Source organism: Paenibacillus elgii NBRC 100335 (assembly GCF_004000865.1).
GTDB classification, from domain to species: domain Bacteria; phylum Bacillota; class Bacilli; order Paenibacillales; family NBRC-103111; genus Paenibacillus_G; species Paenibacillus_G elgii.
The window spans coordinates 1-57,671 of the sequence record NZ_BIMB01000024.1 but is presented as its reverse complement, the minus strand read 5'-3'; the positions used below and the strand labels follow the sequence as shown (position 1 = coordinate 57,671).

The following is a 57,671-nucleotide window of genomic DNA, read 5'->3' as shown; positions in this document are numbered from 1 at the left end:
ATATTTTGGCAGGCATCTTTGCCCTGATCCCCATTATGCAATTGGATTTGTACTTGGCGGTATACGTGATCAACGAGGTCCCTGCTCAGCCTCTGTTCACATGGAACGACGGCTCCCTTGTGCTGTCGAGTACGGAGATTTTTGGCTGGGTGCTGGGCTTAAACGGTCTTTTGTTTGTCCTGTTTGTGCTTCCTGTGACAAAATGGTTCCGCCATTGGAAAGAACGTAATGTGTTCATTCTATCGTCGCTGTTGTCCGGAGTAGGCACCTTCTCCCTCGGACTGGGCACCAATATATGGTTTTTGTTTTTCATTACGATCATCTTTACCTTTGGTGAAATTGTACGCTCTCCGGTCACCCAGAGCTTTATTAGCCGCTATGCCCCGGAGCATGCCAGAGGACAGTACATGGGAGCCGATAACCTCCAGTTCACGATTGGGAGATTTTTGGCGCCGATGACGGTTTTCCTGTCCAATTGGGTGCCGCCTATGGGAATATTCAGTATCATTTTGGCGGTTGCATGCATCAGTATCGCGCTGTACATTCAATTATTTCGCATGCATGCGGAGCAGCCGGAGGCAGCGGAATGATGCAGCGGGCCGTACAATCCCCAAAAAAACAGACCTTCGCCCTCAGGCAAAGGTCTGTTTCCGGCAAGGCGCCGCGGGAGCTTCTTGTCAAGAATGGCCCGCAGGCATTTTGGACGGTTCCCGCGGCGCCCCGCGTCTGCCGCCCAATTTAAACACAACGATGCCGCCGACAATAACCAGCACTCCGATCAGCTTGCTGAACGTAAAAGGAACCTTGTCCAGACCGAGCCATCCCATCGAGTCCCACAACAATGCAAACCCGAGCTGCGCCGCCATCACGATCGAGACGGCAAACGTAGGACCAAGCAGCCGTATCCCCTGCACCACACAGGTGACCACCCCTACGCCGATCAAGCCGCTAAACCAGTACCAGGTCTGCATCGGATGCGGCGCAAATAAATCCGTTCCCTCCACGATCAGACCGAGCGTCAGCGAAGCCAGAAAGCCCAGTCCCAATACCAATGTCGTCGTAGCCCAAGAGCTCGCGCGCTCGTTCACCTTGCTGTTAAAAATATTTTGCAGCCCGACCAGCGAGCCTGCGATAAGCGACAAGGACAGCCCTACCATCATAACCGCGTCTCCCCTTTTCCCCGATTGTGCTCGTAAATATTATGACCGGCCAGCGCGCTTAATCCATTCCTGTCTTTCACCACGATAACCCCTTTGTCCCGCTCAACGAGACCTTTGATGCAGAACTGCCGGATGACCCGGTTCAAATGTCTGTAGCTCGTTCCTATGAAATTCGCCGCGTCCGACAGACTGACTGCGCTTAGCTGCCCTTCCAATCGGGAATCGGATTCGTCCGAGGTGACGGACAATAGATAGCTGGCCAAACGCACTTCCACCGGATGCATCAGATTGAAGCTGAGCGAATTGGACTTGATGTAAAACTTCTGCGTAATGATTTCCAGCAAAAACCGCAGCAGCGGCGCATGATCTTTTCCGTATTTGTGCAGCCAGCGGTAATGGATGCCGATCATACAGACGGACGATACGGCTTCGACCATATTGAGAATGGGCGTCCCGCGCACGTACTCGACGTCCCCGATCACCTCAAGCGGCGTCTTGAAAGAAAGAACGAGCGTTTTGCCTTCCGACGAGGTGGTATAAATCTTGATCTTCCCGTTCACAAGCACGTACAGATATTCCGGAGCTTGGCCCTGGGTGCAGATGAGATCCCCCTGCTCGAACCCGTACAGCGACAAATGCGGCAGCAATGGTTCGTGGAATACGGATTCGAGCTGAAATGCCCGCAAATAATGATTTAATTGTTCACGATCTTGAATTTCCTTCATGCTCCGGCCTCCAGCCTCAACTTGCAGCGATCAAAATTTTAGGATGACCACACCGGCGATCATCATCGCGATCCCGATGAACTGCGGCAGCCCCATCTTCTGCTTCGCCACGCCGAACCATCCGGTGCAGTCAATGATGAAAGTCAGACCGAGCTGCGCAATCAGCAACACGGCGATCGTCAAGGTAACGCCGATCTGATGTATCGCCGTGACGTTGCTGAAAATAACGACTGCTCCGAAAGCGCCGCCGGTCAGGTATAGCGGCTTCACTTGCTTGAATCCCTGCAAACTCCCGTCGCGCATAAAGATCAGGATCAGCAGCGCCGCAACGAATCCGGTGAACTGGGTGAGCGTCGCCGCTTGCCATGTGCCGATGTCTTGACTAATCCGGGAGTTGGCTACTCCTTGCAGGGTAATAAAGCCCCCGCCCAAAAACGCAAATAAACTCCCTCGCACGTCTTCCCTCTCCCTAACTATACATTTTTCCATTATTAAATGACAGATCGAAGGATTGGGAAAGGACATATGTCCTAAACTGACAAGCTGGACAACGTAAAAGAGACCTTCGAGGACTTGAAGGTCTCTGACGTTATATTAAAAATATTGATTCCGCCGTCACATCTTGCCCTCTTCATTGCCCCAATTGATAATTCTAAGCAGAACCTGATCCTTATCATGAAACCCATAACCTGCGAAAAATGGGGAGGCCATTTTCAGAACGAAAAAATGATTCTCCCGAATCAGCCGGTCAATCACTTTCCAGAAAACAATGGACAAATTGCCTTCCAAATAATCCTGGTCTTCCGAATACCCCTTCGGATAAGCGTCACTATCTGCAAATTCCTGCCAGCCCTGAAAGTCGACTTGCGTGTAGCCCTGGTATTTAAAATCGCCGGTATTATTGGTAAATGGCAGCAAATTGGCGCCGGTCATGTACGAATTGGCCATTTGCCAATTCATGCCCTTCTTGATGGATTGAGCGGTAAAGTCAAGTGCCCTTTCGGCAGAACGCTTCGCCTCTAAAACAGAGTTCTCTGTTGTGTCAAAGCATAGGAGCACGTAACCATAGTATGGCTCGGAATCAAAGGCGAAGTAACAGATTTCTTCGTTTGCATGCTCAGCGGAAAACTGCTTTATGGCGGAAACACTTTCCTGGAATAGCCTTTCCTCTACTTCCTTCCAGTCCGGTTCGTTCATTCGGTACCCGACTCCTTTATACTGTATTGGCAGGATTTGTCACGGCCTGCTGCGCTTGTCGCCTTAATTATAGAACGAACATTCCTGATTTTTCAAATTTCAACAACGCGGTTAACTTTCGGTCCCGTTGAACAGAAAAGCTACGCCATTTTGAAGGATCTATCCGTAATATGTTTGGGGATTCCGGTTGCCGACCAGTCAAACTACCTTTTTTTGCTGACCCACTAAGGTGGAATATTCACCCGGCGGGGTGGCCTAATTTGTCGTAAACAAAATGTCATACGCAACAGTGAAAAAAGTAGCCATTCGTTGATATATTGGTTTTCGCCAAGCACTGATTTTAAGAAACCTCGTATTTTAGCCTTCATCATATAGTTTATCATTTGCTTGAATCTTTTAATTCAAGGTTTGCTTAAGCGAGACGCTTTTGGTATAGTGGAAATCTACTTTTGCTTCGTTCGTGAAGGAGGCCCGGAGATGAGGTATTACAAGCCGATCGAGATTGCCAGGGAACTGCACATTAGCACGAGTGCTTTGCGGCATTACGAGTCTTGGGGCGTCGTTCCGGCCCCCGAACGCGCTCCTAACGGGTACCGCCTTTATACCAAGGTGCACTTGGCTTACTTTCGCTGCCTTCGCGCGATGTTTCCTGCCTTTGGCGTCGGGCTCACTTGCCAAGTGCTTCGTCTCGTTCAAAACGGAGATGTGGACACCGCCTTCTGGCTCGTCAACAAAGAGCAGGCCAACCTGCACCACGAAAAGACCGCTGCCGACCAGACGCTGGAGCTGCTGCGAGATCCGGAGCTCCCGCTCGCTGCGAACAAAAAGCCGAAAACCCACATGAGCATTGGCGAAGTCGCCGCTTTCACCGGAGTGCAGGATTCCGCGATCCGGCATTGGGAAAAGGAAGGACTCATCTCGCCGGAACGTGATCCCGAGAATGGCTACCGGATTTTCACACCGATGCATGTACGGCAAATCTTGCTCATTCGCACACTGCGCAGGACCGTCTATTTCTTGGAAAATATGAAAGAGATCGTTCAAGCCGTAGAACATCACAGCATCGAGCAAGCGAAGAAGGTCGCGGAAAATGCGCTGGTAAGCATCCATCAGCGCAATCGCCAGCAATTCTATGGCGTGCATCAATTGGTCGAGCTTTGTCAAGAGCTCGGGCTGCAATAGGAGGCTACCAATCGACGAGCTGCCGAATGGTACCTCGAACCGGTACCCGCACGAATTTGCCATCTTGGGGAACGATGCGCATCGGCATTCCGTTCACGGGACGCATGACCAGATTCGGACTAATTTTGGCGTGGGGCACAACGGAAAACCGGTAGCGCCGCAGAAGGATCGCCAGCACCACCTTCATCTCCTGCATAGCGAAGCCCCAGCCGATACACATGTGCGGTCCTGCGCTAAACGGCAGGAATTCATAAGGAGTCCGTTTGATCGTGTTCCAGCGCCCGGGTATAAAGCGATTCGGCTCTTCATAGAGCTCGGACAGCCGGTGCGTGATAAATTGGCTAAAGTAAACATTCGTTTTCGGCGGTATCGTCATCCCTCCCAGCTCGCACGAAGCCGTCGTCACCCGGGCTCCAATCGGCGCAGGCGGCAGCAAGCGCAAGCTTTCCTTCACCACACCTTCGAGCAAAGGCAATTGATTCAGCTTTTCCAGACTCGGTTCGCTCCCCCCCATCGCTCCGTTCAACTCCTCCAGAAGGTCGGACATCACATCAAGGTGCTGGCTCAACAGAAAAATCGTCCACGTCAGCGCATTGGCCGTCGTCTCATGTCCTGCGACAAACAAAGTGAAGGCGTGCCCGACCAACTCTTCATCCGTAAGCCTCGCGCCGTCCTCATCGTGAGCATGAATCAGAGAGGCAAGAACATCAGCAGCCTCCGGTTCGGATCTTTTCCGCTCGATCAAGGAACGGATAAGGGCATTCAACCGTTCGGCAATACGCAAAGCCCGGCGATACGGCGTATAAGGAAGATTCACCGGCGCGAGAGTCACCCATAGTATCGACTTGGTCATCTGCGTAATCAGCGTCCCCATCTCATCCAGCTCTTCTTCGTTAGCCAATCCAAACAGCGTCTTCACCGCAATCCGCTGCGTCAATTTCTTCATTTCTCGATTGAGTTCGATCTCGGCACGCCCCTGCCATTCGTCCGTCAACCGTTCGGTAAGCCCGATCATATCTGTTCCGTACTGCCTGATCCGTTCATGATGAAAGGCAGGCTGCATCAGACGGCGATGCTGCTTATGCTTTTCTCCGGACATGAGGATAAGGTTCGTATAAAACATTTTTCCCAAGACGGTGTGCTTCGGGATTTTGACCAGTCCGGAGCTAATCTCGAAGAAATGCGGATTCGTAACGATTTGATGGTTATATTCGGGCCCGAAGGCAAAAATGACGGAAGGATGGTCCCCCTGGCTTAAGGCGATCAGCTTGCCGTAAGTATCGTACAACCAGCGTTGGTAAGCAAACGGGCTGCGGAAAAAGCGTAGCATGTTCATTTTCCAGCCCAATACCGACCGCGGGCCCGGTATGCGCGGTTTTAAGCCGACAGGTCCGGTACCGTTCACGACTTTCATCTTTAAGCACCTCTTTTTTGTATATTTTGAATAAAATTAATTCATATTATTCATAATATACAAAAGAATGCTTTGGCTCAACCTTTTTTTCCCTTTTACAAATTGATTCGCTACAAATCATTTAGTATAGTAGTTGCGAGGTGAACACATGAACGGGTACCGGCTTCGTACGGAAAAGAAGAAAGAACTCATTCTCAAAACAACATTCGATTTAATTTTCACTTACGAGCTCGATAAGCTGAGTATCGCCGATATCGCCAGAAAGGCAAACGTCTCCCCGGTTACCATCTATAATTATTTTGGAAGCCGGGATGAGCTTATCCGAATGACATTTGTTCATTACATGGATACGACGCTGGAAAAGTACGAAGACATTTTAGGGGCAGAGATCCCGTTTCAGCAAAAAATGGATCTGATCTTGTGCGACCGCAGCGAAATTGCCAACCAATTGAATGTGAACCTCATTCGAGCAACGGCCGGCGATCCGGCGATCCGCGACTACCTGGAGCAGTTTTATCAAAACAAAACCTTGCCTTTTTTCGAAAAATTGATTGATCAAGGAAAAAAGGAAGGCTATATTGACCCGAGTATTTCGATGGAAGCCGCAATGGTGTATATCCAACTGTTTAAAGAAGCTTTGGCGCGGCCCGGGTTTTTGCAACAAGCAAGTGAATCCATGCTTCAAGACTTGAATCGGCTTTTTTATTTCGGTTTCATCGGCAGATCCCCGGAAAATCGCGTTTAGGATGAGAAAGGAGGTCAGATGTGGAGCGCCTGAGCGAGGTGATTTGGGTCGAGAAAACGAGCTTCGTTGACGAATTGCTGAGCCAAGAACTAACCGTTACTCCCATACCGGCCGGACTGGAAGCCAACGTGTTGAAATTTTGTTCCCGTACGGACTGCGCCGTGCTTAAAATATGGAACAAAGCTTCGAATCCGGATGTGCATTTTCAACATGGGCTGCTGGCCGCACTTCGGCACAGAGGTATCTCCGTCTCAACGTCTTATGGATGGGGATATACCCCTTCCCGGCATAAAGTATTGTTAACGAGCTACGACGGCAGCCCGCCTTCAACAATCACGAGCCGACACGCAAAAGATTTCGCCGACTTGCTGCTGGGACTGCATCGATTATCGGTTCAGGAGTTGGACCCTGCGCTCCTTAAAACATACGATTTCATTCCTTATTTCTATCCGGGAATTGAAGAGCATCAAGACATCCGGGCCGAGCTGCTCCCGTTGGTTTCAAGCTCCGGGCTGAAACAAAACAAGCTCATTCACGGCGACTTTAACTTGGGCAACATTCTGGACAACGAAGGAACGTACACCATCATCGACTGGACCAATACGCAATTAGGGGACGCCATGTACGATTTGGCTTGGTCGAGCTTCTTAATCCATATCTATAATGGAGAAATGCTGGCCTCTGCATTCCGTAATGCCTATTTATCGGGCAGTGAATTCGATACGGAAGAAATCCGGAGGTTTGAAGCGATTGCATGTCTCCGGTGGCTGCTGCTCCATAGAACCGCCGATGTCCCCAGAACCGGGACGACGATCCAGCGAGTCAATGACATCATCATCGGAAATAAATATTTGAAGAACGAAATAGGAGGATTTCCATGAGCAAACGTTATCGGATTACAAGAGAATTTAAGGAAAATGGAGCTTCGGAGCAAGGCATTTCTTTGGAGGAGTGCAAACAGTATTTTTCGACCAAACCCGACTTTGCCTATACCTCGGTATTTACGGTGACAGGGGCAACCACCATGTCCATTGAGGGGGATTTTTTCATGTGGACCTTCGGCGAAAGCAAGATCCCCTTCCGTCATTATCAGGGGGATATTTACGTATCCGGCTCCAACGAAGCGGTAATCCCCAAAATGATGGAGATTGCAGGCGAATTGGACGCGGATGTGCTGGAAGGGTAATCTGGCGAAAACAATAGCAGGAGGCCATGCCCAACCGCTGGGATGGCCTCCAAAAAGCTTATACTTGGCTCTGCCGGCAAGCCTCTTTCATCCGCTCGATCTGCGCAAGGTGGATACGGACATGCTTGACGCGGTATTCCAGCATTTGGCGAAACGTGAACCTCGCCCCGTCTTCATACACCCCCACCCGCTCGCTTTGATCGACTGTCAGATGGGCCAGCACAGGCTGCATATGGGCACGCAGCATTTGAAACAGGAGCAGATACTGATCGCGGTCCTGTTTCTCGTAGCCGAGGTTTTTCGCCCATACGTCCTGTTCCCACGACGTGAGCAGCGGCTCGTCCTCTGCCAACACTTTTTTCAGCCTCTGTGTCGAGACCAGCTCGGAATCTGCAAGATGAATGAGAATTTCATGAATGCTCCATTTGTCCGGAGCCGGCTTGAAACGAAGCTCCTCTTCCGTCAATCCTTCGACGGCTTCCCGCAGCAGCTCATATCCGCGGCCGTATTCCTCAATCAACGCTTCCACTTTTGGAATCCTCCCTATCTCATAACTATACTACGCTCGCGTCGAGGTCCAAGCGCCAGTCGTTGCATCGCATGATGCTCCCCGGCGGGTATTCGAAGCTGCTTTCGGCGACGAACTGGAAGCCCAGCTTCCGGCAGATCGCGTTGGATGCGGGGTTATCGACGGACGGGAACGCGTGCATGTACCTGTGCTTCCGCTCGGCCCTGGCGCTGGCTATGGCGGCCGCGGCTGCTATGGTCGCAATGCCTTTGCCTTGGTATGCCGGCAGAACGCCCCATCCGGTCTCGTACACGGTCTCTCCTTGCCAGCTTCGCTCCCAGTACCCAATATTGCCGACCGCTTCGAGACTTGGCAGCAGGAGGATGCCAAACATGCGGCCAGTCCCCTTCCGTTCGATCTCCACATACCTCTTGTGGCGCGCGAGAAGCTGCTCCTCCGTCTCAGGACCTCCAAGATGCTCCAGCATCTCTGGCGTATTCAAGCGATACAGCAGATCAAGATCAGCTTCCGCCCAAGGCTCAATCCGTACTTGACAGGTATTCGTTTCGTCAGGCAACTCTATCACTCCTAATCACAGGTTCACCCATATTGTACCAGATGATTCGGTTTCATTCGACAACTATCGCGCAATACCAAAAGAAATCGCGTCATAAAAAAATCGCCCTCTTGTTTTGCCAAAAGGCTGAAACAAGAGGGCTTACCGTTAGCGTACGGAGTCCGCTGCGAGAGTTTCGCCCCGTGCGATGGCCTGCAAGACGAGGCGGATCAAATGAACATTATGCTCAATATTGGCCGGTTCAAAAATATCAAGGTGACCGCCAGCCAGTTCGTAGTCCACGGCCTGCCCGGTCGTTGCCTCCTTCCAATCCTCCGCTCTGGCGTTTTTCATTTCCGCCACGAAAGCGTGCAGATTAGCCTCCACCGCTCCTTCATTGACCAGTTGGACGCTATAGGTGGCATAGGCCAAAATTTTAGTTCTGGCCTTCTCCCGGTCGACGTGGTTTGCCAAAAAAGACGCATCCCGTTCGGCGACGATTCGGAGCATGTCATCAACTCCTCGTTCCAGCTCTTCGTCGGAAAGCTTCTTCGCCGTCCTGTCCCGTCTGTCGGCATCGATCAACAAAATATCCGATACCGCATATCCCCTGCGCTCCATCGCCATGGCAACCTCATGAGCCAAACTGCCGCCCAGCGAGTAGCCTAACAGCACATAAGGCGCTTCGCGCTGAACGCTTACAATCGCATCGACGTACCGGTTTAGCATCTCCTCGTAATCGCGCCAGCCTTCGATGAAATCGAACGCGTAGACGACATAGTGATCTTCCAGCATTCTGGCCATTTCGGCATACACGAGCCCGTAGCCTGCCGAAGGAGGGAAGCAGAAAACGTTCATTCGTCCCCGCTCGTTCAGCTTCATCGGCCCATCGCCGTCATCCTGGGCAAGTCCGGAAGAGAGCAGCGCCGCCATTTCTTCAATCGTCGGCGAGGCAATGACGGCACGCAGAGACAGCACTGCCCCCATGGCGGCGTTGACCTTTTCGGTGAGCTGCATCGCTTGGATCGAATGGCCGCCTAGCTCGAAGAAATGGTCCTTCACCCCGATGCGCGGGACTCCAAGAACCTCTTGCCACAGCTCCGCCAGCTTCGCTTCAACCCGTGTTCGCGGCGCCACGTGGCTCGCGGCGTCTTCCATCGAAAGCGAATGTACGGTCGCTCCTTGCGGCAATTGCGCCGCCCTACTAACCAAGCCAGCCGGTATTTGTTCCTGCTCTGCAGGGGATAGCAGTTGAAGATCCTGTACCTGCACGTCCGGATTCGCAGTGAGTTGTTTCACAATCCGCAGCCAGTGTGCCTGCAGGCGCTCCATCGCTTCACGTTCATATACCTGGGCATTGTAGTCGAATCGGATACGCATGTCATCGCCCGCTTGCATGATGACCGTCAGATCATAGCTCGTCTGTCCCTCGGTCCGGAACCCGGTCATTTCCAGCCCTGCCGCCTTTGCCACCGCTTCGGCCGCGACCGAAGGCGGGCTACCGGTTTCGAACACGAGAATGTGGTTAATTAGCTCCCGTTTTGGAGCGCTAAGCGCTTGGATTTCATACAGCGGATACATACCGTACTTGTCGGATGCGGCTGCCTGCTCCTGAACGCTTCGCATGACGTCCGCCACGGTCGCCCCGGCCCCGCTGCGGATACGGACCGGGATCGTATTGCCGCATACCCCGATCATCGTTTCCATGCCCGGCACATGCGCCGGTCTAACGGGCACGACGGTTCCAAACACAACGTCGTCCGTGCCGTTATAGGCTTGCAGCAGCAGCCCCCATGCCGTTTGAAGCAGCGTATTCACCGTCAACCGATACCGCTTCGCCGTACCGCGCAGTTCCCGGGTCAGCCGTTTTCCTAAGCTGCTTGTCAGCCGCTCGGTCGCATCCCCTGCCTCCTGCTTCTCCTGAGCCTGGACTCGCGGCAGCACGGCTTGATGGCGGTACCCGGCTAAATAATGGCTCCAGTAGGCGGATGCTGCGGCAAAATCTTGCCCCTCCAGCCACTCGAAATACCGCCCGTAAGATGTGACCGGACCAAGCTCCGGCCGGACTTGCTTCCGGTAGGCAGAGTACGCGGCGAACACCTCTTCGATGATCCGCGTCATATCCCGGCCGTCCAGTACGATCTGGTGGAAGCTCCACAAGAAATGATACGTTTCGTCGCCGGTTCGCAGAATCGACACGCGCAGTAACGCTTCTTCGCTTAACTCGAAGCCGCGGGCCTTGTCCGCCTTCGTGATCGTTTCGATATGTGCCTCTTGCTTACTCTCCTCCAGTCTCCTCAAGTCTTCATAAACAAAATCGGCCGATTTGCTGCGGAACACCGCCTGCAAAGGCTGACCGTTCCATCCGTTATAGAAGTTTGTCCGCAGCGCGTCATGCCGCTGTCCGACGGCGTCCAAGCTTTGCTTGAACGCTCGGATATCCAGGCTTCCGTGCACCGTAAACGCCGTTTGCCCCAAGTACGCCTCCGATTCCGGGTTCAGCAGCCGGTGATACAGTATCCCTTGCTGCATAGGCGTTAGCGGATACACGCTCTCAATCTCGCCGATCCGCCGCGATCGTTCCGTTAAGGCGAGGCCTTTGAAAACGACATCGCTTGGCGTCAGCTCCGGCCGTTCTTTCGCCGCGCAGTGCGTGATGATGTCCCGAAGGCTGCTATGAAGCAGCCCGGCCAGCCGCTCCATCGTTTCCCGCCGGTACTGCTTGCCGCTATAGCTGACGGTAAACGTCAGTTCTCCGCCTGCGATACTGCCGCTAATATCCAGCGCATGGGACCTTTCGGTTTGCCCGCTGATCTCCGAGCCGTAGGCAAAAGGCGATACTTGCAGCGCATGATGGGTTAAATCTTGATCGAACTGCCCCAAATAGTTAAAGCTGATTTCCGGCTTTGCCGCATCGCAGGCGTCCCCAGACGCTTCGGACAAGTATTTCAGTATGCCGTAGCCGATTCCTTTGTTCGGGATTTGTCGTAAGCTGTCTTTCACCCGTTTGATCCGGTAAGCGAGCGTATCGGAGGCATCGGCTGCTCCCATCTCCAGCGCGACGGGATACTCGCTCGTAAACCAGCCGACGGTGCGCGTAATATCGATATCCGGCAGAATGGATTCTCTTCCGTGTCCTTCCAGACCGACCGATACCCGCTCGATTCCCGTCCAGCGGTACACCGCCATCCCAAGCGCAGTCAGCAGCAGGTCGTTGATGTCGGTGTTGTAGGCCCGGTGCGCCCGCTTCAGCAGCAGCTCCGTTTCTTCCTGCGACCACTGCACCGTCACCGTTTCGCTATCTCGCATCAGCCCGTACGCTTGCTCCTGCCCGACTTGCGCAAAATCTCGCGGGAGCGGCTTGCACTCGAGCTGATCGACCTGCTGCCAGTACGCCCGCTCCGCCTCCATCGCCGGACTGTTCGCATAGCCCGCCAGCTTCTCGGCCCATATCCGAAACGCATCCGTCTTATCCGGCAGCCGGATCGCCTGTCCGCTTACAGCCTGCTCATAGCCAGAAGCCAAATCTTCCAGCAAAATGCGCCACGATACCCCGTCAACGACCAGATGGTGAATCGCGATCAACAGATGGTCCCCATCCGCACAGCGGAACAGCCCCAGCTTCATAAGCGGACCCGTACTAAGCTCGATGCTGCTCTGGATCTCATTCGCTCTTGCTTCGATCGCTTGCGCGACGTTGTCGCCGGCCTTCCGGAAGTCCATGACTTCCAAAGTGTACGGCGCGCCCTCGTCGATGGCGCGAGTCCATGCCGCATAGCCGCCTTCCGTCTGTCGGAATATCGTGCGCAGCGCGTCGTGATGCTCCGCCAGTTTCCGCACTGTCTTCCGAAGCGCCGCTTCGTCGTAGCCTCGCTCCCGGTACAGCATGATCGCTTGGTTATAGTGGTGCGGCGCGGCATCGTTTTGCCCGAAGAACCAGGCTTGAATCGGCGTCAGCCGCGTCCAGCCCTTCACTTCCCCTTGATCCGCCATACGGGTAATCGGCTTGACATACGCGCTCAGTTCCGCAATCGAAGGGTGAGCGAACAAATGTCTCATTTCCACCTTGTACCCGGCTTGATGCAGCTTCGCCGACACTTGAATCGCTTTGATCGAGTCGCCTCCCAGCGCAAAGAAGCGGTCATTCACCCCGACCTTCCCGATTCCGAGCACCGCCTGCCAGACGGAAGCCAGCGCTTGCTCCACGACCGTGCGCGGAGCGACATAGTCCGTACCCGTAGCCATGCTTTCCTTCGGAGCCGGAAGCGCTTTGCGGTCCACCTTTCCGTTTGGCGTCAGCGGCAGCTGCGGAAGCTGTACGAAATACGATGGAATCATGTACTCGGGCAGCGTTTGCGATAACGCATTCCTGAGTTCGCCTATCGCCAGCTCGCGGTCCGACACCACATACGCGCACAGCTGCTTTTGTCCGGCTTCGTCTTCCCGCGCAATGACAACCGCTTCCTGCACGGATTCCGTTTTCAGCAGTTGCGCTTCCACCTCGCCCAGCTCGATCCGGTAGCCGCGGATTTTCACCTGATCGTCGAGCCGCCCCAAATATTCGATGTTTCCATCCGGCAGCCATCGCGCCGCATCGCCCGTCCGGTACATCCGCCCGCCCGGCTCGAATGGGTCATCTACAAATTTCTCCGCGCTCAGTTCCGGACGGTTCAGGTACCCTCGCGCCACCCCGCGCCCGCCGATATACAGCTCGCCCGGCACGCCGGCCGGCTGCAGTGCCATCGCCGCGCTTAAAATATACATCCTCACGCCCGGGTATGGCTTGCCGATCGGCAAACTCCGGTATTCATACGGATACGGATGCGATCCGACGCCTCCCGTCCGCTGAACATAATAACTCGAATCGACGCACGCTTCCGTTACCCCGTAGCTGTTTACGATCCGCATCGATGCGCCGAACCGGTCGTTTAATTGCTGAAAGTCACCTACCGGACATTGATCCGAGCCGACAATGAGCGTTTTCAGGAAGCCGATATCCCGCCCATGCTCGTACACGTCATTCATCAGCGGAACGACAAGCGCCGGGGTCGCATCGAACATCGTGACGCGGTGCTGCTTCAGCAGCCCGTAAATCGCCTCCGGGTCGTGCCGGGCGTAGCCTGGGCATACGATGAGCCGGCCGCCATTCAGCAGCGACCGCACGATATCGGCCGTAAACACGTCGAATGAGAAGCTAGCCCACTGCAATAGCCTTACCGGTTCCTCCCGCAGCCGATACTCCTGCCTCCACGCCTCGGACAAAGCGATTACCTGCCGGTGCTCGACCATCACGCCCTTCGGTTTCCCCGTCGTTCCCGACGTATAGATGACGTAAGCCAGATGATTCGGCTGCGCTGCGGACACCAGGTTTGTTCCGTCGGCATCGTAGGCTTCGGCGTCATCCAGGAACAACACTTTCTCCGCCGCATCCGCCGCACGTTCCTGCAAGCGGCGATGCGTCAGCAGCAGCAGTTGTGCTCCCGAATCGTCCAGCATGTAGCGAATCCGCTCTTCGGGGTAGCCCGGATCGATCGGCACGTAAGCAGCCCCCGCCTTCAAAATCCCGAACACTCCGACGACCATTGCAAGCGAGCGCTCGGCCATGATGCCGACGGTTTGGTCTGGCTGCACCCCTTTGGCCCGCAAGGTGCGCGCAAGCCGGTTCGCCTGCTCGTTGAGCTCGCGGTAGGTGAGCCGTTCGTCCTCGCAAATGACCGCCACTTGATCCGGCGTCCGCTCCGCCTCCTCCTCTAACAACTGATGAATCGTCTTCTCCTGCCAGTCGCAAAATGCGGCGCCGACTCCGCTATCGGCGACTGCGCCCGTTAGCAGCGTCTTTTCCTCCGGCGTGACGATCTCGAAAGACGACAGCTTCGCCTCGGGAGCCGCCAGAATACCGTCGATGAGCTGCATGAAGTGACCGGCCATTCTCCGGACCGTATCCACGCTGTACAGCGAGCTGGCGTATTCGATACTGCCCGTAAGCGTCCCTGACTCCTCTTCCGTTATTTGGAAGCTTAGGTCGAACTTCGCCGTCTTCGACTCCATTTCATAGGGCTTCAGTTCCAACCCAAGTACGGTGCGTTGCTCCGCCACCTCATGCTGCATGTCAAACATCGTGTCGAACAGCGCATGGCGGCTCAAATCCCGCGTAACGCCTACTTTCTCGACCAGCGCTTCAAACGGGTAGTCCTGATGCTCGAACGCTTTGAGCGCCATGCCCTTGACTTCCTGCAAGTAATCCAGAAACATCTTCTCCCCGACCGGATAGCTGCGCAGCGCCAGCGTCCCGACAAACATACCGATCAGTCCGTCCACATCCGCATGCGTCCGGCCCGCCACCGGGGTACCCACCACGATATCTTCTTGCCCTGTGTATTTGTGCAGCAGCGCCGTGTAAGCCGCCAGCAGCACCATGTACAAGGTCGTGCCGGTTGCGCTCGCAAGCTGCCGCAGCGCGTCGCTTCGTTGCGAACCAAGCGCGAAGGAAACAAGCCCTCCCTCAAAGCGCTGCACGGCCGGACGCGCGTAATCCGTCGGCATATCCAGCACGGGGAGTTCACTCTGGAACACATTCAGCCAGTACGCTTCCTGGCTGCTCATCCGCTGCCCGGTCAGTTCCGCCTGCTGCCACGTAGCGTAATCCTTGTATTGGATGCGCAGCGGCGGCAGCGTCTCCCCGCCGTATAACCGGCCGAACTCGTTGACTAAAATGCCCATCGACACGCCATCCGAGACGATATGGTGCATATCGAACAGCAGCAGATGACGCTCCGGCTCCTGATTCACACCAGGCTTGTCCGGATCCAACCGGATCAGGCCCACCCGCAATAACGGCGGCTGCCGCAAGTCGAACGGCCGGACGAAGCGGCGGATGCGCTCCAGCGTATCCGTTTCCCCGCCGCTGCTCTCGGCGTTGTCCACGACAAACGCCACCTCAGATTCGGGATACACCCGCTGGAACGGTTCGCCGTTCACCAACTCAAAGCCTGTCCGCAGCGTCTCATGACGCCGGATGAGCCCCCGGAATGCCTCCTCGAACCGTTCCCGGTCCAGCGTGCCTTCCAGCAGCATTACCCCCGGCATGTTGTAGCTCGTTTCCCCGCCTTCGAACTGCTGCAAGATGTACAGCCGCTTTTGTGCCGAAGATACGGGATAATGTGGCTGGACAGGGGCAACCGGTATGGCTGTAAATGTTTGCTGCCGGAGCCCCTCGATCACAGCCGCGAGCTGTTCAATGGTCGGGGTAGCGAATACGTCCTGCAGCGGCACATTTACTTGCAATTCTTTTTGGATATGGGCTGCCAGCCTCATTGCCCGGAGCGAATGACCGCCGAGCTCGAAGAAGTTATCCCTGATCCCGACGCTCGGTACCCCAAGCACCTCTTGCCATAGCTCCGCCAGCTTCGCTTCCACCGGCGTCCGCGGAGCGGCGTACTCTGCACCTGTAGGCACGATACCCTCCGGCGCAGGCAGCGCTTGGCGGTCGATTTTGCCGTTCGGCGTCAGCGGCATCTCCTCAAGCTGAATAAAGAAGGACGGCACCATATAGCCCGGAAGCTCCCGCGCCAGCTCGCTGCGCAGCGCACCGGCCGCCTGCTGCCCATCAGCGGTAAAATAGGCGCACAAATACGTTTGCCCGGTCTCGTCCGTTCGCGCCAGAACGATCGCCTCTTGTACCGCTGCCACCTTCAGCAGCTGCGCTTCAATCTCGCCGAGCTCGATGCGATAGCCGCGGATTTTGACCTGATGATCGATCCGGCCCAAATATTCGATGCTGCCGTCTGGCAGCCAGCGGGCCAAATCGCCCGTCCGGTACATTCGCTGTTCGAGGGCGAACGGAACCGGCATGAATTTGTCCGCCGTCAGGCCGGGGCGATTCAGATAGCCTCTGGCCAGACCAATACCGGCGACACAAAGCTCCCCGGCCACACCGATCGGAGCAAGTGCGTTATGCGCACTCAGAATGAAGACTTGATGATTCGGGATCGGCCGGCCGATAGGCACCGTCTTTTCGATCGGCGTATGGTCCGTATAAGACCACGCGGTCGAACAAATGGAATCCTCGGTTGGGCCGTAATTGTTAAAATAGCGAACATGATCCTTCCACTGTTGGACAAGCTCGCCGGAGGATGCGGAGCCAGCCGTAACGAGCGTCCGCAATTCGGGCATATGCTCGGGATTCAAGTAGACGGCATAAGTCGGGGGCAAAGTCGCCACCGTTATCCCGTGATCGCGGACATATTGCTCAAACAGTCGGTAATCCGCTATGACGGAAGCACCGGGCACATACAGCGCTGCTCCGGTCAGTAAGCCCATGGTCATTTCCCAACACGACGCGTCAAAGGAGAAGCTCGCGAACTGTACAATGCGATCCTTTGTCGTAATGTGAAGGGATTGTTCAAAAAACAATTTGTTATTACATACGCCTTGATGCTCGACCATCACCCCTTTTGGCTTGCCGGTCGTACCTGACGTATAGATGACATAAGCCAGTTGATGCGGACCGACAGCCACCCCGGGACTCGTACCGTCGCCGCCATAGATGCGCTCGTCGTCCAGCAGGAGCAGCTCGCTGCCGAACGCCGTGCGATCCTGCAAATGCGACTGCGTCAGCAGCAGCCGTGCGCCGGAATCGCCGAGCATGTAGCGGATGCGTTCCTCCGGGTATTCGGGATCGATCGGGACATATGCGCCGCCCGCTTTCATCACGCCGAGCACGGCGGTAACCATGTCCAGCGACCGCTCGGTCATAATAGCAACCAACTGCTCGGCCTCCACTCCTTTGGCCAAAAGCGTGCACGCCAGCCGGTTCGCCCGCTCGTCCAGCTCCCGGTACGTAAGCTGCCGGTCTTCAAACACAACCGCAATCCGGTCCGGTGTCAGCGCCGCCTGCCGTTCGAACAGGCCGTGGATCGTCATGTCCGCAGGGTACGGCAGCGCCGTTTCGTTGAACGTCTCCAAAATTTGCGCCAACTCATGGACGGTAAGGATGTTCAAGGATGATAGCTTCGCTTCGGGAGTCTGAATGATTTCTTCGATCAGTTGAATAAAATGCCGCGCCATGCGCGAGATCGTTTCCCGCTTGAACAGACGGTCGGCATATTCGATGCTGCACGCAATGCCGCCCGCTTCCTCGGCAGCGGTAAAGGTCAAATCGAACTTCACGATAGGATGCTCGCTCTCGTGCGGACTGACGCGCAGCGATGTAAACCCGGGCGCGACCGTCTCCGTATTTTGCAGAACGAACATCGTATCGAACACCGGATTGCGGCTAAGGTCCCGCTTCACGTTAAGTTTCTCCACCAGCGTTTCGAACGGGTAGTCCTGATTCTCGTACGCTCGCAGCGCCAGCTCCTTCACTTCCTGTAAGTACTCCAGGAACGTCTTCTCTCCGGCCGGATAACTTCGCATCGCCAACGTTCCCGCAAACATCCCGATTATCGGCTGCAGATCGGCATGCGGTCTGCCTGCGATCGGCGTTCCGACGATCATATCCTCCTGCCCGCTGTATTTGGACAGCAGCGTCGTATAGGTGGCCAGCAGCACCATAAACAAGGTAGCTCCCGCCTGCGAGCCGAGCCGCTTCAACCCGTCCGCCTGCCGCGAATCGATCGCGAAGGACAGCGTACCGCCGGAAAAGCTGCGGGCAGGCGGTCTCGCATAATCGATCGGCAACTCAAGAATCGGAAGCTCCCCGTCCAATTGCTCCAGCCAATACGCTTCCTGCTTGCTCATCCGTTCGCTGTCGCTGTCCGCCTGCTGCCATACCGCATAATCTTTGTATTGAAGGCGCAGTGCCGGCAGCTCCTGCCCTTCGTACAGTTGAGCCAGCTCCTCCAGCAGAATGTTCATCGACACTCCGTCGGAAATCAGGTGGTGCATATCAAACAGCAGCCGGTGGCGCTGCGGCGCTTCTTCCACCAAAGCCGCCCGCAGGAGCGGCGCTTTCCCCAGATTAAACGGCCGGATAAAGCCGGCCATCGCCGCTTCGGCCTCCCCTTCTCCGGTTACCCGGATGCGCTCCAGCGTAAATTCCGCCGTCTCCGCAATGCGCTGAACCGGCTCGCCGTCCGCTGCCAGCTCGAAGGAGGTGCGCAGCGTGGCATGACGACGGAGCAGCCCGCGAAACGCCGCTTCAAGCCGTGTCGCATCCAGCTCGCCTTCCATCAGCAGTTCGCCCGGCATGTTGTAGCTGGTCGCAGCGCCTTCCAGTTGGCTCAAAATGTACAGCCGTTTTTGCGCCGAGGAAAGCGGATACGTATCCTGCTGCCCGGCGACGGGAATGTCGCCATAAGGGCTAGGCTGCAATTGCTCAATTGTCTGCGCCATAAGCTCAAGCGTCGGATACTGAAACATTTGCCGCAGCGACAGCGATACGTTCAGTGACTGATGAATTTTCGCGCCCAGCGTGGTCGCCCGCAGCGAGTGGCCGCCGAGGTCAAAAAAGTTGTCCTTGACGCCAACGGCGGCGGACAGGCCGAGCACCTCTTTCCACAGCTCCGACAGCTTCGCCTCTACCGGTGTGCGCGGAGCGACGTAGTCGACGTCCGTAGCAGGTCCGATCTCCGGCGCCGGCAGCGCTTTACGGTCGACTTTGCCGTTGGGCGATAGCGGAAGCACCGCCATGACAACGATAGCCGTCGGCACCATGTAGTCCGGCAGCTTGCGGCGCAGCTCGCTGCGCCATAGCCCCGGGAGCTCGCTGTCGGACGCCGCCCCCTCCCTTGCCTCCTCTTCCGGCACGGCATAGGCGACAAGCCGGACGTCCCCAGGCAGGTCCTCTCGGGTTATCACGAACGCATCTTTGACGCCTGCGCATTCCCGCAGTGCCGCTTCAATTTCGCCCGGCTCGATCCGGTAGCCCCGCAGCTTGACCTGATGGTCGATCCGGCCCAAATATTCGATCGTTCCGTCCGGCAAATACCGCGCCAGATCCCCGGTGCGGTACAAGACCGGCGCCAGCTCGTCCCCGTACGGGTTCGCCACGAATTTATCCGCCGTCAGCTCCGCGTCGCCGACATAGCCGCCGCCGACCTGTACCCCCGCGATGCACAGCTCGCCCGGCAGCCCCATCGGCTGCAAGCCCAGCTCCCGGTTCAAAATATACACGCGCGTGCCGGCCACCGGGCGGCCGATCGGCACCGGCTTGCCGACCAGAGACGGCATGTTCGTCAAACGGCCGTACACCGTCACATCCGTACACTCCGTCGGGCCGTACGTATTGACCACCTCGGCCCGGCACGCTTCCGACGCCGTCCATGCCGTGAGGCGGTCAGCCGCAATCGGCTCTCCGCCGAGGAGGACGTACCGCAGCGTCGCAAGAGTACCATATCCCGCTGACGCGGTGATGTCCAGCAGCGGATAAAACGCGCTCGGCGTCCCGTTCAACAGCGTAATCCCATGCCGCTCGATCAGCGACACCACTTCGCCGGCATCATACGGACCAGACGGCAATAGCACTAATTGACCTCCGGTCACGAGAGGAGCGAAAATGTTCTTTTGCGTCAGGTCGAAGCTGGGCGACGAGATCATCAGCACCCGGTCCTCTTCCGTCATGCCAAATTCGCAGGTGTACCACTGCAGCAGATTTTCGAAGCCGGATCGGTAGACGCTCGCTCCTTTCGGCGTCCCGGTGGAACCGGAAGTAAAGATCACATACATCAAATGCCCGGTCCCCGCCTTGCTGTCCGGGTTATGCTCGGGCTCCGCTTCAAGTCCCACCGTCCCGTCATCAAGGCAGACGACCGCCAAATCAGGCCGTACCGCGAGCCTTTCCGCCCATGCAAGCTTCGTTACAAGCGCCTTTACTCCCGCGCGCTCCGTCATGTAGCCAAGCCGCTCCGGCGGCAGCGCCGGGTCCAGCGGCACATAAGCGCCGCCGGCTTTCAGCACGGCGAGCAGCCCCGCTACCAACTCCGGGCTGCGGTCCAAGCAGACGCCCACCGGCGTATCCGGCCCGACGCCGAGCGCTTGCAGCCGATGTGCCAACCGGTTGGCTTGGCAATTCAGCTCCCCGTACGAAATCGTCCGCCCGTCGAACACAAGCGCCGTCCGCTCCGGTGTCCGGGCGGCCTGCTGCTCGAACCGTTCGCAGATCGTTCCAGCCGCCGGGTACGGCAGCGCCGTCTCGCCTGAAACGCGCTCTAACTGCCGCTTTTCCGCTTCCGTCAGCATATCGATATCGGAGAGCCGCAGCTCTGGCCCGGCAACGACGCCCTCCAGCACACGGACGTAATGCTCCGCCATCCGCCGGATCGTTTCCGGCTTGAACAGCTTCGTCGCATATTCCCATGTGCAGGAAAGTTCTGCCTTATCTGCCGTCACGCTTAAGGAAAAGTCAAATTTCGACACGCCCGGGTTGAGCTCTTCCGATTCGAACGTCAGCCCGCCGGCTTCGAGCGTGTGCACCGCTTCGTTTTGCAGCATAAACATCGTGTCGAAAATCGGATTGCGACTCAAATCCCGCACGAGTCCAAGCTTTTCCGTCAGCTCGTCAAACGGATAGTCCTGTTGCTCGAAGGCGAGCAGCGCCTGACGCTTGACTTCCTGTAAAAATTCACCGAACGTTAGTTCTCGTATCGGTCGATTCCGCATGGCGAGCGTTCCGACGAACATCCCGATCATGGCTTCCGTGTCCGCATGTCTTCTGCCGGATACCGGTGTCCCGACGATGATATCGTCTTGTCCCGAATAGTTGGCGAGCAGCACATTATACGCCGCCAGCAGCACCATATACAGCGTCGTTCCCGACTCCTGCGCCAGCTTGTACAGCGATGCCGTCAGCTCGGGGTCCAGCTTCAGAGAAAAGGTGTCTCCTTCGAAGCTTTGCAGCTGCGGACGCGGATAATCGGTCGGCATGTTCAGCACTGGGAGCTCGCCGCCAAGCTCGCTTAACCAATACGTTTCCTGCTGTTGAAAAGCGCCCTCGTCGATCCTGTTCTGCTGCCAGACGGTAAAGTCCTTGTAATGCACATTTCTTGGCGCTAACTGCCTTCCCTGGTACGTTTGAAGCAGCTCGTCCAGCAGCACGGCCATCGAAAATCCGTCAGCCACGGCATGATGCATATCGACCAAAAGCGTAAAGCGGTCGACTGCAAATTGCAGCAGCTCGGCGCGGAACAGCGGAGCCAGGCCAAGTTCGAACGGCCGGACAAACCGCGCTCGCGCTTCATCCGCCTCTTCTTCGCTAATCCGTGTCACCTGAACGTCCAATACGGCGTCCGGGCTGATTTTCTGAACGATCTCGCCATCCTCCAGCGCAAAATAAGTGCGCAGCGACTCGTGCCTCCCGAATACGTGCCGGAGCGACTCGATCAAACGCGCCATATCCAGCTCCCCTTCGATCTTAAGCTGCCCGGAAATGTTATATGTCGTGCTGTCGTCTTGCTGATGCAGCACGTACATGCGCTTTTGCGAAGACGACACGGGGTACGCCTCCCGTGGCTCCACCGGTTCTATCGGCGCGTAGGCGCTCTTTTCCCCGCCACAGATATATTGGGCCAGCTCTTCAATGGTTTGAAGCTCGAACAGGTGACCGAGCGGAATATGAATATGGAATTCCTTGTTCACTCTGGCCAAAATCACCGTTGCTTTCAGGGAGTCCCCGCCTAGCTGGAAAAAGTTGTCGTGACGGCCCACGTTCGCCGCCCCAAGCACTTCTTGCCAGATGCGAACCAGCGTCTCCTCCGTAGCGTCTCCTCTATGAACATCGGAGGCTGCGGCGAAGCCGCCCCCTTCCCCGGGCTCCGGCAGCTGCGACCAGTCCGTCTCTCCGCTTGACATAAGCGGGAGGCTTGCCATCTTGACCACGTAGCGAGGCTGCGTGTAATCCGGGAGCGCTGCGCTCATCGCTTGCTTGAGCTCGGATTCCTCCCAAGGATGCGACGGATCGGCAACGATATATGCGATCAGATCAGCAGCGGTATCCTTATCAGCTACGGAGCGAACGGTGAACGTGCAAGCGCGAAGACCGAATGCACGACGTACGTGCTCCTCCAACTGCTGGAGGTTGACTTGATGTCCGCGAAGCCGGACAAAACGGGACGTTTTTCCGACAGGCGTCAGCTTTCCGTCTTCCGCACAATGCACCCAGTCCCCCGTGCTAAGGAAGGAGTCCCGGGAATTCCGGGAACTCCTGTCCGCAGGCCGCACGATGTACAGCTCCCCCATCGTCCCTGACGGAACCGGCTGATGGTATGCATCCAGCACACAAGGATAGCTGCCTTCCGCATCGGCAAGGGCGGCCCAGGCCGCCCATTTTTGTGCGATTTCCCCGCCATCCAGCAAGGAAAGCCCGGAGATGTACAACGACTGCTCCTGTGCAATCGTATGCAGCAAATGCACATAGTACCGCGCCCATGTCCGGATCGTTTCGGCCAGGAACAAATCGGCGCTGTAATCGAAATCGAGCCGCAGCTCGCTTCCGATCTCGATCGCATTCAGGAAAAGCTCGTATTTGCTGTACGAAATCGAATTCGGCAGCAGCTCGGCATCCAGCTCATGGAAGCGGAGCCTCGGTAAACGGTCCATATTGAAGACGGCCGTGACCGCCGGCAGTTGCCCGAGCCCTCTTTCCGCCAAGGCGGCGAAGCTGTAAGGCTGAAACGGTTCGAGCTCGTTCATTCCGTTTTTGACGGCTTGTGCATATTCGGCAAACGTAAGCTCCGGCTTCACCTCGCTCGCGACCGGCAGCAGATTGACGCAGTTGCCGATGAGCGAGAAAGCCTCCATCTGCGCTTGTCCGGCTGTCGGTATGCCCACCGTGATCTGCTGCAGCCCGGTCAGCCGGTGCAGAAACAGCTGGAACGCGGACAGCAGCGTCACGAACAAGCTGCTGCCCAGCCGAATGCTGGCCGCTTTAAGCTCCTTCGCAAGCCGGCTGTCCAGCATAACCGTATGCCGGCCTCCACGGGAGGTCGGCACCGATGTTCCCCGCCGGAGCGTCGGCAGCTCCAGCACCGGAAGCCGCCTGTCGGACAAAGACGTCCAGTACGCTGCGGCCTCCCGGCTTTCCGGTTGTTCAAGCTTATGCCGCTGCCAAGCGGCATAATCCCGGAAAGCGGCCGGGGCAGGGAGCGCCCAGCTCTCCTGCCGTACGAGCGCGGAGTAAATACGCTCCAGCTCCTGAATGAACACGCCCATGGACCAGCCGTCGGCGATCAAATGATGAAAAGTAAACAGCGCGATGTGCTCGTCCCTGGATTTTTTCAGCAGACAAATGCGAAACAACGGCTCGCCCGCCGACATGGCGAACGGTGCTTCCACATTCCGGTCCAGCCATTCGCGCTGGCGCTGCTCTTGTGCGTCGACGGCGCAGTCGCTCATATCGAACAGTCGAATACGGATCGTCATCTCGGGTGCAACAACCTGCGTCTCCCCGTCTCCGCTCATATAGGTGCGCAACGCTTCGTGCCGCCGGGTGACGGCGTTGACCGCTTCGCTCCACGCATCGATGCGCAGAGGCCCGCGCAGCCGAAGCAGCGCGGTCTCGTGCAGCGATTGCGCCTCGCTCCGGCCGGACATCGAAGCGAACCACAGCTGCTTCTGCTCCGGCGTCAAAGCAATGACGGCGTCCTGCCCTTTATCTCGCGATTCCGTTGCAGGCAGTGACCTTTTGCCCGGCCCGCCCCCATCCGGAGGCCCATCCGGCAAGAAACCGCCTTCGCGCAGCTCCCGGATGCTGTCTTTCGCCGCCTGCACGATCCGCCGGATATCCGATTCCGAGTGGGCCGTCGACAGGAAGCAGTTGCGGCCCTCCCAGATATAGACCCCTTTATCAAGCATATGATAGAAAAACAGCTCCAAATCGGCTTTGAGCACGAAGCGGAACAAGGAACCGAAATGAACGACTTTCATCGGTATATTGACTTGGACGAAATACTCGTTCAGCTCCGCTGCCAAGGCGGCCGTTCTGGCGTTCAGCTCGGCCTGCAGCATCCCTCCGCTTTGTTCAAGCTTCTCCAGCACGGCCAGAGCTGCCGCCATCGCCAGCGGATGATGGCAGAAAGTCCCGGCAACGAACGTCCGGCGCTCCTCCTGCCGTGGATACGAATCGTCGCCGAAGCGCCAGAAGCCGCCGTCGATCCCGTCCATAAACGCCGCCTTCCCGCCCACGATGCCAATCGGCATGCCTCCTCCGATGACTTTACCGAAGGTCACAAGATCGGCTTGGATGCCGAACCATGCCTGCGCCCCTCCGGGATGCATGCGGAAGCCCGTAATCACCTCGTCGAAAATAAACGCGGTGCCCGATTGCTCCGTAATCCGGCGGATTTCCGTCAGAAACGCCTGCGGTTGAAAATCAGGCCGCCGGCTTTGCACCGGTTCCACAAGCACGGCCGCCAGCTCATGTGCATGCGCACGAAGGTAGGCCAGCGCCTCTTCCGTGCCGTAATTCAGCACGACCACATCGTTGACCATATGCTGCAGGATACCCGGCGCCAAAGGCGCGGAGCGCTCCGGATCAGATCCGGCGCTACCGAGCGCTAGCACGCCGTCGAACGTGCCGTGGTACGATCCGGCAAAAAGGACGACCTTGGCACGGCCGGTTACCGCCCGGGCCAGACGCAGCGCCACCATCACGGCTTCCGTGCCGGTGTTGAACAGCGCGATGCGCTCTACGCCCGTCATTTTGCATATGCCCTCGGCTACCTGCCCGGCCAGATTGGACATCGGGCCGATGCACATGCCGTTTTGCAGCCCGGCTTCAATTTTTTCCCGGATGAAATCCGGGTTGTGTCCGAACAAATTGACGCCGAAGCCCATCGTCAGATCGATATATTCGTTGCCGTCCAGATCCCAGATTTTAGACCCTTCAGCCCGTTCCGCCACGATCTGGTACACCATTTCCTTCAGCACCGGCCGGAAACCGGCCACATTGCGGTTATTCGCATAGACGGGGCGGTATTTCTGCGTGTATTCCTTCGTCCGGTTGGTGCGGGCCGTATACCGTTCGATCAATTCGCGCAGATGCTTCTCTTGCCGGAACGGCAGCGATTCGCGCGCCTTTACGTCAATCGTCTTGAAGGGCGTGAACGGCTTCGCCTCGGCACTCTCCGGCTGGCGTACGGCGGAAACGGTTGATGCGGCCGCCACCTCCCTGCTCGCATCGGTATGTACGAGGCTGTCCGGCCGGGAAACAACGCCGGGCGCGGGTAATGCGGCCTGTTCGCGCAGCACGGCCGGTGAAGGCGCCGGATGCAGCCTCAGCACGTCGAGCTGTTGAGACATCAGGCGGAGCTGCTGTTCCATGATGCGCTCCGCTCCGGCAGAGGCGGCGCTTGCCTGAAACGGCGGATACGTTTCCGCTGCAGCAAGAGGCGCCTCCCAATAGCCGGACGCAGGTGCGGGCGCCGATCCCTGGCTTGACGGTTGAGCGACCGGAGCCGGCCCGACTTCGGCAACCCCGCTCCCCTCCTCCCGGACTTGCGGGGCAAGAGGCGGCGTCAACGCCGTATGCTGCGCGATGTAATCCGTCAGCAGCTCCAGATTCGTTAACGATTCGAAGAAGCTGTTCATCGGAATATCCAGTCCGAACGTATCTTTAATGCCGTGCCGCACCTGCGTTAAGATGATCGAATCCAGTCCGAGCTCCAGAAAGTGGGTTTGCGGTTGAAGCTCGTCCATATCCAGCTGCGATACGTTACGGATCATCTGCATCAGGGAAATTGTGACCGATTGCCGATGGAGATCGGAGACGGTCTCTGTGCCGGAATAGTCATTCATCGGTATAACACGCTCCTCTGCATTATCTGCTATCTCAGCCAAGGCCGGCGTCGTGACGCTGCGCCCGGGCCGTGCTGCGGGCACGTCGATCCAGCATCTTTTCCGTTCGAACGGGTATGTGGGCAGCGATACTCTCGGATAACGCCGATCTACGTACAGCAAGCTCCAGTCGACCTTCGCTCCCCGTATATACTCCTGCGCTGCTTGCGCTACGCCCTCCAACGTATCCCAGCGCAAAAGCCCTGTCTCCGTCTCGCCGGGCGGACTCTCAGCCGTTCCGTCGGCTCCGCTCCGATATACGCCTTGCTCCGCCAAGCCTTCGCGATGCAGTCGAATCACCTTCGCCCGCAGCTCGGCGGCTCCGGCAGCGGTCACCGCAATCCGGTGCGTCAAGTGGCTCCGCCCCGTATTCGCCGTAAAGCATACGCTGCGCATATCCAGCTCCGGGTGGCGTTCGAACAGCTCCGCATACCGCCCGACCATTGCCCGCAGCGCGGTTTCGCTGCGCGCCGACAAGGTCAAGAGCATCGGCCCGCTGTCGGGTGAGCTCGGCAGATCCGGCGCCGTATTGTCAGGAACATACTCTTCCAGTACCATATGGCAGTTCGTCCCGCTGAATCCGAACGAGCTGATGCCGCATCTTCTCGGAATCCCGTCCAGTTGCCAGTCTTTCAGCTCCGTATTGGGGTAAACCGGCGATTCCTCGAAGCTGATCTTGCTATTCGGCTGCCGAAAATGCACCAAAGGGGCAATTTGCCGATGCTGAAGCGACAGCACCGCTTTGATCAAACCGGCGATCCCCGCTGCTTCGTATAAATGCCCGATGTTCGTTTTCACCGTGCCGAGGGCGCAAAACTGCTTGCGCTGCGTTTGCTTGCGGAACGCTTTCGTCAAGCCGTCGATTTCGACGGGATCGCCCAGCTTCGTCCCCGTCCCGTGCGCTTCGATGTACGTGATCGTTTCCGGATCGACGCGCGCGCTGCGCCAAGCCTGCGCAATCACTTCCGCTTGCGACGAGGCGTTCGGAGCGGAGATGCCGACCGTGCTTCCGTCCTGATTGATCGCACTCCCTTTAATAACCGCGACAATGTTGTCCCCGTCCTGCACGGCTTTGCGCAGAGGCTTCAGAAGCACGGCCCCAACACCCTCGCCCCAGCCCGTTCCGCCCGAATTGTCATCGAACGCTCTGGCCCGGCCGTCGGAAGATTCCATGCCAATGCCCGCCTTGTGCGGCAGCAGAATGGTCTTGACGCCGCCCGCCAGCGCCATCTCGCAATCCCCGCCGAGAATCGCCTGGCAGGCGAGATGCACCGCAACGAGCGAAGACGAGCAGGCCGTATCGACCGTGACCGCAGGCCCTTTCAAATCGAGCAGGTAAGCGATGCGGCTTGAAATAATCGACGGCAGATTGCCGATCACAAAATGAGGCAGCGCTTCCGGCGCAACCTCCGTCAGCAGGCGTTCGTATTCGAAGCTCGTTTTGGAAAAGCCGACGTATACGCCGACTTTTTTGCCGGACAACGGGGTTCCGCCGTATCCCGCGTCTTCGATGGCGCTCCACGCCGTCTGGAGAAAAAGACGCTGGTTCGGGTCCATCAGCAACGCTTCGCGTGGCGTCAGTCGGAAGAACGAGTAGTCGAACATATCGATCTCGTCCAAATAACCGCCCTCCACCGGTCGAAGATCCCGATCCCCAGTATGCAGATGGGCGATATAAGACTCGGCGTCCTTCGTTCTTTTTTCGTTAAAGGGGCCGATGCAGTCTTTGCCTTCCGCCAGATTCGCCCAGAACTGCTCCAGCGTATCCGCTTGAGGAAACTTGCCGGCCATGCCGATGATCGCAATATCCCGGTCCCTCGGGTCTCCCGCCTCGGGTTGGTGCTCTGCGGACACTTCCCGCTCTCCTTCGGCGATATAGGCAGCCAGATTCGCGATGGTCGGATACGAAAAGAAGTCGGTCACGGCGATGTTCACGCCGAGCTGGCTTTCCAGCTGCTCCGCCATTTGCGTTAACTGCAGCGAATTCGCGCCGAGATCGAAGTAGCTTTCGTCGGTGCCGATGGCATCGGTCTGCAAAATTTGCTTGCAGATGTCCAGCAGCTTTCGCTCCGCTTCGTTCTGCGGAATAGCGACGGGCCTCGCCTCTTTTTCCTTCCGCAGCAGCTCGGTCAGCTGCTCCGAGACCGATTGAAACTGCCCGGCTTCGTACTCCTGCGCCAGCTTGAAGCGCTGCACCTTACCGCTCGTCGTTTTGGGGATGCGCCGGATCGGTACGATATCGTGAAGCTCCCAGCCGCCCCGATAGTTTAGATGCTTCCTCAGCCTTTGGGCGACCGGCACGAAATCCTCGACCTTCTTCGTATGCATCACGAAGACGACAATGCAGTCCTGCCGGGCCTCGGCGTCAAGAACGCCGCACACCGCCACCTTGCCAAGCTCCACGCCGTCGACTTCCTCGGCGACCCGCTCGATATCGTGAGGATAAACGTTCTGGCCGTTCACGAAAATAATATCCTTCGCCCGCCCGGTGATGACCAGCCGCCCGCTGCGCATAAAGCCCAGATCGCCGGTTTTGAGCCAGCCGTCCGCCGTCATCACTTTGGCCGTCGCCTGCGGGTTGTTGTAATACCCGGCAGTCACATTTTTGCCGCTGATTTGAATGTGCCCGATCACATTGTCGGCCAGCACCGTGTCGTCATCGCCGCAGATGCGGATTCGACTGCTTGTCATCGGATGACCGACATCGACGAAGGTTACGCAGCGATTGTCGGAAGGTTCAATGGGCACGACCGCTTCGCCGATATTCAACTGCTTCCGATTCAAATACACGGGAAGAAGCATTTCTTCCAGCGGTGGATGGGCGAGGGCGACGCAGGCTTCCGCCATCCCATAGACGCACAGCATCGCGGATCTCCGAAGCCCGTGCTTCTCCATCGCATCAAGAAACTGATTGCAAACTTCGGTAGAAATCGGCTCGGCGCCGTTGTATACGATTCGGATATGCGACAAGTCCCAATCGGCGGCCGTTTCCGGTTTATATTGAGCCAAGAAAAATTTATAGCCGAAGTTCGGAGAGCAAATTTGGGTCACCCGATGCTCGGACGCCTTTTTCAGCCATAAGGTCGGGCGCCGGATAAACAGCGCCGTCGGCATAATCAATTGGCTGGCATTGGCAATAACGCAGGTCAAATGAAAAGCGATCAACCCCAGATCATGTGTTAGAGGCATCCAACCAAGGTAGCTATCCTGCTCGTCCATGTGCCCCTCCAACGCGCAATCCCGAATATTGTGAACCAGATTTTCATGCGTCAGCATGACTCCTTTCGGATCACCTGTCGACCCGGAGGAGAACTGAATGAAGGCAAGCTGCTCCGCTTGGGCCGGATAAATAACCCCTCTATTCTGAGAGGAAAAATCAAGTTTATCCGTAAATAAAACCGTTTGTTTCATTGCTTCGAACGAATGTTGCAGTTCGCTTTGTCCGGCGTACTTCTCCAGATGGTCCAGCGCTTTGGCATCGCTCATCAGATAAGGCCGGTTCAGCATCCCCCATATTTTGAACAGCTTCATTTTGTGCTCGTCGTTGTTGCCTACCGTGACGGGCACCGGTACGATGCCTCCAAGCAGGCAGCCCCAGAACACCGATAAAAACGTGCGGTTATCGTCGATCTGCATCAGCAGCTCATCCCCGGGCTGCATGCCGCTGCTCTGCAGCTCGTGCAGCACGCAGAGCGCCCGGTCGAACAAGGTGCCGTAAGACTCGCACTCTTCCTCCCGGTCTCCGGAAATGTAAGTGATGCCTCTTGTTGCCAGCCTGCTTCGCTCCTGCAAGACGTCGACTAACGTTAGAAACTGATTCATCGTATCCCTCCGCAACGATATGAAGTCATTGAGAGTCCCCTTTTTCTTCCGGCCCCCGCTTGGTCTGCAGTACAAGGTTCATGCAATCCAGTGCTTCCTTTCTTTGCGCAAGGCCCTGAGCTCCTGTGATATCGCTTTCTTTTGCGCTTTGCAGCATTTCCTTCAGCCTGCGCACAGGCTGCATCACGCCGATACGGTACTTCTCCTCGTTCCAATTGGCATTGGGTGTGGCTACCGCTTCCGACAGGCAGCCGGCTATAAAATCGTGTAGCGGAAACAGTCGGGCTAGTTGGACAGCGTCCTCTTCCCGCTCGAAAGCGAACGTCCGGATCTTATCCGTCATATCTTTCGCCAAATTTTTCAAAACGGACCGCGGACCTAATTCGACAGCCAGCTCCACCTTCTGTTCCTCCAAATACTGCATCGTTTGTAGCCATTTGACAGGATGCGTCATCTGTAAAATCAGGCCGTCCCGGACTTGCTCCGCATCGGCATACGGCAGCGCCGTCACATTGGATATGACCGGCCATTGGCTTTCCAGGAACGTAAACTTTCGCATCACGCCGGACAAACGCTCCGCTGCTTGCGACATCAGCTGACTGTGAAAAGGGCCGCTGACCTGCAAACGGGTAACTTGAGCGCCTTTCAGCTCCGCTGCGATCGTTACCCGGGCAACGGCTGCTTGATGACCTGTCAGCACATACTGCCGTGGCGAATTGTAGCAAGCAATGGCGACGGGCTGATCCGGCGACGAATGCTTTGCGCACAATGCTTCCAGCGTCTCAAGCGCCACACCCCGCACGGCGGCCATTTCGCCCAGACCGGCATCAGCGGCCTCCTGCATAGCGGCCCCCCGCTGCTGCACCAGACGCAAGGCGTCCGCAAACGAGAGAACGCCGCTGCTCACCAGCGCGGAGTATTCCCCGAGACTGTGTCCGGCGGAAAACACGGGGACGATGCCAATCTCTTGCCTGTACTGTTCCAAGGCCATGACGCTTACCGTCAGCAGAGCCGGCTGCGTATACTCCGTTCTCGACAGGTTGGCGGCGCTGCCTTCGGTGCAGATCGACTTCAAGTCATACCCGAGGATGTCATTCGCTTCCTCGAACCATCGGTCGGCACCTTGAAATTTTTGGGACCAAACTTTGCCCATCCCTTCGTATTGGGACCCTTGACCTGGAAATAATAAGGCAACTCGCTTCATGTCTAACCCCTTTCCGAGCACCGACATAAGAACCATGGAATGTTTCCACTAGAAGCCGTTAACCGAACCGCAAGATGAGTAATTTAATTTACAAATGGAAACGAAATAGGAAATGCAGAACGTAGAAGTCACGAAGCCGAGGAGTAAGTGATGGAGGAAATATATTACATATTTTATGATAGATTATAAGATAGCGCCCAAAGATGTCAACCCAATTAATTACATATTAAGAATTAATTCATAAAAAATTCAGGCACCGTAACCGCCGGTAAGACGGTTACGTCAGCTTCTGAAATAATCGATGACAAAATCCCGGAACCGCTCCGCCGCAGGCGACAGATAGCGCCCTTCGATCCAGCCGATGCCGATCACCCGGCGGCACTCGGGCCAACGTACGCGCAGGAATGAAATGTTGGCGCGCTCGATTCCTTTCGTGTCGGGGATGACGGCAACGCCAAGCCCGGCCGCGACCAGCCCGGCGATCGTATGGACTTCGTCCCCTTCGAACCGGATATCGGGAGCGATTCCGGCTTGCTCGAACAGCTTGTCGGTAATTTTTCGCAGTCCGTAGCCTTTCTTGAACGAAATCAACGGCTCGCTGCGTATGTCCTCCAACAGAACGGATTCGGAAACGGCGAGCGGGTGATCTTTAGGAACGATAACAAATAACTCTTCATTCCATAACGAGACCCATTGCATGTGCTTCATTTCTTGTGGGGCAGCCATACAAAGGTCGATCCCTCCTGCCGAAAGCTGATCCAGAAGGAACTGGGTGCTGTTTTGATGCAGCTGAAAATGAATCTGCGGGTAAGCCGAGCGAAAGGACCGGATGACATCCGGAATCGAGTGGACGCCGAGCGTATGAAGAAATCCCAAGGATACTTCCCCATGCTCCGGATGAATCAAATCCTCCAACTCCCGCTTGCCCTCTTGATATTCGTTCATAATCCGGTTGACGCGGTTCAAAAACAGGCGTCCATACCGGTTGAGCACGATCGCGCGACCGTTGCGCTCGAAAAGCGGGACGCCGAGCTCTTTCTCCAGCCGGGCAATCGAGCGGCTTAAAGCCGGCTGGGTAATACATAACGTCTGCGCCGCCAAGGTCATATGCTGCAATCGGGCAACCGTATGAAAATACTCGAGCTGCTGCCATTCCATTCCGATCCCTCCGTTTCTCATTACACATAAAACATCATTATAATAAAAACAATGCATTAGACAGCGCTTCTTGTCAATCCTATACTTGAATTGTCAATTCAACGGACGGAGGCGCCACAAGATGAATTATGTCGAACTCGGTAGCCGAGCGCATCGTAAGGCTTCGGTCAGTATGCTGCTGGGGAGCATCGTCACGTTTGCCATATTATACAGCCCGCAGCCACTCATCAGTTTATTTTCGCAACAGTACCAAGTTTCGCCGGCCACCGCCAGCGCTTCGATCTCGTTAACGACCATCGCCTTGGGGATGAGCTTACTGTTTTTCACGGTCGTCTCCAATATTTGGGGGCGAAAAGGAATCATGAGCCTCTCGCTGCTGCTCACTTCGATATTCGCCATCGTTTCGGCCTTTATCCATGATTTTCAGGCGTTCCTCGTCTTCCGGTTTCTGGAAGGCATCAGCATCGCAGGCTTTCCGTCGATCGCCATGGCTTATTTGAACGAGGAGTTTTCGCCCCGGGCCATTGGGAGAGTCATCGGGGTCTATGTGGCCGGAACGGCCATAGGCGGTTTCATCGGCCGGATTATCATCGGAGGATTAACCGATCTCTTCAACTGGCAGTTCGCCATGCTGATGATGGGAACCGTCAGTTTGCTGCTTAGCTTGTGGTTCTGGTTCTATCTCCCGGCCTCCGGCAACTTTACCCCGAGCAAAACATCCTTGCGGCAATGGCTTGCCGGGATGCGAGCCAGTCTGGGCGATAAAAATCTGCTGTCCATGTTTATTACGGGTTTTCTGCTGATGGGCGGTTACATCACGGTATTGAACTATATCGGTTACCCGCTTACGCAAGCGCCGTATCATGTCAGCCAAACAATTTTCGGCTTCCTGTTCGTGGTCAATCTGGTGGGGACCTGGAGCTCGATCTGGTTCGGGAAGCTGGCGGACCGTTATTCTCGTAAATGGGTCCTCGGACTTGCGATCGCCATTTTTATTCTGGGTGCGCTGATGACGTTAAGCAGCCTTCTTACCGTCAAGGTATTGGGGATTGCGGTCGTCGCGTTCGGCTTTTTTGCCGGTCATTCGGTGGCGAGCGGCTGGGTAGGCGTATTGGCGGTAAAAGATTTCAAAGCGCACGCTTCCTCCTTTTACCTGCTGTTTTATTATGCGGGATCAAGTTTGGTCGGCTGGTCGAGCGGCTTCTTCCTGAACCGGTTCGGCTGGAACGGTCTGGTTTATTATACTTGCGCCTTGCTGATAGTCTCGATGCTGGTTTCATCGCAGGTGAAACCGAACACAAAAAAGAGGGGGCTCTCCCCCTCTTGAACGATCTTACCATACAACAAGCTTAGCTTCCGCCGGCGTGCGGGTTTTCGGCTTGGGGATTTTATCGAAAAACCCCATATGCAGTATACCGACGATCCGTTCGCCTTCCCGGACGCCCAGTCCGCTGCGAAAAACAGGGGAACGAATAAAGTCAACCGTCGACCAGATCATCCCGAGCTTCTGCTCCCATCCCAGCAGCTGCATATTTTGCATCAGGCAGCAGACGGCGGCGAAATCTTCATCTCTTTTATGCTCGTTTTTATCTTCCGTCATAACAACGATCAGATTGGCCGGAATTTCGGCCAGCTTTTTTCGCATCATTTCTTTTAATTTGGACGGCAGCAGCTTAACCCGTTTCAAGTGGGCAGAGGCTTCAAGCGTAAGGGCAGCCAGCTTTTTTCCCTCCCCTCGGCGCTTCCCACATAAATAAACCGCCAAGGCTCCCGGAGGCCGTGATTGGGAGCCCACACCGCATCATTCAGCAGCTGCAGAACCAGATCCTGGGGAACGGGGGTCCGGTTGAACGCCCGGATACTTCTTCTCTCCCTAATCGTTTGGGCGATGCTCATGGTGCCTGTCTCCTTTCGCTCAGTAATCCCATTCCAGCAAATCCTGCAGCAGCTCCCGGGCAAAGGTCAATTGCTCCGGTGTATATTTATCCAATAAGTGCATAAACCGCTGCTCGATCGCGCGGTGTTCCCGGTCATGAATTTTGTACAGCTTCTGGCCTTTGGCCGTTAAACGGAAATAAACTTCTTTTTTATTGTCGTGAAGCTGCTGCTTTTTGATCAAATCCGAGGCTAGCAGCTTTTGGGTGATCCGCGTGACGGAGCCTTTCGTCAAATCGGTTTTCTCCGAAATCGTCGTCACGTTGATGGGCCCATGATCTCCAATACAGGCGATCAGGTGAACCTCGGACAAATTGAGATCCAGCTTCTGGCCCAGCTCGACTTCCACCTTCCGCTTCTCTTCTTCGAATCGGACGGCAAATTTGCTGTCTCTCGTCTCCTGCTGCGTGATAAGTTCCAGGAAAAGCTTGTAAATCCACTGCTTGTTAAGCTCGGTTTTGGACATCGGTTTAGGGTCTCCTCTTCGCGCATCATCTCCTTCTTATTATACACCGATTGTTTCTTACAAAACAATCTGATTTTTACATAGGACGGCTTTCGCACCAACGGGCGATTCCCCGCTTGACGGCTTCCAGCGGCTGCGGCTCCGATCGGGGAACCGCCCACGCCATATATCCGTCCGGGCGAATCAGCGCCGTATGCACGTCGTCCCATTCGGCTGCCTTCCCGGCGATCGAGGCGCGAACGACCCGAATATGCCCGTACTCCTCCCAAGGGACAACGTCGTTCAACCGATCATCGGAAGCGAGATGGAGCAGGACGAAGCAGCCGGAGTGAAACAGCTCATACGCATCCAGAACGGCACCGCTGTCCAGCCGCAGCTTCAATTCCGTAAAGCGGCGTCCGTTCAACGCGTGCGGCAGCGCCTCCTCATCCGGCGCATACCGGATAGCGAACGCCCCGATCCGGGCCGCTACTTCCTTATTCGCCTCGGGGATGCGAAGCAAGTCGGACAGCAGGCTGCGCAGTTCTATCATTCTCGGCGAGAATTCAAGTCCCATCAGCAGCGTTTGCGCCTGAGTATTGCGAAGCAGCGCCGTATTCACGGGGAATCGTTCCGCATGGTAGCTGTCCAGAAGCCAATCAGGAGCCCGCCCCTTCAGCTCCGCCGCCAGCTTCCAGCCAAGGTTCACCGCTTCCTGCAGCCCTACGTTCAGCCCCTGACCGCCGGCCGGGAAATGAATATGCGCCGCATCCCCCGCAAGGAAAATCCGTCCCTCCCGGTAACGCTTTGCTTGACGAGTGGCATTGCCGAAGCGGGATAGCCAGTACGGCTCGGAAATGCCAAGATCGCTTCCGAGAATACGCGCCAGCCCCGAACGCAGCTCCTCCAGTGTTACCGGCTCTTCCTTTGGCACCTTCATCCTCGTGGGATCGATCATCACAATCCGATGGAGCCGGTCCGTCAAGGGGAGAATCATGACCAGCCCGTGCTCATTGAAATGGGTTAGCACCTTCGTTTCCGGTGGATACGCCAGAACGACGTCTCCGAGCATCGCGGTCAAGGTCGCGTCCGTACCTTCGAACGGGATGCCCGCCTGCTTGCGGACAAGGCTGCCTGCCCCGTCTGCGCCGACAACATACGCTGCGGTCAGTACGGCTTCCCCTTTCGGACCGACGGCAGTAACCTCCACGCCTTGCGCATCCTGGCGCACCGACACTGCCTCCGTCTCCCGCCGAATTTCCACGCCGAGACTTTGCGCCCACGCTTCCAGCACTTTCTCGGTATCGTGCTGCGGAATATACAGCGTGTAATTGGAGGAAGAATCAAATAACGAAAAATCCAATTTGGTATCCAGCGCCGCATAATGCCCTATCGGAAGCAGCTTGCCGATGCTCACCAGCTTCGTTTTCAAGCCGCGCAAATCGAACAGCTCAAGCGAGCGGGGATGGAGATTCAGCGCCCGGGAATACGGCATCGTTTCCTTCAAGCGCTCAAGCACGCATACCTTCACTCCGGCCAAAGCCAGCTCCGCCGCCAGCATCAAGCCGACCGGACCTCCGCCGACAACGATCACTTCATAATCCATTCGTATCCTCTCCCTTTCTCCAATTACCGTTAGGTTTTTTGTTTCGTACAAAACAATATGGATGTTTTGTTTTGTACGAAACAATATCATTATAACATTTTGGCAATTTTATACAACCCTGTATTTTGGGCCTTTTTTCCAAGTTGTAGGGATCATATCGAATTTGGTCTTGGATAAAAAAAGGGCCTAACATCGGCCCTCTCCCTATTTTGCCCAAGACCCCTCTATGGACTTATTTTTGCACGGTGCGCGGCGACTCCTCCATATACGGCTGCAAGTAAATCTCCCGCACCTCATGGCGGATCCAGCTCATCAGCGTCAGCACGATCAGCAGCACGCTAACGGTGGTGGCGAAGAGCCTTCGCCCGTCCTGCCTGACGAGACGGATCAGCAGCCAGCATAAGCCGATAGCCAGCAGCACCGCGGTAGCGAGCAGCGCGGTATGGAACGCGGAACCGCCCATAAACGCATGGCGGACGCGTCCGTCCATACTAAGCAGCAGCAGCGGTCCTGCAAGCAGTTGAAGCAGCGTGAATCCCGCCGCCATCGTTTTGCCGTAGCGCTTGGCCGCCTCCGTGACCGGTCCGGCGCCGTTCCGCTCGCGTCGTCTCCCCCATCCGTACAGGAACAAACCGAGCATTGTAAAGCTCGCCGCCATAAAGTGAAGGTAGCGCTGCCAGATGGTCGGATACGCGAACAGCGAGCGCCAGAAGCCGCGCTCCGGGTCCCACAGCTCGGGATGGAGCATCGAGGTCACGTTCGTGATGAACAGCAGCGGAACGAACAGCAGAATCAGTGTGCCGAATAGGCCGAAGCTAAGGTGCAGCGCCTTGCGCTTCTGCCAGCGCTCCCATGTGAATTTATAGACGTACAGCGCCAGAAACGCGACGGTCAGCAGCGGAATGAGCAGCAGCCACATTTTGCCGATCAGGATCGTCGACGGATAAAAAAACTGGGTGTAAATGGTGCTGATGATCAGCAGCGGTGCAATGCCGAGCACGACGGCGATGCTTTTGACAATCGATACGTGCGTCGCCATATGCTGCGCCAGACGGTCCGGAACCGCATCCTTGCGAACGATTCCTTTCAGCTCGTTGTACACCGCGGACACGGAGCCGGCTACCAGAATGTTAACGAAAATGATATGAAGAATAAATCCGACGACCATCAGCACTTCGAAAAATGGCAGGTCGCCCGGAATGGCCAGCCCCAGATCGTTGGGCACCGGCGATTTGGCGGTCAAATACGCGTTCACTCTGCACCGTTCCTCTCCGAAACCATCTTGTGAATATAGGCGGCCAGCGCCTTAACCTCCTCGTCCGTTCCGGCAAACGGCGGCATGACGGGACGAATGTTGTGCATTTGGGGGATGAAGGACGCCAGCGCTTCCTCGCTCCAGCCCTTCGCCCTCTCCGTCATGACCCGGCTGCGCCGCGGACCGTCGATGCTGTGACAGGCGATGCACTGCATCCGGAACAGCTCTTCCCCGGCCTGGAGCTTGTTCGCCTCCGTCACCTCCCGGACCGGTGAAAGCGTCGCTTGCGCCAGCGCGCCGTCCTTGCGGAACCGCTCGACATCCGTTTTCAGCACGCCGTTCGCGTACATGTAGTTGTAAATGACGTAGGGCTTGCGAATATTTTCCCGGACGATCTCGAATTCGGTAATCAGCAGCAGCGAGAAGGCCGCCGTGAATACGGTGAGCGCCACCGGGTACTTCGTTCGGCCATCCATCAGCATGACGCCGAGCACGAACATAAGCAGCAGGCCGAGCACATTGATAAAGGCGAACGTGAAGTCACTCATGCCCGACGCCCAGACGACCAGCGTTTGCGCTTGATCCGGCAGCGTCTTTAAATACCACCACCCGGATACGAGCATCAGCGGCACGGAAACGACAAGCCATTTGCCGTACAGCTTCAGGACGATGTGGCGGTCAAGCGGGTCCTTCACAAACCATCGGTTCAGCGGCGTCAATACCGCAACCCCCAGCGTGATGGCGGCAAAGGTGCGGAACAGCGTCGAAGGCACCCAAGTTGTATTCAGGAACGCGCTCCAGAACGACAGCGTCTCGACCCAATCGCCCGGATTGATCTGGGCGGCCAAAATGCCGGTAATGATTACCATCGTGAGCCAGGACATGATGCACAGCGCAAGGCCGGTCCGCAAATGCAGCCTCTTCTTCTCTCCCTTCCAGCGGTCCCATGTGTAAAAATACGTCAACAGCAAGACGACTTCCGATACGAACACCAGCCATTCCGTAAACCAGGCCCAATGAAAAATGCGCAGCAGCGAGCCGATCGCATTGGGCAGTATAACGGTCGTTGTGAACCAAATGCCTACTCCCGTCATCGCTCCCGCCGTCGTGGTGATGATCAGAATCCATTTGCTCAGCCATCTGGCGTACGCCTCCAGCCTTTCGTTACCTCTCTTGAAAGCGGCATACTCCATGGATACCATAAGAACAGACCCGCCGATGGCGACGGCATGATTGATCATGACGTGCAGCACCGCCATCATGCCGATCAGGTTGCCGTTGCCGACCCAACCGAAATCGATTGTCGGAAATTCCACCTTCCCGCACTCCCTTTCCGTAAAAAAAATAATCCTTGCCGCAAGCGACAAGGATTATTGTATAGAAGTCGTTTTCATTCAAAATGACTCCCTAGAGCTAATATATTGATGAAAAAATGAACAAACACGTCATTTACTTTAAATAATAACCGGTATCTTCGATTTCCTCAGAATTTCTTGCAATCTCCGCACTTCTTTTCGCAACTTCTCGTTTTCTTCCTCCAGCCGCTGCGTAAGCCTGCATTTCTCGCTCGTCTCCGTCTGCTCTTGCCTGCGCAGCCGCTCGATTTTGTCGCGAAGCTCAGGATGGGTATACAAAAACGGCTTAGACACGCCGGCCTCGATCGATACGGTATTGAAATTAATCTTCAGCTTTTCCTTCCTTAGCCGTTCAATGGCTGATACGGCCTTGCGGTACGCCTCAACCGTCTTTTGCTCGCTGAATTTTTTAATCCCTTCAACATTTCTACGCTGCATAAGGCTACCTCCCTGCATTCAGTTCTTTTCGCGAAGCCTTGTCCTTATTATAACGAACAATAAAAGACGGAAAATGACCCCATTGAGTCAATTTTCCGCCTATTTTATGAACAAAGTGTGGATGCTCGGCGTCAACGTCTTTCCGTTCATTTAGGCCATCTGTGCTTCACTAAGCTCCCTCTCCATTTCCAAAGAAACTGTGCGGCTTACTCAAATACGTATTTGCTTTTCTTGTCCCTTATGCCCGGATACTGCGTCATCCGGCCTACTCACCGTCAGCATGGTGCGCTCGTTCTCTCTGCGGAGAGCGAACGCCCAACCCATCTTGGCTGCGCGGTCTTGGATGATCTTCAAGCCGTAGCCATTCTTCTTCGACAGCGGATCGGATGCGAAGCCTTGGCCGTCGTCCGCAACCGTGCACCTCCAGCCGGTATCCGATCCGGAGGCGTCCTTGCCTTGAATCCAGACGTTCGCCGCCCCCGCATGCTTGAAGACATTGATTAAAGCCTCGCGAAGCGTCGCGTACAGCTCCACCTTTTCTTTCACGGTCATGCGGTCCTCGGACAGCTCCCATTCCAACTGGACGGCAATGCCGGTATCTGTCCTGAAATCCGCAATCAGGTGCTGGACGGACTCCATCCACGGCTGCGCTTGCGGCACGGCCGGATACCGCAAGCCGTCGATCGCCTGGCGGACATAGTCGTTCACTTCGTGCACGGTTTTCTGCAGGCTCTGATACAGCTCTCCCATCGGAACCGCATGACTTTGCTCCATCCGGTCCACGCGGACCGATAACAAAAATAACGATTGGGCGATGCCGTCGTGAAGCTCCGAAGCCACTTTCTCCCGCTCCTCCAAGGCCGCCTTCGCCGCCCGCTCCTGCTGCAGCTGCTCCTGCAATTGCTCCATCAGCGCAAACAGCTTCCGAAGCAGCGTCATTGTAACGAGGTAAACGAGCAAAGGCGCCAGCCAGTTGCCCAAATCCATCGAAATGTAAGGAAGCAAAAACGCATGCCGGGTATATTCCCATATCCCTATCGTCAATGTAGGAATGATCAAGATCAAACTCTTCAAATGCTTATACAATGAGAAAAATCCTCCCGGATATGTAATCGGCGTGCAACCACGCTCCTTCATCTAAACATAAATGAAGTACCCATGCCTATGACTCGCCGGGGCTATCTTTTCGATCGAAAAACGTCTGCAAAAAAAATAATCCCTGCCGCCTTTCGACAAGGATTATGGTATAGATATAGCCGGATCAGCGCTTTTTCGCCAGGATCGTGAAGGAAGTCGCCGCCGCGTGCGCGTTCATTCCGGTGTCCGCTCCGACCGGAAAGCTTCCTGCGCGCCATGCCTCCGGCGTGTAGGGAAGCGTCGTCGAGCCGAGACGCCCCTCGGCTTCCAGCGTCTCCAAGGTTTCGTCCGGCTTCAGATCGGACACGACCCGGTCAAGCCCGCTCGGAAGCACGGTGCTCCACGGCTTGCTGCCGCCTTCGTTTTCCACGAGACCGATCACCTCGAAACCCTCCGACTCCAGCAGCAGCACGAGCTCCTTCGGCGTCATCAGAGCCAATTCCCGCTCTACCCGGTATCTGGGCTGCTCCAAGCCCTGCACGAACGTTTCATAGGTGGCGGTCAACCGGTAGATTTGACGCCGAAGCGACGTTTCCCCTTCCACGTGCTTGTAGACGATTTTGTCCTTCGGCAGCACCTTGCGCTGCACCGTCTTCCAGCTTGCTTGCGCAGGCGGCAGCAGCAGCTCCACGGCAAGCAGCCCCTGAGGAACCAGATGCTTCCGGATCTTCTCAAGCACGGTCCGGTGCTCGCTCATCCGGGTTACATGCTGGAAAATTCCCTCGGGGCACAGAACATGCGTGAACGTCCCCGCAAGCTCCAGCTCCAGCATGTCCTGTTCCACCAGCTCCAGCATGTCCGCACGGTCCTTAAGCACGCGATTGCGCTTCGTTTCCGCGAGCTTCAGCATGTCCGGACTGCGGTCCACGCCGCATACCCGGATGCCGTGCTGCGCCAGCTCGACCGCGATTCGGCCGGTGCCGGTCCCAAGCTCCAGCACGCTGGGCGGCTGGGAGAAGCCGGCGGCCGTGCCCATGATCCAGTCGCGGGCAAAGACGATGCCGGCTTTCCCGGCAAACTGGTCGTACAGCTCCGCTTCCAGCCCCGCATACGGCGCGTTTGCCCGCGGCTCGTGCCGTACGCCCTGGAGGCCGCACCGCGAACAGACCGTTCCGGCCAATGCCTCGATCGCCATGCCCGCCGGCACGCCGTTGCGGCAATCGCCGAACCACTCATCATAAATATAATGGCAAAATGAACATTCTTTTGTGGTCAACGCCGCTCCTCCTGACGATGTTAGTTAAACTTCTCGGGATAAAAGCCCTTCGCCATTTTTTCCAAAGCCGTCGTGTTTCTTACCCCTTCGAACACGTCGGAAAGCGGCATGATGACGAACTTGTTGTTCTTGATGGCCGTTACATTCGCCAAGGCTGGGAGGCTTTGCAGAAACTTAATCTTCTCCGCGGCTGACGGCTTGTCGTAGTCGAAAATCAGAATAACCTCCGGATCGCGCTTGACGACTTCCTCCCAGCTGACCTTCGCCCAGCCTTTTTCGACATCGTCGAATATATTTTTGCCGCCCGCAAGCTCGATCAATTGGGTCGACAACGATTTGCCCGCCGTATAGGCCGTGTCTTGTCCACTATCAAAAGCAAATACCCGCAGCGGCTTCTCTTGCTTCCCGACCTTCGCTTGAATTTCCTTCACTTTCGCTTTCATCGACTCAACGAGCGCGTCGGCTTTGCCCTGCACGTTGAATATCCGCCCGATATTCGAGATATCTTCGTACACGTCCTCCAGCGTGCCGAACGGCACGTACGTCCCTTTAGCCACATAGGCCTCGATTCCTTTTTCCTTCAACGATTCCACGGTGCCGACACCTTTTTCGACAAAAGCGCTTTTACGGCCGTAGACGAAATCCGGCTCCGCGCCGAGCAGCACTTCCAGGGAAGGATATTTGTCGGCCAAAACTGGTATAGCGGCGTACTTTTCTTTCAATTCCGGGAGAATCTCGTCGTCCATATATGCGGTGCCGACCATCGACTTCTCCAAGCCGAGCGACAGCATAATTTCCGTCGTATGCTGGTTTAAGCTAACGGCCCGCTTGGGCGCTTCCTTGAAGGTGAGCGTGCGGCCCATATTTTCTATCGTCACGGGGCTGTAGGCCGCCGGCTTGGGCGTACCGTTCTGCGGGGTGTCCCCGCTTGCCGCCGGATTTTTCGACGTCGATTGACCGCAAGCGGCCAAGAGAAGCAGCGAACAGACGAACAGTAAGGATATTGGATTAGCTAAGATGCGTTTCATGAAATTAAAGCTCCTTTTTGTGTCAAATGAGTTAGCAGCGACTCGGGAAAATACGTAATGCTGAGCTTCCGGGTCACCGGATGTACGGCCAACTGCGCGCTCACGCCGAACACTTGGCGCAGCAACTCCGCCGACATCACTTCCTCGGGAGTACCCGAAGCGTACACTTTGCCCGCATGCATCACAATGATTCGATCGCAGAAATAACAGGCCATGTTCAAATCGTGCAGCGCGGATAAGGCGGTCATCCCGAGCGTTTTGACCAAGTCCATCATTTGCAGCTGGTACCGGATATCCAAGTGGTTCGTCGGCTCGTCCATGATCAAAAATTGCGACTGCTGCGCCAGCGCCCGGGCGATCAGCACGCGCTGCTTCTCCCCTCCGGACAGGCTGGAGAAGCTCCGCCGCGCATACGTTTCCATCCCCACGCGCTCCAGCGCTTCGCCGACCAAGGCGTCGTCTTCCCGTGTGTCTGCGGCGAACATCCGTTTGTGCGGATGGCGTCCCATGAGCACGATATCCCGGACCGTAAAATCAAACGCGGACGACGTTTCTTGACTAACGACAGCCATCCTCTGCGCGGTTTCTTTATGGGTCAGCTCGGACAGCTGCTGCCCGTCCAAGGAAATCCACCCCGCTTGAGGCTTTAGCACGCGGTATATATTTTTGAGCAGCGTCGATTTGCCGCTTCCGTTCGGACCGATAACGCCGACGAATTCGCCCGGCTGAATCCGCAGGTCTACGCCTTGAATGATCGGCACTCCCTTCACACCGTAGGAGAGCCCCTGAACCTCCACCTTCATCTTCTTGGTCCCCTTCCGTCTAGAACGAGTATGAGCTGCGGCGCAGCAGCCAAATGAAGAACGGTCCGCCACACAGCGCGGTCACGATCCCGACCGGAAGCTCCTCCGGCGCAATAACGAGCCTCGCAAACACGTCGGCCCAGATCATAAACGATGCTCCCAGCAATACGCTGACCGGTAAAACGCGGCGGTGATCCGAACCGACCATCAGCCGGACCAAGTGCGGAATCATTAAGCCGATAAACCCGATGGCTCCGCTCACGGCAACGATTACCCCCGTCAGCAAGGAGGTGAGAATCACCAGCACTTTACGGAAGCGGTCCATGTTGACCCCCAAGGTCACGGCGGTCTCTTCCCCCATAAGCAGCGCGTTCAACGAACGGTATTGGAGCAGCAGATACAGCGTACCGGCAACGACAATACAGGACGGAAACGTCAGGTAGCTCCATTTGGCCCCGGTCAAGCTCCCCATCATCCAGAACATTGCCGAGCGGATGCCTTCTTCCTTGGGAACCATCGTGACAACGAAGTTAGTCAAAGCCGACAGCATCATCGATACCGCAATACCGGCGAGCAGCAAGCGGGTATTCGACAGCACGCCTCCTACGCGGGCAAGCATGTACACCAGAACGATAGCAATGAGCGAACCGATAAAAGCCGACACGGACAAAGCGTACTGCCCGAACAACTGGAAAGCGCCGAATAAAATGACGAGCGTCGCGGCAGCCGATGCCCCGGAGGACACTCCCAGAATATACGGGTCAGACAGCGGGTTGCGCGTCAATGCCTGAATTGCGGTACCCACCACAGCCAGTCCGCCTCCGACGACGGCGCCGAGCAGTACGCGCGGAAAACGGATATCCCAGACGATGTTGCCCTGCGCCTTGGACCAATCGGGTTCCAGCCACCGGTCCAGTCCGGGAATATGCGAGAAGGCAATCTTCCAGACGGTCGACGGTTCGATGCGAACCGGTCCTAGCATAACCGCAAGCGTAATGGATCCGAGCAAAATTCCGAATAGCCCCAGCAGCACCAAGGGGAAACGTCCTTCGGCCACGGCCCGGTCCGCTCGCGCAGACCTCTCTTGTAAGATGCTGCTCATTGGACTCCCCCTCCATTTCTATGTACAAGTAAAAAGGAGCATCTCCAACCACGATCAGCGGTTAGAAATGCTCCCCCCTAAGAGATGACGACCCGATGGACCCATCAAGGTCTCGAATTAGCCCCAGCATCCTAACACCTCCCCATTCTCCGCAGGTTATAGCAGTGTTGTCAAAACAGGCAGGTCTCCTGACTCAGGGGTTCTTCTTCGGCGTCTTCCCGGAAATAAGCTCCAGTGACATTGTGCAGAAAAATAGCCGGACCTTCCGGCTCCCTTTACAGTGGCGGGACCGCGACGGATTTGCACCGTACTTCCCTTTTAAGCTTCAGCCGATCACTGAAGCACCTGTTTCCACCTATTCGGTTGTCCACAGTAAGTCTATAGCAGTCTGGAAGCCAATGTCAACTGAAATTATTCATTCCAAGACAACCGTGACGCCCTGTTCTTGCAAGTTTTCGACGATCGCTTGAAATAACGGCAGTCGATAAAACAATAAAAATCGAATCCGTAATAGCCAGTCATCACATACGGCAAATCGCCGTTCAAAACAACATTCACCGGACCTTCCGGGAATCCGGTTTTATGGTAGTAAATCCTGTCATAGATATGGAATGGATATTTTCCTATTACCTTTTTTATCGTTGACGATACCTATATAAACTAGTCTATGAATGGATTCTTTGCTTGATGCAATGTATGTTTAAATTCATCGCAAAACACAAAATCGATGAAAGTAACGGTATGTAGTGGGCAGTCGCCGTCCCTATTAGGTTTGCCTTCCAAGCCGATGATATTTTTACTATACCCAATCATCAGATTGCTTTGACCATCCAGCAGTGAGAATTTATAATCCACTTGAGCTGTCTCCGTCTTTCCCATGCCTTTTCGAAAAAAATATAAATTCCATTAATAATAAATGATATTAATTATAAATCCAATGAAATATATTTTAACTCTCTTTCTTCCATTGTATCAGTTCAACAAAAATAACCACAGTACGGCTTTTTTTTCCCGCATTGTGGCTTCGATGAGATGCCATATTTTCAGCAATTATCCTTTTTGCGAAAGCAGCCATTCCTCATAACAGGGACTGCAAAGAACTTCGAGACGTTCCTCAATGCCGCTGTCGTCGTAGATCGTAATGCTGTGTGCGGTTTCGGTGTTTTTTTCGCAATAAAAGCATTGGTGAGACATAGAATGATTTTTTCCTCCTTTTCGTATTCGGATGTTAAGCCTTTACGGCTACCCTCATGCGGGGACGGGCTGCTTTAAACCATTGCAGGCAAAAAATAAAGATGAGAACCGCGTCGATGGCATCGCCTCCGTAGTACATCAGCTTCCCTCCTTGCTCCGCTTGTATTCCGGAAACACCGGCGGGCGGATGACCATAAATGTACTTGGACAACACACCGTGTCCCGCTAAGGCCAATACAAGCACAATCGCGCGGTAAAGGAAGCTCTTCCGATGGGGCACCGGGTCAACATAAATCATAGACACCGTAAATAAATAACCCGCCAAAAAAACATGGACATGTATCAGGAGATGGATACTCAAACTTTGATGCATGATCCTGAAAAGGTCGGTCGTATAAAGAATCCATAAGCCTCCGATATTTAGAAAAGAGGTCGTCAGCGGATCGGTTAGTATCGGCAGCGTCCAACTTTTCAGCACATGCGAAAGCTTTCGTGACCTTGTTACAGGAAGAGCTTTTAGAAGAAGGGTCATTGGTGCCGCCAGCGCCAGTAGGAGCGGCGCCAGCATTCCAAGCAGCAGATGCCCGGTCATATGCGCCGTAAAATCCGTGACAGATGGATGAGCCAAAGGTCCGATCACAGCGGCAGCCGCGCTGCCAACACCGATAAACCAGCATACATAGCGGTAAGCCGGCCATGGTTTAAAGCGACGGCCGGATATGAACGCGGCATACACATAAAGAACGAAAACTGCTATGGCCAACATAGCCAGTCCAAGCTCGACAAACCCCCTCGTCTCGTAATGAAACGATTCATGATTCATTAGAAGATATCCTTCCATGCTTGCCTTGATCCTTTTTCGATCGAATGAGGAACATACTTCCGGCCAAGATCATGGTTATGGCGGTAAAGTTCCATATCAGGTCGTAGACGATGACATTTTCGACATAACGGATTTGGTGGATACGCATGATCTTGTGCTGAATCGTTCCGTCATACAACTGGAATGTGCCGCTGCCGAGCAAGCTGCCGCCCCACCACCTATGGAGCTGCAGGGCTTTTCGCCTGAGAAGATCGGCAAACATAAAGAGCCCGCCGATCGTTGCAAACCAGCTAAAAGCATGAAACAAACCATCCGAGACCAAGCCGATGCCGGTTGTAGATTTATCGTAAAAATGGTGCCAATGCAGCAATTGATGAAATACGGCTTCATCGATAAAGGCTACCAAGCCAAGTCCGAACAGACATCCTGCCCCTACATTGCGGTCCAAATACGGATAACGTATCTGCAATTCCGGTTTTATCGTTTGCTTAGCCATAAATTCGCCAATTAGCCGATAGCCTTTTCTCTTTCCCGATTGATTGCCAGGAATCGGTGATACACCGCTTCACCGACCCCCAGAAACAACGTGAGAAAAATAAGCCCGCCGATACTCAAATCCCATTTCAGCAAGGAAGCGACGACCCAAAAATATACAAAGGCCAAGACCGCATCAACAAGCGTCGCGACTGTGTTGTTGCTTATCCTCAGCACATACTGGTCACCCAGTAAATAAGCTATAACACTGAGGACTACGGACGAAATGGCTGCTTCCCAGAACGTTGCCTTTGTGAGCCAAAGAAGGACCGTAATGGCAATCGCCCCGTTAAGCAAAAGCTTGAAAATAAATTTCACAACAAAGCCCCCTTTTTTTGGGATGGTAACTTTAATGTGCTCATTATTTTCTTTACCATTCGTGGAGATATGAAGGAAATGCAAAAAAGACATCCCGTCATGGAGATGCCTTACAAAATTCTTCTCAAATTTAGTCAAAAATATATTCCACTTTCCACGACGCTTCAAACCGTTCCGGGTTGACGTTTAATTTTTCGCAAATTTCATATAAACTCGGTTCATTGCCAAAAGCATTGTTATAGATTATCTTGATGTTTCGATCATAAAGATCGCTATCCCAGGAATGATGAAAAATATCTATATATGCGGTAGGAATATCCACCATTATGAATAAATAACGATGACCTATTCCTTCTTTAATTAAATCGATGATATCCGTTCTTTTAAGATAATGTTCCATTGTGTAGACCCCGGCCCACCTCCGGAAATGATTATCTGGACTATTGATTTCCTGCGCTATCACGGGATAAGAATGATGCACAAATACCCCGTACCAAATTTTTTCGTTAAGTGTTTTTTTCAAATCGCTCTCCTGCTTACCGCATAAGAAAACAGCATTTTCAAGTGACCTATCCGCTTAAAATCGACCTGAATAGCAATCAGATTGGTAAGATACTCAATTGAAATTAATCATAGTAATAGAAGTTTAAAATCGAATCATAGTGATTAGGTGTTGTCTGTTCGTTCCATTTCCCCCATATTCTTTCCCAAATTTTCAACTGGAATCACCTCGGCGACTTGCTTATCGCTAGTCAAAAAGATAATTACAACGATGAAGGTAGCGGCTTCAATGTAGGGCGGCAGAAAATCATATGGAATCTTAGCGGATTGTTAACATTTTAAAGCTCATACAAATAATCTAAAATGTTTTCAATTTGTGTATCATCCTCTAGGATAGTTCCTAACGCAATTCTTAGATCATCAAGGAATTTCTCACTAATCTCAAACCCATCGTCATTCATAATTTCACCATGATATTTCTTGTACGTAACCTCTATTACAATAGTCAACACCTCAAAAACTCTGCAAGAGATTTAGCGATTATTGTAAAATCATTCATTTCGTAACGTGCAAGAACAGGCGAGCCTGGTTTACTTGTATCTACCATAATAGGATCTTCATTTCTATCAGCAATGACAACCCAAGAACGTTCCCAGCTATCATCTTCCCAATATGGTTCTTTTACACCGACCCAACGAAATCCTAATTGCCTTTTATACAGCATCTCTGGTGTACTTATATATGCAATAGACTTGCCGGTCTCAATACTCACTCCATTTAGGATGGAACCATCTTCTAAAATAGCCTTTCTTAATGTGCAATTATCATAAAAAAATTTCAATTCAGGTGAGAGTGGTAAACGTTGGTCGATCGAATTTGAAAACATATTCGTTTCAAGAATAATTTCGTCTTCTTTAAATTGACAATGAGTATAGTATTCTCGATATGTATTTCTAATTTCTATAAATTTTTTTAACGCTGCTTCTAATTGTTTCAAATTAATTCAACCTTTCTTGACAACGCTAATACTAGTAGTATGAATAATGGGCATCTATAACAACTATTTCTCACTTTTAGTCATTACAGAGATCGTCCACCTCATACTATCCATTACTGTTTCTCATTCAAAAGTGGCTACCATATGTTTTTTAAAAATATCCATCAAATGGTTAGAAAAATTTTCGTTGGCAATTTTATAATAGGGTATATCAAGTGTTTTTAGATGTCTAAAATTTTTAAAGTGGATACTAAATTCATTTTTATTTTTCAAGCATCGCAAACAATCAACTAGGGCATCTAAATTCCACCCCATATATCCACTGTAGCCTAAAAAAGTTTCACCAATCAAACAATACACATCCATCTTTGAATTAATAATAGAACAGTCAATTATTAAATCCTTATCCGAACTATTGATTGTTTGTTGTAATCCATTCCAGTCTAAGCAAGCATTAAGCCAGACTCTTTTTTTAAAAATAGAAAGGTCTCTCCAATTATATTTTTGTTCTCTATCGCTCCATGATTTAATTAAGTCAAGGTAAAAACTACAGAAGTCCGCTCTTATCCAACCATATTCTGCTTTAATGCATATGGGTTGGGGTTTCTCTCTTTGGATTAGATTTTGCTTTTCGAGACAGTATATAGACATAATTGATGAACCAACATTTGTTTTTACAAAAAGTAAGCTCCCTTGTTCCAACGGATAATCACGTAACATTATCGCATTTTCCAGTTCTATTACGTATATGCCATTGTTTTCTTTGATATGGAATGTATAAGCCTTTAAAAGAATACTTTCTGACCCTAGTTCATCAATCTCTAAGTGTATTTCTAGCTTTTTTATCCTGGACATCCTATTTTACTCCAATCATCATGAATCTTTGTATAATGATCTTTGGAATATCCTAACTTTCCCTTGGTACAACTACCTTATGTTCTTTAGCTCCTGCCCACCTTGTAGGATTCCCACCGGCAAGACCTATTCGGGTCCGGTTGTGTATAGATACCCTCTGAAGATACAAACTAAATACGCGGTTGAGTAATTCCATTTCTAACGCAAAAAACATATGTAAAGAATGTTCCACAATGTACACAGCCGTCCATCTACGAAAAGTTGTATTTTTACTCATCCTGGCCCACAGTTCGGGCGCTGTCGCCTTAACTCTCGTGCTTCTTCGTATTCTGCTTGGGACTGTATAATCAAGTCCAAGCTTGTACTTGTATAGCCATTTACTTTCCGCCTTTGATCTTGGGAATGTAAAAAGGGCTCACTCCTAACCATGACTCAAGTTTTGGAATAAGCCTTTGAAAGTTTATCAAGCGTGGTTGCCAAGTTTTTTATATTTGGTTTGCTGGTTGTATTGTACGATCCTACATGCATGTAAAACATTAGTTGGTGCTTATTGATTAAATAGTATTTCCCCTTGCTCCGTTTCAACCAATTTTCCACCAAATATTTGCCAGCACAATTTCTTTTCAGCCTCATGATCATCAATCAAAAAATACCCAGTTATATCTGAGTTTAATTTGGCTATTTCATCTAGTTGCTTCTTAATAAAATCTGAGTGATACTGTCGTATGTCTGCTCCATAAAAAACATATGCAGTCCAATTAATAATCGCTTTTGGAAAAGTCCATCCGGATTGATACAGTTTACGCCTCTCAAGATCTAATTCATATTCAGCATCTTTAATAAAGTGGTTACATATCTCCTTTATTGTTGCAATATCTTTTTCTTCACATTCAATCCATCCTCTTATGGAAACATATCTTCCCAACTCAATCCCCCATCCCCCCAATCGGGTACAAAAATCACCTTTATTAAGCCCAAAAACGTCTACCCAAGCATTCGGATCAGACAGCTGCAACCCACCAGCTAATCCAATCGGGTCCTGCTGCGTATACATTCCTTCATGAGGGGAGTAATAACGGAAACGGTTATAGTACAGTCTCCTCATCCTCTGTGGTTGGACTATCCTGCAATTTTTTTACGACAACCTTGGCACTATATCCATCGTGTATTATTCACAAAGTTGTGATTGATTTCAAAAACTTGCGAGAAAACGAAGATAACAAAAAAAACAGGTCAATCATGATGGTAACTTTCCATAATCGGCCTGTTCAATGCAATAGAGAAAAACGTTATTTAGGGTATATAATTCAAGCAACTATGTGCGTACAAACGAATCTTAATATGAATATTGCATGGGTTATATGTGTTTTGGTTGAATGATGGATTCGTCCCCCCTCCAAAAAGAAACCTTGAAAGGTACAAAGATCCATAGTATTTATTCTTCTTCCATCTATCTTCAAAACCATTGTGGATTTAACTTGCTCAAAGGATTCGCAAACGCTCAAGCATTGAATATATAGGAAATATTGTATCTAAATATCCAATCCTTAAAAAGCTTTTCACTCATTAGTTCAGGACATACCATTTGACTATAAGCAATAAAATTTCCAAACAACTCTTCTATCATTTTTTTCACAGTTGACTTTTCCATTATTATACATGATGGTGAAGGTGACCATCCATGCATCAAACTTTTGCACTCTAACTGTAGCTTTCCATCATCCCCATCACTAAAGATTATTTCCCTCATCACACCTTGCTCATAAAAACCTAAGCAAAAGTTGTATTCATTTATATTGAGATTTTGAATTATTTCTGGCAATTCCCTTATAATCAATGGAAGGTCAAATTTACAATCTACAGGCCATCGCTCACTTCCAAATCCTGAAACAATAAAATCAATATCTCCAGTTTGATGAAGATATTTACAAATATCAGATATTACACTTGTTTCATCGTCGAACTCATCATTATATTCTTTCACTTCAATTGTCACTCTATCAAAGTTGTTTTTATGCTGCAAATACATTCGAAACACTGGATTTCTCCTCCTTATTTATTACCTGTCCGAATCCGTGTCAGAGGAAAATTAAGATTCAGAGAAAACAAGAAAATATCAAATAGATATTGAGATTTTATGAATTTCTCAAGCAAATCGCAGAATCTTCACAAGCCACCATAAATCTCTTGTTTCTACAATGACGATTACGGATTCAGGGACTATCATCTTAATTTAAATGTTTCACTTACAGGATATGCAGTTATTAATTTTCCTGTTTTTGAACTAGGGATGATAACGGCTTTTGTGGTAGGCACTATATCCCAAGAAGGTTTTATTACTTGTCCTAGTCCCCCAGGTATGTCGACAATAGTTGGCTTATCAACTTTACCGTACGAATTTAAAAATTCTGCTGCTTTTTGATTATCAAGACATTTACCTTTTATTGTCATTTATACTATTAATCAATATTTCTTGTTCGTCCATCCAATTAATCTAAGTTTTTTTGACCGCACCATGTGTTTCAAAAGTATGCCCAAAATTAGGCCTGCTCTTCCAATTTACCTCGCCATTTTTCCCGGCCAACCAACCACTTACACCTGCATCTCCCGTCCCACCAACCGGGTCACAGAAATCACCTTTAGTAAGCCCAAAAACGTCTACCCAAGCATTCGGATCAGGCACATACCCATACAGCTGAAATCCACCAGCTAACCCAATCGGGTCCTGCTGCGTATACATTCCTTCATGCAGAGAGTAATAGCGGAAACGGTTATAGTAGAGTCCAGTCTCCTCATCCTCGTACTATCAACCGAAACGGACAAGCACCACAAACGCCTTCGAGCTTGAGATAGCGAATTTATCATACACATTTACTTTCACAGAACCATACCTTTTCCCGCATCCTTCATACATCTCAACAGGGGTACCCGGAATGGTCCTTTATGATACCGTAATCTTTCTAGCGTAATCTTCGCGGCCGGATGAAACGTTTTGTCATTAATTATCCACGATCATATTATTATTAGAGTTATATATTTGGTTGAATGATAAGTTCATTGGGCTCTTGGCTCTAGGTATCCCGCCGAATTTTTTTGAGCGAGTGCAAAAAAAGGGTCTCAACAGAGAAATATATCTCCATACAAGACCCATTTAATAAATTAACCTTAGCTTTATCTATGAGCTTTGTAAAGTGTAGAACGTTGTGAATTTAGGAAACAAAAGGACGTGATCCCGTTGGGTTCAAGCGTTTCTCTAATTTTCATAAGTTAATAATTTTTCTAAAACAATCTAATTCTAAAATAAGGTAGACTCTATTCTATACTGCTCTTGAAATATATTTTGTCGCTTCCCGAATGAACCCATTGAACGGCTTCTTCTCTTACAGCCCCAAATTTTGCATAATTGCTTTTTCCTTCAGCAAGTGTCATATGGTTAGGAGCACTATATCTTAATGGATCATTGGTACCATCATCTTCCCAAAAGCATATAGGGCAGATATCATAGCTTCCACGTTCTTTAAGGGTCTCATATTTACAGCATGGGCAAGCAAACAACTTTTCAGGCTGTCCCTCCACTACAACTTCTTCTTTTAATATCTCAGAAATCAGCATTGATAAATATTCGTTTTTAACTCCGAAATAGCTATCCTTTAAACTATAGTATAAAAGCAAGTCATACCTTTCATCTAAAACGTCATATATCGGTTCTTCTTCATTAAGCAATTCTTGTTGTAAAGATTCGGAGAACAATTTAAATTCAGGGTCGTCTGCCTCTACTCCCCAACAATTCAATAGCATTGACTCTCTTTCATCCTTTGATAACATACTAACATCGTATTTTAAAAGTATTGAAATTGCTTCTTCTCTCTGCAGTTTCATTACTTAATTCCTCCTGTTTCTTTTGCAGTCTCAATAGCAGCCTGGAAAGGATCATCAGCTCTGAAATCTGCCTTATAAAAGGTCTTTATTTCCCGACTCTTCACATTACCAACTAGAGTTCGTCTAGTAGCTGGATCATATTTAATAACAAAATTTCCAACTTTAGCTTCCTTAAAGGCACTGTTTGATTCCTTTGCAAATTCTTTCGACATTTTTAAATATTGATTTTGAGTTATATCCCCAAATTCCGGCCCATGATTTTGATAATGCTCTTGAAGCTTGGTTAGCGCTGGATTTTTGGGACTTCTAGCACCATCAAATCCTTTCCAGTTAATCTTTTCTGCTATTCCTTCTGTAACTTCACTAACTCCCTCAGCCATCCCTTTAACCGGGTCACAAAAATCACCTTTATTAAGTCCAAAAACGTCTACCCAAGCATTCGGATCAGGCACATACCCATACAGCTGAAATCCACCAGCTAACCCAATCGGGTCCTGCTGCGTATACATTCCTTCATGCGGGGAGTAATAACGGAAACGGTTATAGTACAGTCCCGTCTCCTCATCCTCGTACTGCCCTGGAAACCGGAACGGGCATGCGCTACGCTCCCCTAAAAGATCTTGCCGCCGAATATTCCCATAAATATCCAGTTCACACGACCATAGCTTTTCCCCTGTATCGTCATACATCTCAACGGGCGTACCAAGGTGGTCGGTTACGATACTAAAGGAACCTTCCGGCGTAATCTTCGCGGCAGGATGAAACGTTCCGTCTTCGAAGATCCATGTAATCAAGCCGTCAGGGTTTAGCGCCTGTCCCAGCTGCTGTGTAGCCTTCGGCTGCTCTTCGTTCCACTCTGCTCCACTCTCGACTTGAACCTTCTCCGCTTTCCATTCATGCAGGATCGTATTTCCATCCCACACGTAACAGTGTACCACACCGTTAAAATGCTTCTCAATCCGTCGGCCGAGGCTATCATACGTAAACGTAACTTCCTGACCGTCCGGCCGAATGACTTTGCTCATCATATTGTTGCCATAATATTCATAGCACCAATGCGTGCCGTCCGGATCTATTTTCTCCGTAAGATTTCCTTCTTCATCATAGCTGTACTTCGTTCCGTTAAACTCCAGCAGCCGCCCGCCGGCTCCGTACGTTCGGTCCGTCTTGTGTCCGTCGCTGTACAAATTCCCGACATTGTCGGCCATGCGGAAGATTTTGCCGAAGTCGTTCGTGGCTCCGATCAAGGTTCCAAAATCGTCGTATCCGTACTGCGTTTTCTTCCCTGTCAGTTCGTTAAGCACGGACTTTAGACGGTTATTGACATCCCACGTATACTTTCGTTTACGAGTTTCACGTCCACCTGCATTCACACTGTGCCGTTGAGGCCTTCCTGCAATATCGTACTGCCAACTGCTGATTACGCCGCCGGGCAACAGTCTCTCGATTTCCTGCCCAAGCGCATCGTATTTCATCTGCGCCGCCCACGACATACCGCCTGCTTGAGTAGCAACACCTCCATGCTGTTGCTGCGCCTGCATCTGGCTTATTTGTCCCAAAATGTCGCGCTCCATCGTTACATGAGCGCCAAGGCAACTGCTAACTTCCGTCCGGTTGCCTAGATCGTCGTATTGGCTCGCTACCCAGTAAGCATCACGCCATTCCTTTATGACACGACCGGTCCGATCATAGTCCAACTTCACAGTCGCAAAAGGATTCGCAGTTTCCACCAGTTGCCCGATCCGGTTATACCTGAACGTCTCCACTAGACCGTCGCTGTATTCAGCCTCCGTTACGCGCCCCATTACATCAAGATTGTAAGCTGTCCATCTGCCCCCGGGCCGTTCTACCTTCTGGAGCAGACCAGCAGGACTTCGCACATATTGCCGTACGATCCCGTCAAAGCCCGTTTCGCGAACGATGCTTCCGTTCGCATCACGCCCCAGCGCATACCGCTCGCCACGCTCGTTGATCACTTCGGTCAGTTCTTCTTCCTTGTTATAAACAAGTTCGATACGCTTACCCCGTTCTTCCCGCCAAGCCAGCTTTCCAAGCGGAGTATAGCCGAACGCGACGCGGTGCTGATTATCTTCCGCGAGAATCACGTCCTCATAGGCGTTATACTGCAGCTTGATCACATTGCCGTCCGGCAACTCTGCGCGGACCACCCGGCCCAGCACATCGTATACGAAAACTTGCTTCGCTCCCAGCGGGTCTGTCATCTGCACACATTCCCCACGGTGGTTATACGTCCACTTCCCGCTTGTCCCGTCGGGCAGCGTGATCTGGATCAGGTTATCCTGCTCGTCATAATCAAGCTTCGTTACTGCGCCTTGCGGATTACGCACTTGACTCATCCGATGACGCTCGTCATAGGCAAAGAAAGTCGCTGTCCCGTCGGCCCCGACAATCTCCTTCATCCGCCCAAGTTCGTCATATTGCCATACCCGGCTGCCGCCTTCCGGGTCCGTCACCTGTTCCAACCTTCCGTCTTCACGGTAGGTAAATTTCCATACTCCCCCATCCGGCTGCACTTCCTCGATGATACGCGCGGATTCGTCGTACGTATATCGCGTGACCCGGCCTTCCTCATCCGTTACACTTAAGAGCTCTCCTAACTCGCTGTACTCGTAGTGAACGACACCACCCAACGCATCGACCATCCGAGTACAATAATACTCCGGGGTATAGACGTACGTTGTCGTATGCCCTTGGCTGTTAGTCAATTCATTCCAGCCGTCGTGATATGCGATGCGCCCCTCCAAAAGTCCGTCGTCCCCATAGGTATGAATGCATCGCGCTCCCGTTGTTGGGCCGTCATAATGCCAGTGGAAGGTGTTCCCGTTCCGGTCTGTCATTTTTACCAATAAATGCTGATCGTAACTTAAATAAGTTGTCTTACCCATCGCATCCGTTACCGCAATAAGGTCGCCTGCCTCATCGTACCGGTACTGCATCAGCACCTCACGTTGTTCCCCACGGTAAACATGAGTCACTTTCGTCATGCGCCCGGCTTCATCCGTTTGGATCTCCAGCCTCCGACCCACACTATCGGTTACTTGCTGCAAGTAACCGCGACCATCGTAAGTCAGCGCTATGGAATGTCCCCATTCCTGCCCGATACGCTCCAGACGGAACTTCGTTTCCATCCCTGTCTGTTTCCCGAAATAATAAGTCAGACGGCTTTCTTCCTCGTAAAGCGCATACCCGGTTCCATCCCGGCGCAAAACCATTCGTTCTTTCGGATTTCGCGCTTCCATCACGCCACGGTGTAAGCGTTCAAACCCTGCCACCCGACCGTCCGCGAGCAGTACCCCGATGCAGTCGTTCAATACTTCCAGTCGCATATCCAGATTGTGATGCACGCCATGGCCAAGTAAGCCCCGATGACTGCTGTCGCTGATCCAGCGCCGATCCCAGCGAAGCGGTAGCAGCCCCGGAAATTCGAAATCGGTCGTAGCACTCATCATCCGTCCCGTGATCAAATCTATCGGCTCGCAGCCCCATTTGCAGAGCTTGTCCTTCAGCCCCCTTGTGCCCGGAATTTTGGTCAGCACCTTGTGATTGATCCACGTAAGCGCCTTCTTCGCCCCGGATTTCTCCAACGCTTTCTGGAGCAGTGCCTTC

The 57,671-nt window shown here is 53.3% G+C and carries 41 protein-coding genes, 1 pseudogene and 1 riboswitch (1 of these 43 running past the window's edge); of the genes and pseudogenes, 7 read left to right on the top strand and 35 right to left on the bottom strand.

What is annotated here, in order from left to right; genetic code table 11:
• Window positions 1-590, top strand: partial view of an MDR family MFS transporter gene (locus PEL01S_RS18545; RefSeq protein ID WP_127461356.1) — the end only. 664 nt of this gene lie to the left of the window's left edge; the window shows 590 of its 1,254 coding nt (coding positions 665-1,254); the start codon falls outside the window, past its left edge; it ends in the stop codon at window positions 588-590.
• A gap of 87 nt (window positions 591-677) precedes the next feature.
• Here PEL01S_RS18545 and PEL01S_RS18540 read toward each other — a convergent pair whose 3' ends face one another.
• The 4 genes from PEL01S_RS18540 to PEL01S_RS18525 form a co-directional block, all read right to left on the bottom strand.
• Window positions 678-1,160 carry a DMT family transporter gene (locus PEL01S_RS18540; RefSeq protein ID WP_063184552.1) on the bottom strand — a complete coding sequence of 161 codons (483 nt, stop codon included), beginning with the start codon at window positions 1,158-1,160 and terminating at the stop codon, window positions 678-680.
• A complete protein-coding gene (locus tag PEL01S_RS18535) occupies window positions 1,157-1,885 on the bottom strand; it encodes a Crp/Fnr family transcriptional regulator (RefSeq protein WP_127461355.1) in 729 nt (242 codons plus the stop codon). Before PEL01S_RS18535 ends, PEL01S_RS18540 begins: the two co-directional genes overlap by 4 nt.
• Before the next feature lie 30 nt (window positions 1,886-1,915).
• Window positions 1,916-2,341, bottom strand: coding sequence for a DMT family transporter (locus PEL01S_RS18530; protein WP_108533662.1), 426 nt, complete (start codon window positions 2,339-2,341; stop codon window positions 1,916-1,918).
• A gap of 159 nt (window positions 2,342-2,500) precedes the next feature.
• Window positions 2,501-3,082 (bottom strand): hypothetical protein, encoded by a 582-nt coding sequence (locus tag PEL01S_RS18525; protein ID WP_127461354.1) that lies wholly within the window; start codon window positions 3,080-3,082, stop codon window positions 2,501-2,503.
• Between the two features lie 477 nt (window positions 3,083-3,559).
• On the opposite strand from PEL01S_RS18525, the gene PEL01S_RS18520 reads away from it, so the two are divergent.
• The gene (locus tag PEL01S_RS18520) at window positions 3,560-4,264 is read left to right on the top strand and encodes a MerR family transcriptional regulator (protein WP_127461353.1); all 705 of its coding nucleotides are present in this window, start codon (window positions 3,560-3,562) and stop codon (window positions 4,262-4,264) included.
• A gap of 4 nt (window positions 4,265-4,268) precedes the next feature.
• Here PEL01S_RS18520 and PEL01S_RS18515 read toward each other — a convergent pair whose 3' ends face one another.
• The gene (locus tag PEL01S_RS18515; RefSeq protein ID WP_127461352.1) at window positions 4,269-5,678 is read right to left on the bottom strand and encodes a cytochrome P450; all 1,410 of its coding nucleotides are present in this window, start codon (window positions 5,676-5,678) and stop codon (window positions 4,269-4,271) included.
• A gap of 148 nt (window positions 5,679-5,826) precedes the next feature.
• On the opposite strand from PEL01S_RS18515, the pseudogene PEL01S_RS35745 reads away from it, so the two are divergent.
• The 4 genes and pseudogenes from PEL01S_RS35745 to PEL01S_RS18500 all read left to right on the top strand — a co-directional run.
• Window positions 5,827-5,988 (top strand): annotated as a pseudogene (locus PEL01S_RS35745) (TetR/AcrR family transcriptional regulator); the annotation flags it as partial.
• Between the two features lie 33 nt (window positions 5,989-6,021).
• Window positions 6,022-6,423, top strand: coding sequence for a hypothetical protein (locus PEL01S_RS18510; RefSeq protein WP_239551477.1), 402 nt, complete (start codon window positions 6,022-6,024; stop codon window positions 6,421-6,423).
• Between the two features lie 20 nt (window positions 6,424-6,443).
• Entirely contained in the window at window positions 6,444-7,304 is an 861-nt protein-coding gene (locus PEL01S_RS18505) for a phosphotransferase enzyme family protein (RefSeq protein WP_127461350.1), read from the top strand.
• Window positions 7,301-7,609, top strand: a complete 309-nt coding sequence (locus PEL01S_RS18500) for a hypothetical protein (RefSeq protein WP_127461349.1) — start codon at window positions 7,301-7,303, stop codon at window positions 7,607-7,609. The genes PEL01S_RS18505 and PEL01S_RS18500 overlap by 4 nt, the downstream gene beginning before the upstream one ends.
• A gap of 58 nt (window positions 7,610-7,667) precedes the next feature.
• Here the strand turns inward: PEL01S_RS18500 and PEL01S_RS18495 are convergent, their stop codons facing one another.
• From PEL01S_RS18495 to PEL01S_RS18475, 5 genes are all read right to left on the bottom strand, one after another.
• Window positions 7,668-8,138 carry a DinB family protein gene (locus tag PEL01S_RS18495; RefSeq protein WP_127461348.1) on the bottom strand — a complete coding sequence of 157 codons (471 nt, stop codon included), beginning with the start codon at window positions 8,136-8,138 and terminating at the stop codon, window positions 7,668-7,670.
• 25 nt (window positions 8,139-8,163) lie between these two features.
• On the bottom strand, window positions 8,164-8,694 hold the full coding sequence (locus tag PEL01S_RS18490; protein WP_127461347.1) for a GNAT family N-acetyltransferase: 531 nt from the start codon (window positions 8,692-8,694) through the stop codon (window positions 8,164-8,166).
• Between the two features lie 147 nt (window positions 8,695-8,841).
• The gene (locus PEL01S_RS18485; protein ID WP_127461346.1) at window positions 8,842-30,261 is read right to left on the bottom strand and encodes a non-ribosomal peptide synthetase; all 21,420 of its coding nucleotides are present in this window, start codon (window positions 30,259-30,261) and stop codon (window positions 8,842-8,844) included.
• Window positions 30,262-30,286: 25 nt separating this feature from the next.
• Window positions 30,287-31,465 (bottom strand): ACP S-malonyltransferase, encoded by a 1,179-nt coding sequence (gene fabD, locus PEL01S_RS18480; RefSeq protein WP_127461345.1) that lies wholly within the window; start codon window positions 31,463-31,465, stop codon window positions 30,287-30,289.
• A 282-nt stretch (window positions 31,466-31,747) separates the two neighbouring features.
• A complete protein-coding gene (locus PEL01S_RS18475; RefSeq protein ID WP_164824295.1) occupies window positions 31,748-32,623 on the bottom strand; it encodes a LysR family transcriptional regulator in 876 nt (291 codons plus the stop codon).
• A 121-nt stretch (window positions 32,624-32,744) separates the two neighbouring features.
• Here PEL01S_RS18475 and PEL01S_RS18470 point away from each other — a divergent pair, with 121 nt between their 5' ends.
• The gene (locus PEL01S_RS18470) at window positions 32,745-33,950 is read left to right on the top strand and encodes an MFS transporter (RefSeq protein WP_127461344.1); all 1,206 of its coding nucleotides are present in this window, start codon (window positions 32,745-32,747) and stop codon (window positions 33,948-33,950) included.
• Window positions 33,951-33,956: 6 nt separating this feature from the next.
• Here PEL01S_RS18470 and PEL01S_RS35740 read toward each other — a convergent pair whose 3' ends face one another.
• The 25 genes from PEL01S_RS35740 to PEL01S_RS18355 all read right to left on the bottom strand — a co-directional run.
• A complete protein-coding gene (locus PEL01S_RS35740; protein ID WP_239551478.1) occupies window positions 33,957-34,310 on the bottom strand; it encodes a nitroreductase family protein in 354 nt (117 codons plus the stop codon).
• Complete coding sequence (locus PEL01S_RS35735) at window positions 34,307-34,519, bottom strand: nitroreductase family protein (RefSeq protein ID WP_239551479.1); 213 nt, start codon at window positions 34,517-34,519, stop codon at window positions 34,307-34,309. Before PEL01S_RS35735 ends, PEL01S_RS35740 begins: the two co-directional genes overlap by 4 nt.
• 19 nt (window positions 34,520-34,538) lie before the next feature.
• On the bottom strand, window positions 34,539-35,024 hold the full coding sequence (locus PEL01S_RS18460) for a MarR family transcriptional regulator (protein WP_010494694.1): 486 nt from the start codon (window positions 35,022-35,024) through the stop codon (window positions 34,539-34,541).
• Window positions 35,025-35,100: 76 nt separating this feature from the next.
• Window positions 35,101-36,609: a monooxygenase gene (locus PEL01S_RS18455; protein ID WP_127461343.1), complete on the bottom strand. Its 1,509-nt coding sequence runs from the start codon at window positions 36,607-36,609 to the stop codon at window positions 35,101-35,103.
• 232 nt (window positions 36,610-36,841) lie between these two features.
• Window positions 36,842-37,864: a cytochrome c class I gene (locus PEL01S_RS18450; RefSeq protein ID WP_127461342.1), complete on the bottom strand. Its 1,023-nt coding sequence runs from the start codon at window positions 37,862-37,864 to the stop codon at window positions 36,842-36,844.
• The gene (locus PEL01S_RS18445; protein ID WP_063184568.1) at window positions 37,861-39,180 is read right to left on the bottom strand and encodes a c-type cytochrome; all 1,320 of its coding nucleotides are present in this window, start codon (window positions 39,178-39,180) and stop codon (window positions 37,861-37,863) included. Before PEL01S_RS18445 ends, PEL01S_RS18450 begins: the two co-directional genes overlap by 4 nt.
• A 138-nt stretch (window positions 39,181-39,318) precedes the next feature.
• Window positions 39,319-39,657 carry a DUF6262 family protein gene (locus tag PEL01S_RS18440; RefSeq protein ID WP_127461341.1) on the bottom strand — a complete coding sequence of 113 codons (339 nt, stop codon included), beginning with the start codon at window positions 39,655-39,657 and terminating at the stop codon, window positions 39,319-39,321.
• Window positions 39,658-39,867: 210 nt separating this feature from the next.
• Window positions 39,868-40,743 (bottom strand): sensor histidine kinase, encoded by an 876-nt coding sequence (locus tag PEL01S_RS18435; RefSeq protein WP_127461340.1) that lies wholly within the window; start codon window positions 40,741-40,743, stop codon window positions 39,868-39,870.
• A gap of 175 nt (window positions 40,744-40,918) precedes the next feature.
• Window positions 40,919-42,010: a class I SAM-dependent methyltransferase gene (locus tag PEL01S_RS18430; RefSeq protein ID WP_127461339.1), complete on the bottom strand. Its 1,092-nt coding sequence runs from the start codon at window positions 42,008-42,010 to the stop codon at window positions 40,919-40,921.
• Window positions 42,011-42,030: 20 nt separating this feature from the next.
• Window positions 42,031-43,038, bottom strand: a complete 1,008-nt coding sequence (locus PEL01S_RS18425; protein WP_127461338.1) for an ABC transporter substrate-binding protein — start codon at window positions 43,036-43,038, stop codon at window positions 42,031-42,033.
• The gene (locus tag PEL01S_RS18420; RefSeq protein WP_127461337.1) at window positions 43,035-43,841 is read right to left on the bottom strand and encodes an ABC transporter ATP-binding protein; all 807 of its coding nucleotides are present in this window, start codon (window positions 43,839-43,841) and stop codon (window positions 43,035-43,037) included. The genes PEL01S_RS18425 and PEL01S_RS18420 overlap by 4 nt, the downstream gene beginning before the upstream one ends.
• A 19-nt stretch (window positions 43,842-43,860) precedes the next feature.
• On the bottom strand, window positions 43,861-44,943 hold the full coding sequence (locus PEL01S_RS18415) for a FecCD family ABC transporter permease (protein WP_082867085.1): 1,083 nt from the start codon (window positions 44,941-44,943) through the stop codon (window positions 43,861-43,863).
• A 161-nt stretch (window positions 44,944-45,104) separates the two neighbouring features.
• Window positions 45,105-45,307: riboswitch (cobalamin riboswitch) on the bottom strand.
• A gap of 296 nt (window positions 45,308-45,603) precedes the next feature.
• Window positions 45,604-45,798, bottom strand: a complete 195-nt coding sequence (locus tag PEL01S_RS18410) for a hypothetical protein (RefSeq protein ID WP_063184574.1) — start codon at window positions 45,796-45,798, stop codon at window positions 45,604-45,606.
• 195 nt (window positions 45,799-45,993) lie between these two features.
• The gene (locus PEL01S_RS34560; RefSeq protein ID WP_164824294.1) at window positions 45,994-46,137 is read right to left on the bottom strand and encodes a hypothetical protein; all 144 of its coding nucleotides are present in this window, start codon (window positions 46,135-46,137) and stop codon (window positions 45,994-45,996) included.
• Window positions 46,138-46,171: 34 nt separating this feature from the next.
• Window positions 46,172-46,960: a cytochrome c oxidase assembly protein gene (locus PEL01S_RS18405; RefSeq protein ID WP_127461336.1), complete on the bottom strand. Its 789-nt coding sequence runs from the start codon at window positions 46,958-46,960 to the stop codon at window positions 46,172-46,174.
• Window positions 46,950-47,456: a DUF2243 domain-containing protein gene (locus PEL01S_RS18400; protein WP_063184576.1), complete on the bottom strand. Its 507-nt coding sequence runs from the start codon at window positions 47,454-47,456 to the stop codon at window positions 46,950-46,952. The genes PEL01S_RS18405 and PEL01S_RS18400 overlap by 11 nt, the downstream gene beginning before the upstream one ends.
• A gap of 11 nt (window positions 47,457-47,467) precedes the next feature.
• Entirely contained in the window at window positions 47,468-47,950 is a 483-nt protein-coding gene (locus PEL01S_RS18395) for a DUF2512 family protein (RefSeq protein WP_239551480.1), read from the bottom strand.
• The gene (locus PEL01S_RS18390; RefSeq protein ID WP_127461335.1) at window positions 47,943-48,335 is read right to left on the bottom strand and encodes a hypothetical protein; all 393 of its coding nucleotides are present in this window, start codon (window positions 48,333-48,335) and stop codon (window positions 47,943-47,945) included. The genes PEL01S_RS18395 and PEL01S_RS18390 overlap by 8 nt, the downstream gene beginning before the upstream one ends.
• A 483-nt stretch (window positions 48,336-48,818) precedes the next feature.
• On the bottom strand, window positions 48,819-49,310 hold the full coding sequence (locus PEL01S_RS18385) for a hypothetical protein (RefSeq protein ID WP_127461334.1): 492 nt from the start codon (window positions 49,308-49,310) through the stop codon (window positions 48,819-48,821).
• Between the two features lie 123 nt (window positions 49,311-49,433).
• Window positions 49,434-50,165 (bottom strand): barstar family protein, encoded by a 732-nt coding sequence (locus tag PEL01S_RS18380; RefSeq protein WP_127461333.1) that lies wholly within the window; start codon window positions 50,163-50,165, stop codon window positions 49,434-49,436.
• A gap of 547 nt (window positions 50,166-50,712) precedes the next feature.
• On the bottom strand, window positions 50,713-51,219 hold the full coding sequence (locus PEL01S_RS18375) for a hypothetical protein (protein WP_127461332.1): 507 nt from the start codon (window positions 51,217-51,219) through the stop codon (window positions 50,713-50,715).
• A 447-nt stretch (window positions 51,220-51,666) separates the two neighbouring features.
• Window positions 51,667-52,203 (bottom strand): hypothetical protein, encoded by a 537-nt coding sequence (locus PEL01S_RS18370; RefSeq protein WP_127461331.1) that lies wholly within the window; start codon window positions 52,201-52,203, stop codon window positions 51,667-51,669.
• A gap of 456 nt (window positions 52,204-52,659) precedes the next feature.
• Window positions 52,660-52,917, bottom strand: coding sequence for an RHS repeat-associated core domain-containing protein (locus PEL01S_RS35730; protein ID WP_127461380.1), 258 nt, complete (start codon window positions 52,915-52,917; stop codon window positions 52,660-52,662).
• 560 nt (window positions 52,918-53,477) lie between these two features.
• Window positions 53,478-54,044, bottom strand: a complete 567-nt coding sequence (locus PEL01S_RS18360) for a CPCC family cysteine-rich protein (protein ID WP_127461330.1) — start codon at window positions 54,042-54,044, stop codon at window positions 53,478-53,480.
• On the bottom strand, window positions 54,044-57,671 hold a 3,628-nt coding region (locus PEL01S_RS18355), incomplete at its 5' end, for an RHS repeat-associated core domain-containing protein (RefSeq protein WP_164824293.1). The genes PEL01S_RS18360 and PEL01S_RS18355, both read right to left, overlap by 1 nt.

Coding starts and splice junctions, on each gene's coding strand:
- PEL01S_RS18540 (WP_063184552.1), bottom strand. CDS start 1,160: ATGATGGTAGGGCTGTCCTTGTCGCTTATCGCAGGCTCGCTGGTCGGG.
- PEL01S_RS18535 (WP_127461355.1), bottom strand. CDS start 1,885: ATGAAGGAAATTCAAGATCGTGAACAATTAAATCATTATTTGCGGGCA.
- PEL01S_RS18525 (WP_127461354.1), bottom strand. CDS start 3,082: ATGAACGAACCGGACTGGAAGGAAGTAGAGGAAAGGCTATTCCAGGAA.
- PEL01S_RS18520 (WP_127461353.1), top strand. CDS start 3,560: ATGAGGTATTACAAGCCGATCGAGATTGCCAGGGAACTGCACATTAGC.
- PEL01S_RS18515 (WP_127461352.1), bottom strand. CDS start 5,678: ATGAAAGTCGTGAACGGTACCGGACCTGTCGGCTTAAAACCGCGCATA.
- PEL01S_RS18510 (WP_239551477.1), top strand. CDS start 6,022: ATGGATACGACGCTGGAAAAGTACGAAGACATTTTAGGGGCAGAGATC.
- PEL01S_RS18500 (WP_127461349.1), top strand. CDS start 7,301: ATGAGCAAACGTTATCGGATTACAAGAGAATTTAAGGAAAATGGAGCT.
- PEL01S_RS18485 (WP_127461346.1), bottom strand. CDS start 30,261: ATGAATCAGTTTCTAACGTTAGTCGACGTCTTGCAGGAGCGAAGCAGG.
- fabD (WP_127461345.1), bottom strand. CDS start 31,465: ATGAAGCGAGTTGCCTTATTATTTCCAGGTCAAGGGTCCCAATACGAA.
- PEL01S_RS18475 (WP_164824295.1), bottom strand. CDS start 32,623: ATGGAATGGCAGCAGCTCGAGTATTTTCATACGGTTGCCCGATTGCAG.
- PEL01S_RS18470 (WP_127461344.1), top strand. CDS start 32,745: ATGAATTATGTCGAACTCGGTAGCCGAGCGCATCGTAAGGCTTCGGTC.
- PEL01S_RS35735 (WP_239551479.1), bottom strand. CDS start 34,519: ATGAGCATCGCCCAAACGATTAGGGAGAGAAGAAGTATCCGGGCGTTC.
- PEL01S_RS18460 (WP_010494694.1), bottom strand. CDS start 35,024: ATGTCCAAAACCGAGCTTAACAAGCAGTGGATTTACAAGCTTTTCCTG.
- PEL01S_RS18455 (WP_127461343.1), bottom strand. CDS start 36,609: ATGGATTATGAAGTGATCGTTGTCGGCGGAGGTCCGGTCGGCTTGATG.
- PEL01S_RS18440 (WP_127461341.1), bottom strand. CDS start 39,657: ATGCAGCGTAGAAATGTTGAAGGGATTAAAAAATTCAGCGAGCAAAAG.
- PEL01S_RS18425 (WP_127461338.1), bottom strand. CDS start 43,038: ATGAAACGCATCTTAGCTAATCCAATATCCTTACTGTTCGTCTGTTCG.
- PEL01S_RS18420 (WP_127461337.1), bottom strand. CDS start 43,841: ATGAAGGTGGAGGTTCAGGGGCTCTCCTACGGTGTGAAGGGAGTGCCG.
- PEL01S_RS18415 (WP_082867085.1), bottom strand. CDS start 44,943: ATGAGCAGCATCTTACAAGAGAGGTCTGCGCGAGCGGACCGGGCCGTG.
- PEL01S_RS34560 (WP_164824294.1), bottom strand. CDS start 46,137: ATGTCTCACCAATGCTTTTATTGCGAAAAAAACACCGAAACCGCACAC.
- PEL01S_RS18405 (WP_127461336.1), bottom strand. CDS start 46,960: ATGAATCATGAATCGTTTCATTACGAGACGAGGGGGTTTGTCGAGCTT.
- PEL01S_RS18400 (WP_063184576.1), bottom strand. CDS start 47,456: ATGGCTAAGCAAACGATAAAACCGGAATTGCAGATACGTTATCCGTAT.
- PEL01S_RS18380 (WP_127461333.1), bottom strand. CDS start 50,165: ATGTCCAGGATAAAAAAGCTAGAAATACACTTAGAGATTGATGAACTA.
- PEL01S_RS18375 (WP_127461332.1), bottom strand. CDS start 51,219: ATGTATACGCAGCAGGACCCGATTGGATTAGCTGGTGGGTTGCAGCTG.
- PEL01S_RS18360 (WP_127461330.1), bottom strand. CDS start 54,044: ATGAAACTGCAGAGAGAAGAAGCAATTTCAATACTTTTAAAATACGAT.